The sequence below is a fragment of the Legionella taurinensis genome, assembly GCF_900452865.1.
GTDB classification, from domain to species: domain Bacteria; phylum Pseudomonadota; class Gammaproteobacteria; order Legionellales; family Legionellaceae; genus Legionella_C; species Legionella_C taurinensis.
Genome location: NZ_UGOZ01000001.1, coordinates 2,750,001 through 2,807,671, shown reverse-complemented (window position 1 = coordinate 2,807,671; position 57,671 = coordinate 2,750,001). Strand labels below are relative to the sequence as shown.

Here is a 57,671-nt window from a genome sequence, read left to right as displayed (position 1 = left end):
AAAATGTCATTGTCGCGCGAAGTGCCGGGTTTTTCCCTGCTGTCAGTGAATCCATTGTTAAACCCGCTGAGGTTGTCAAACCTCATTTTCAAGTATAAAAAAACGAGGCAGTTCTGAAAGGGAACTGCCTCGTCGATTATTATTTGGCGGAGAACTTGACTTTGAATTCCTCAGAAGGCAGCATTTCCTGGCTGATGCCGTCTGATAAGCCCTTACTGAAGTGAATAAAGGCGCCAGCCAGATTTTCAGCTTTGTGCGAGTCCTTGCTTGCCTTGAAAAAGGCAAACGCATTATGATTTTCCTGCGCTTGGCTGTAGGCATGTGATTGGAAGGGCGATAAGCCTTCTTTGTGGTTTTGTTTGACCTGATTTAACAAGGAATCTTTGGCTACAGGATGCAAAGGCGTTTCAACCATGTCATGGCCGTCATTGACGTCAGCAATGGATTGATGATGGTCTGGGCCAAATTGTTTCAATTGGTCATTTAATTCCTTGCGTTGCGGACAATGGTAACCTGGGTAATCGGCCCCGGTTTTATCCTTTATACTTCTCACTTCCATTGCTTGAGTAAAGTTGCTAAAGATGGCGTTACTAAAGTCTTTAAAGAAGCTTACTTTATCGTTTTTGCCGTTGTGTTTCATAGTACTACTCTCGTCATTTAAAAACAGTAAGTTCATGGTAAGGCTTGCCGTCTTAAGAGAATCTTAAGTGTGAAAGGATTAACACAAAATTTGCATATACTTTGCAAAAAGTTTATTTTTTATTCTTTTGAGGGTTGGATTACCACGGATGTCAGGGCGCTGCAGGCGATTCTGCCTGCAGCCGGAAGGGAAATCAGGCGTTGAATTGTAAGTTAACGGGCACTTCCTGTTTGGCGTCTGAAGGAAGCATTTTTTGTTTCAGAAGGCCCAGTTTTTGGAGTTTATAGGACTTTAACGTGCCTTCATGCTTCTCAATCTCCCCATCAATCTTCTCTAATCGTTTTTCATGGCCTTTTATCCACTCTGGTTGAGGGGAAGGTGTACATGCCTATCAGGAAATGATATGAGAAGCGGCACAACCTTCCCCGTTGAAGGCGAAGCGAAAGGGAGCGATCCTTATCATCAAATTTATTTCAAACGCCAAGAGAAGGATTGTGTTAAATTTGATGCTGAAGAACGGTATGGAGAAAAAAAGGGAAATTGCCAGGAATTGTTTGACGCGTTCAAGAAAAGCGTGAGTACTCAGCCTGATCCGTCGCGCCCGCCCAAAAATGTCATTGTCGCGCGAAGTGCCGGGTTTTTCCCTGCTGTCAGTGAATCCATTGTTAAACCCGCTGAGGTTGTCAAACCTCATTTTCAAGTATAAAAAAACGAGGCAGTTCTGAAAGGGAACTGCCTCGTCGATTATTATTTGGCGGAGAACTTGACTTTGAATTCCTCAGAAGGCAGCATTTCCTGGCTGATGCCGTCTGATAAGCCCTTACTGAAGTGAATAAAGGCGCCAGCCAGATTTTCAGCTTTGTGCGAGTCCTTGCTTGCCTTGAAAAAGGCAAACGCATTATGATTTTCCTGCGCTTGGCTGTAGGCATGTGATTGGAAGGGCGATAAGCCTTCTTTGTGGTTTTGTTTGACCTGATTTAACAAGGAATCTTTGGCTACAGGATGCAAAGGCGTTTCAACCATGTCATGGCCGTCATTGACGTCAGCAATGGATTGATGATGGTCTGGGCCAAATTGTTTCAATTGGTCATTTAATTCCTTGCGTTGCGGACAATGGTAACCTGGGTAATCGGCCCCGGTTTTATCCTTTATACTTCTCACTTCCATTGCTTGAGTAAAGTTGCTAAAGATGGCGTTACTAAAGTCTTTAAAGAAGCTTACTTTATCGTTTTTGCCGTTGTGTTTCATGGTACTACTCTCGTCATTTAAAAACAGTAAGTTCATGGTAAGGCTTGCCGTCTTAAGAGAATCTTAAGTGTGAAAGGATTAACACAAAATTTGCATATACTTTGCAAAAAGTTTATTTTTTATTCTTTTTGGAGGGTTTAATTGCTACGGATCTCAGCGTGCTGCAGGCGATTCTGCCTGCAGCTGGATGGAAAATCAGACGTTGAATTGCAAGTTTACGGGCACTTCCTGTTTGCCATCTGAAGGGGGCATTTTTTGTTTCAGAAGGCCCAGTTTTTGGAGTTTATAGGACTTTAACGTGCCTTCATGCTTCTCAATCTCCCCATCAATCTTCTCTAATCGTTTTTCATGGCCTTTGATATCCTCTCGCGTGGGGGGCAGTGCTTCCACCCTGGTTGAGGGAAGGTGCACACGTGCATCAGGAAATAACATGGGGAGCGGCATAACAACCAGGGGACCCTGAGGCCTTTCAACGGTTGCTACACGTTCACGATGCGCCCTTAATCCAATTAAGGCCTCTTTTTCTTCCTTTATTTGTTTTTTAATCTGGAGATAGGTTGAGTCGTCTTGTAATTGAGATTTAGCCTGATCCAACTGTCGCTCCTGCTGAATTTGTCGAACCTGTTCTTCAGACAGCGTTTCTTCCCAGGGGAAGGGCATGGGTTCGGGTTGAGGGTCGTCTGCCTCATCGGCTTTAAGGCAATAGGAAATGCCTTGAAACAGCGCAACACCCAGGGCAATGACAGCCAGGGGCAATACAATAGCGGCGGCAATGGCTGTGTAAATCGATGCAAAAAGAAACGGGAAGACCACAAGCGCAACCACAGTGAGTACCAGCCAGGCGCCGAGGGTGGTCATGGCGCGCGGGTGACGGCTGACAAACGAAGGCTGTTCAACCCGTGCATTCTGCATGTCTGCGAGTAAGGCATCATCCAGTAAGGTCGCGGCGCTGGCGTAGGAGGGGCCGCGTTTGACATCGCCGAGGATTCGTCCAAATTGCACTTTGCCATTGGTGCGGTTCGCGCGCTGTATTTCTTTCTGTACCTGCTGATGCAGGGCAGTATTGATGGCGCTGAGGCGTTGTTCCTCGTCTGCCTGAGGAGGAAAGGCCAGCAATTTTGCCGCGAGGATGGTGCGCTCTACACCGGCGTTGAATGCGCGGTTAAATGGCACGCCTGAGCCTGCATCGCCTAAGAGAATGACACGTTTATTGCCAGGTAATGGCTTGGCAAAGGTAGCGGTGCAATAGGTTGATAGTTCTACACCGGCAATGGTTTCGCTGTTTTCGACCAACTGGTCTTTAAGTGCTGCACGGCGAAGCGCTAACCAGGGGCGGATGCTGTTGGCCAACTGCGTCATGTTGCGGGTTTCTGGTTGCACCAAATCCTTAAGTGTTAATTTCTTTTTGGCATACACTTCCTGATAGGTGTCTTTGTCAACAAAAAAGAAAAGAGAGACGGGGGTTTTACCGTTTTTCTTACGTCCGATTTGTTCGGACACGAAATGCTCAGTCTGGCTTAGCGCAGGGGCATACGTGGTGAGTGGAATCGGTTTGGTTTTGCCGTGAACATGGTATTTCACTTCAACAATGTATTGCAGATTCTTATCAACGGATTTCTTGTCATCAAAGAATTTTTTTCTGACGGTGCTGTGCGCGCCATCCGCCCCGATTAAGGTGTGGGCGGAGGGAAACCGATCAAGGAGTGCCTGAGGATCGTCGATTTTTTCGTATTCAATGGAAATGCCCAAATCATCGGCTAACTGCTTGAGCTTGCTCTCGATAGTCGAGGTGGGCACCGGACCATGAAAATCCTTTAAAATAGCCTGCAGGCGTTTATCGGGGTGAGAGCCTTTAAATGCGTGGGGGTCGACTAACAGGGTATGATGGCGGGTGTATTCTTTATTGCGTTCAAAAATAACAACCTTCGCCTCAGGATTGTTTAATTTGGCTTCAATGGCGCTTAACAATCCAATGGGCCCGGCACCTATAACAAGAATATCAGGTTTCATGCGCATGCTCTTAATCAGTGAAGACGGCCTAGTATAGTCACCTGATTGTTGAAAAACAATACAGTCAGGGTGTTATAAACTCGCCATGTCAATCACAAAACGATAGCGCACATCGCTTTTAATCACCCGTTCATAAGCTTCATTCACCTGTTGAATTGAAATTCGCTCAATGTCGCAGACCAGGTTGTGTTGCCCGCAAAAATCGAGCATTTCCTGCGTTTCCTGAATGCCGCCGATGAGGGAGCCCGCGAGGCTTTTTCTGCCGCCGATGAGTGACAGGGCTTTAACCGGGATATCGTGCTCCGGAATGCCGACAATGACCATGGTGCCATCGCGTTTAAGCAGTTTCAGGTAATCGTTCCAGTTTATTTTGGCAGAGACAGTGTTGATCATGAGGTCAAAGGTACCCGCCAGTTGACTGAATGTTTTGGCATCCGCGGTTGCGTAAAAAGCATCGGCGCCTAAGCGTTTGGCATCGTTTGCCTTACTTAATGAGTGACTGAGGACACTGACCTCCGCACCCAGGGCATGAGCAATTTTAACCCCGATATGACCTAAACCGCCGAGACCAAGGATAGCGACTTTTTTGCCAGGCCCGGCTTTCCAATGTTTGAGCGGTGAGTAAAGGGTAATCCCGGCGCAAAGCAGCGGTGCTGCGGCATCGGGGGGGAGATTGTCCGGTATACGCAGCACATAATGCTCATCCACGACAATGCGTGAAGAATAACCGCCCTGAGTCAGGCGGCTGCCGTCGCGTTCCATGTTGTTGTAAGTGGTGGTCATGCCTTCACTGCAGAATTGCTCCAGTCCATCCTGGCAGTTGACGCACCGCCGGCAGGAATCGACAAAACACCCCACACCCACCCGATCGCCGACTTTAAATCGAGTGACTTTGGCACCGATTTGACTGACAACCCCGATGATTTCATGGCCAGGCACCATGGGAAAGAGGGCGCCGCCCCATTCTTCGCGAGCCTGGTGGATATCGGAATGGCAAATGCCGCAAAATTGAATATCAATCAGCACGTCCTCCTCACCCACCTCGCGTCGTTCAAATGCATACGGGGTGAGGGGGGCTTTGGCCGTCTGTGCGGCGTATCCTTTGACCGGAATCATGCTGATCTCCTTCAATGACATGAGCAATAAGAAACAAACAATCAGTCTAGCAAAAATTGACGGGATTGTCGCAGGCATTGGCCGATTGATCAGGGGACATCAATAAGGGTTGCCTAAGCATTTTGCAGGTGTTAAGCAAGGGAAAACTGCTCGCGCTGAGCATGGCTAAGAAGAAACCGGGGTACCCCAGGAGGTGTTGAATGAAGCCGCTTAGGGCGCCAAACACAATGTAACTCAATGCCATGATGGAGGTGCACAGCGTGTACATGGACATGGGATAAGGGCTTTGATTGGCGATGCGAAGGAGGTAAGTCATGTAAGCCCCATTCAGGAGCCCTGCGATGAGTTGCCCAAGCAGAACGAACCCCCAGAGCAAAGGATAGCCGTGAACCTGGGTCATTAAAAAGAAACATAAATGACCAGGAACCATGAGGAATGTTAATTTCTTAAGGCAGGACGCAGTCCCTAAGCGACCCGACAAATACCCGGCAAACGAAATGCCTGAAATCAGCGCCAGACTGCCAAAAACACCATAAAGCGCCCCAAATTGCGGCAACGACAGCCCCATGCCCTGAGGATCAACTAAATAAAGCGGCAGCATTTTTTGAATCTGGGCATCGGTCAGATTATAGATAAAAATAAAAAACAGCGGGCTATGCCACTTTTTCTGCAGGAACAATGCCTGGATGCCCAGGTAATTTTCCTGAGGCACTGGGGAGGGCTTGTGAGCATTGGGTATAAAGAGAGCATGAAACAGGACGAATACCACAAGAAGCAGGGTGAGCAAGCTGAAAAACAACGGCCAGACAGGGTAGGTGGTGCGAGAGGCCAGGAAAACAGCCAGAGTCAGTAACCCGCCTTTTACGGTCAGGCGGCCCAATTGGTAGAAGCCACTGCGCAGGCCGACATAACGCTTTTGCTCCCTCTCCGATAAATGTGACAGGTAAAGTCCGTCAGACAGAATGTCATTCATGGAGGAGAGCAGGGCAAGAACCAGGAATGCAGGAATGGACAGCGGCAGAAAAAAGGACGAATTGGTCGTCAGGGCAAGCAGAAAAACCACGCTCACCAGTCCACCCTGGATGATAAGCAGGCTGGTTTTTTTATTCGGCTGCTTTTCAAGGATGGGTGCGAATACGGGTTTGATGCACCAGGGCAGCATGAACAGGCTGGTTAGCAGGGTCGCGGTAGCATTCCCAAGTCCATAGTGCTGATAACACAGTGCGGCCATGGTTGCGACCACCATGTAGGGCAGGCTTTGAAAGAAATAAAGGCAGGCTATCCAGCCACAGTGCGTTAAGGATTGACGAGACACAAACGGCCTTGTGTTGACCAGGATGCGTCATATTGTACATTAATTGTTCATTTTGGGGCAATGCCTTTCGATCCTGAAAAACAAGCAATGAATTGGCAGGTGAGAGTCATACCCGCTACTATTGAAGAAAAGGATAAAATAAAACATGCCCATGCCGGTCATTAATGAAACATGGTTATGGTGTCTCTTTTTCCTCCTGGTCACGATCGTCTTAGGTATCGATCTGTGGCTGCTCAGGGGGCAGAAAAGTCATCGGGTTTCAACGCGCGAGGCATTGTCATGGACCGCCGTGTGGGTGAGTCTCGCTTTAAGTTTTAATCTTGTGCTTTGGGTTTACCTTTACCACACCTTCGGACCGGCCATTGCCTATGAAAAGTCGCTTGAATTTTTAGTCAGTTACCTGATTGAAAAATCACTGTCCGTGGATAATCTCTTTGTTTTTATTTTGATTTTTCAATATTTCTCCATTCCTGCCCATCATCAGAGACGACTTCTGCAGTATGGCGTCATCAGTGCCATTTTCATGCGTTTAATTATTATTTTGTTTGGTATCTGGCTTATCAACCGGTTTGACTGGATTTTTTATGTCTTTGGCGTGTTGCTGCTGATTTCTGCGTTACGTATTCTTTTTTTGGGAAATGAAGAAAAAAGCCTGGAAACCAATCTTTTAATTCGCTTGTTTTCAAAAATTTTTCGTCTGTCGCATGAGAAAATCGATGGCCGCTTTTTTATCCTGCACAATAACCAATGGTATGTGACGCCGATGTTTATCGCCTTGTTGTTTATTGAATTCAGCGACCTGATTTTTGCTATCGACAGTATCCCTGCGGTTTTTGCTATTACCCGTGACCCATTCATTGTGTTTACGTCCAACGTTTTTGCGATTTTGGGCTTAAGGACGTTGTATTTTCTCATCAGCAACATGAAAGAGCAGTTTGCCTATTTAAGTCATGGACTGGCTATCATTCTGATCTTTATCGGCATTAAAATGCTTATCCATGCTTACATAGAAATTCCAGTGTTGATGACACTGGGTTTCATTATTCTAGTGCTCGCTGCTGCCATTGCCTTAAGCTGGTTGCTGCGCAAACCCCATTGAAGGGCGTTTGAGTCATTTATTAACAAAATTCTCAGTTTAAAATCACAACCCCTGATATAATTAGCTATACCACGCGCTTTATTCTTAAAAACCGGGGTCGTTCTGACAACGAGGTCAAGCCTGGTGTTTCAGGGCAGGAGAAGAATAAAATGGCAATGAATCGCTATAAAAAATACCGCAAAGTTGCCGGAAAAATCGTCATTCTCGGATTTGGCAGCATCGGACAGGCCCTATTTCCGCTTCTAGCCCGGCATTTGGTTCTTCAACCCCAACAGGTACGGGTGGTTTCCAAATTAGCGGAGGAAGAAACGATTGCCCAGGAATTGGGAGTAAATTTTAGATTGCTTGAGGTCACACGCGAGAATTACAAGTCATTCTTTGACGAAGAGCTTTCATCTGGCGACTTTTTAATCAATCTGTCAACTGGAATTTCCAGTGCAGACTTGATTCGCTTGTGTCAGGCAAAAAAAGTACTCTACCTGGATGCCAGCACTGAACCCTGGGAAGGTTATTACACTGATGAATCCCTGTCCCCCTCCCAACGCACCAATTATGCCTTGCGCGAGGAAATGCTGGCGATGAAAGGAAAACGGGGGAGTACCGCGGTGATTACCCACGGGGCTAACCCGGGTCTCGTGTCTCATTTTGTCAAACAGGCTTTATGGAATATGGCCCGCGACAATGATTTGCCGCTACGCCCTCTTCAGACGGCGCAGGATTGGGCTCATCTGGCACACCAATTGACCATTAAAGCCATTCATATCGCGGAGCGGGACACGCAAATCACCTCAACGCCTAAAATGCCGGGTGAGTTTGTTAATACCTGGTCGGTGCCAGGTTTTATGGCAGAAGCCCGACAACCGGCGGAATTAAGTTGGGGAACGCATGAACGCCATTGGCCAAAAGACGCCCACCACTACGATTTCGGTTCGAATTGCTCCATTTATCTTGACAGGCCAGGGGCTACGACGCAGGTGCGTACCTGGACCCCGACACTGGGTCCGTTTCATGGCTTTTTAATTACCCATGCTGAATCAATTTCGATTGCTGACTATTTAAGCATTCGATGCAATGGCCATGTCATTTATCGTCCCACCGTCCATTATGCCTATTTCCCTTGTCCTGATGCGACCTTGTCACTGCATGAATACAATGGCATGGAGTGGCAGAATGGCATGAATCAGGAGGAGCATAACCGCTTGATTGTCGATGACATCATTGATGGCATGGATGAATTAGGCGTGCTGTTGATGGGAAATAAGAAAGGGGCTTACTGGTTTGGATCCCAATTGTCCATTCACGACGCCAGAAAGCAGGTGCCCTATAACAATGCGACCAGCCTGCAGGTGGCCGCCGGAGTACTCGCGGCTCTGCTTTGGGCCATGGAGTACCCGGAATGCGGCATTGTTGAGCCTGAAGATCTTGACTACCAATACATTCTAAAAATCGCTTTGCCTTATCTTGGCAACGTGTCTGGCTATTACACGAATTGGAATCCGCTGAAAGATCGCCAACAACTGTACAGCGAAAAAATCGATCGAAGCGATCCTTGGCAATTCTTAAATATTCGTGTCAACTAGGTGAATAAGCCTCAGGAATATCCAGCAATTTTTTTTGGTAAAAACGCTTCAATGTATTCCCTGTTTTCCCGTGTATTTATCCAGCCATCAATAATGATTTTTCGAATGAATGAGGACGATTTTCGACAATTTTTTAAATGATCATAGGCGGTATGTAACCGGGCTTCATGATCGGCAATAATTGAAAAAATCAGAGGGGCATCAAAAAGCGATGCAAAAATCACTTCGGAATGGATTAATAGCAGCGATAACTCCGCCGGTTCCATCCGTGGAAGATCTCTGGCCGTTAAAAACGCGGCAATTTCATCACGTAAGCCAAGGTGTTTAGCCCTCATGTCCGCTATCGATGAGCGCAGGGTGTCCGACTCAATGTGCCGCAGGGCGATAAACAGGACTTCAATAACCGTAACCTCCAGCGTATATAGTTCTGATAATTTAGAAAAATAGTCATCATTTAATATCATAAAACTCTCCATGTTTTATTGAATTAATGAAGTTTATTTTGGAAAATTATGATATTTTTTAATGGTAAAAATTTCAATTAATTTTAATTATTTTTTAAAATTATTTAAAGATTTTGCAATGCATTTTTCCGTCATTATCTATCCAGGCTCTTTTCATGATTTCAGTATTAAATGACACACTGACATTGCCTTGCGTGTTAACGGCAATCACCCCCATTTCCCTGCGGGATGCGGGGGGGCGTTTTTTTATAACCTGGTCGCAGGCCTCCTGCAGGGAATACCCCTGAAGTTCGATGAGCATGGCAATGGTATGAGCCGCTACGCCAGTAATCAGCGCTTCCCCTTCACCGGTGCCGGAGACGGCGCAATTGCGGTTGTCGGCATAACACCCTGCACCAATCACACAACTGTCGCCAATGCGTCCCGGCAGGCAATGACTGATGCCTCCGGTCGACGTGGCGGAAGCCAGATTGCCTTCATTGTCCAGGGCGACAGCGCCCACCGTGCCGCTACCGCTTTTTTTAAGGATGTCGTCAAACGTTTCCTGCTGATGCCGGGTTTGGTTTTGCTGGTATTGATAATCCGTCATGAAATAAGATTCAGGCAATAAGGGAAGATTGAAATACTTCGCCACTTCAAGGGCCCCATAGCCGGATAAAAAAACATGATGGGTTTTTTCCATGATTTTTCGCGCAAGACTGACGGGATTTTTAACTTCACGAATCATGGACACGGCGCCGGCTTTTAAGGTTTTGCCATCCATAATGGACGCATCCATTTCGATTTCTCCATGGCAATTCAGCGTGGACCCGCGCCCCGCATTAAAGTGAGGATCGTCTTCAAGCATGCAGACCGCTGCCTCGACGGCATCGAGCGCACTGCCGCCGTCTTTAAGAATCCGATGACCGGTGAGCAGCGCTTCCTGTAACCCTTTCGCGCATTTTTTTTCATTGGATATTAAAAAATCCGAGGCTTCCCCTGCACCACCGTGAACGGCAATCGCGATTTTATTCATGCTGAACCCCTTACGGTTAATCCTTTAACGTTGGATTGTAAAGTTTACGTGTTTTAATGGAAAACCGGCAATTTTTAACCAGTAAATGAACCTTGAGGTTTTCCACGTACACCGCATCGTCTTCCTTGACGGTACTGATATTGGTTTGGCGAATTGACTTGCCGTCAATGATAACAACCATGCCGGAGCCGCGGCATTCGGCTTCCGAACCATTTTTAATGATAAGCGCCGTGTCCTCACCTAATCCCACGCCTAATTGATCCGGATTGATGATGATGGCATGCGCTAAGCGGGCGAAGCGCCCACGTTTAATAAAATGGGTATCGATGATGCAGTTTTGTAGAAAGCCAAGGCCCGAAGAGGTTTTTAAATCACTCTCCATCAGTGCTTCTTCTTCACCGCCTTCGGTGATCATAATGGATGACATCACCATGGCTCCGGCACTGGTGCCCGCCACGATAAAGGTTTTATCCCCGACATAGCGCTCCCTGATTCGGTCAATCAGCGGCGTGCCGCCAAGAATGGTCGCCAGGCGGAATTGATCGCCGCCGGTGAAGAAAATACCGTCAGCCTGCTCGATGCGATCGAGGTAGATTTTTTCCCGGGCCTCCATTTTGTCTTCAATCTGAATGAAGCCTGAGTTTAAGTAGCCAAGGTCGCGAAACGCTTTTTCATAGCGTTGCCTGACTTCCTCCTGATACCGTGAACCCGAGGTAATGACCTCAATTTTTTTATTGCGGGACGCGTTGAACAACTCGCGTAAAATCTCATACCGCTGCAATTCGCCCTGATTCTTCTTGCTTGCGGAGGGAATCTTGTCTCCCATGTCTTCCGCGCCGCCGATGATGAGTAATTTTCCTTTGGCATACATGACCGCTCCTTAAGCCGAGGTATAATCTGCATTCCATTCCTTGTGAAGCGTCTTTAAGTGTGCCGTAGCCGCCAGGACATCCTCAGGAAAATAGACAATAAACGTTCCGGGTTTGGCCCTTGCCAAGGCATGGCTGAGCGCTTGCTTTTCATTGGGAATAACCTGGATGTCCCTAACCAGTTTGGACTCAGCCTCATCAATGCCCTGAACGATTAATTCGGTCAATTCTTCATTGCTTCGTCCACGCCCGTCGCTGTCGTGGCGAATGATGATTTCGTGATACATTTGCGCAGCACAAGACCCCACTTTTTTAATGTCGTCTGTACTCCTGTCGCCGGTGGCGGCGATGATGCCGATTTTTTTTGTGCATTTCAGCTGCTTTAAATACTTCTGCAATTCGATAAACGCCGCCTCATTATGGCAATAATCCAGCATGACCTTAAACTGGTTGAACGAATAGACATTCATTCGCCCCGGAATCATCTCGGGGGTGGGGTAAAAGGTGGTGAGCCAGGCGGCAATGTCCGTTTTTTTGAAATTCATGACCACAGCAGCCAGGGTGGCGGCTAATGCATTTTGTATCATGCAGGATGCCTTGCCGCCGTGGGTTATGGGAATGTCTTCCAGGCTTTGCAGAGTAATAATTTCATCCTGATCACGGATTATCAGCCTGCCTGAATCAATGTAGGCAGCGAGTCCTCCCGCCCGGCAATGCTCATCAATGCGTTGATTGTCCTTGTGCATACTGAACAGGGCAATCTGACAGGTGAGGGATTGTTTCATGGCGAATACCAACTCATCGTCGGCATTGAGCACCGCATACCCTGTCGGTGCTGTACTGCGGGCAACCACTTCCTTGACGCGGGCCATGTCGCTTAGGGTGTGGATGTCATTTTGTCCTAAATGATCAGAGGACACATTGGTAATGATACTGACCTGGCATTGATCAAATCCTAATCCGGCCCGTAAAATACCTCCCCGCGCGCATTCCAGTACAGCAAAATCAACCAGGGGATCGCGTAACACCAGATTGGCGCAAAAAGGGCCGCTGCAGTCGCCAAGGTAAAGGCTATTCTGATTAATGTAAACGGCATCGGTGGTGGTAAAACCGACCTGATGGCCTGCTTCGCGGGCAAAGTGAGCCATCAACCGGACGGTCGTAGTTTTTCCATTGGTTCCGGTTACGGCGACAAGGGGGATTCGCCCCGATTGATTATTGGGAAAGAGCATGTCCAGAATGGGCTTGGCCACGTCAATCGCCTGACCCTGGGTTGGGCGCAGGTGCATTCGTAACCCCGGGCTGGCATTCACTTCCAGTACTGCGCCCTGACCTTCAATCGGTAAACGGATATCCTGTGCCATGATGTCGATACCGCAGACATCGAGCTTCATCAGGCGTGCAATGCGTTCAGCCATAAAGGCATTCGCCGGGTGCACATCGGCTGTGACGTCGGTTGAAGTCCCTCCGGAGCTGATGTTAGCGGCATGTTTTAAACGTAAAACCGTACCCCTTGATAAAACACCGTCTAAATCCAGGTTCTTTTCTTTAAGAATGTCCATCGTCACGTCATCAATGGCGATGGCGGTTAAATAATTCTCATGGGATCGTCCCCGCTCTGGCTGTTGATTGATGGCATCAATGAGTTGCTGAATAGTTGATGTGCCGTCGCCGACAATGGCGGCCGGTGAGCGTTGAGCCACGGCGACCAGTTGATAATTGACTACCAGAAAGCGGTAATCATGACCGTCAATTAAATGTTCAACAATGACTTGGGAAGAAACCTGCTGCGCCAGATTCAACGCGGCGCGTGCCTTTTCCTTCGTTAAGATATGCGTGGTGGCGCCGCGGCCATGATTGCCGTTGAGCGGCTTAATGACACAGGGAAAGCCCACCTTTTTAAGCGCTGCATCCAGTTCAGACAAACCGCTAATGACCACGCCCTGCGGGACAGGAATAAGCTCGGCGGCCAGCATGTTTTTTGTGAGCTCTTTATCGCTGGCGTTATCAACGCCGATAGAACTGGTATCTGAGGTCATTGCAGCGCGGATCTGCTTTTGCTGCCTGCCATGACCCAACTGGATCAGTGATGCGGAATCAAGGCGGCGAAAAGGGATGTTACGCCTTTCGGCTTCAGTGAGGATGGCCTGAGTGCTGGGACCGAGGCTTTCTTCGTCCCTGATTGATCGCAGGCGGCGGATGTCCTCCGCCAGACGCAGGTATTTTTTCTGACAGGCAAGGGTTCTGACCAGTTCAACCGCACGATACGCCGCGTACACGCCGGCCTTTTCAAACACATAGGAAAACACCACATGATAAACACCAGGCTCGGCTGTCGAACGAGTACGGCCAAAACCGCATTCCATACCGGCTAACCATTGCAGTTCAAGTGCTACATGTTCAATAACATGCCCAAGCCAGGTGCCTTCATTGACGCGCTTTAAGAAGCCACCTTGATGATTCTCTGAGCAATAGTGTTCGTGTAAGGAGGGCAGCAATTCGCTTAAGTGTGCATAAAAACCCGGGAGGGTATTTGTGGGTAATCGCTCGTATTCATGCAGATGCAGTTTGATAACAATCAGTCTACAACGGGTATTTGACCAGTAATTAGGGCCACGCAAAACGTTGATACTTAAAATTTCCATCTCCAAATCCTCAAAAATACACTGCGGTTCTTTCAGAAATATATTTTTTTTAAGGCATCATGTTTCCAGGAAAAGTTGTCGGAAATGGGTTGAGCGTAAGAGAATTTGATTTAAAGAATTGACCAGCGATTGAGGTGTGCCGAAGTGAAGAATTTTCTTTGCCCACAACGGAATAATGTAATGGTCATCCCGAATCATCCTGTGATACACATCAAACAAAGGATTTTTTCCGCTGTTGTCACCCGGTTTTATTTCGCTGATCAAGTGGATTAATTGGCGGGTGTTTTTAATAAAAAAAGTATCGAGAAGTGCGTTGTTTTGAATGATTTTCTGTCGCAGCGATTTCACCTTGAAATCCTGATCATCCACTTCGGCAAACAGCAATGAGGGATCGTGCGAATGATACAGCAGCATGGCACCGTCAATTTGCCATTCCAGCAGGATTTGCCAATTAAAATCAACCTGGATATGCGTGTCGCAGTTGTGAATCAGTGAGGGCAATTGAAGGTCGAGGTAGGGCGCTGCCGTTAAAAGGGTTTCGCCCATTGTCCGGGTTTCTTCTTTCAGATTAACAATGGTACAAGGGTAAACTGAACTGTAATGAGCGCGTATGTCTTCGGCTAAAAGAGTAGAAAACTCATCTTCTTTTATGATGAAAATCAATTGATTGGCTAAATGCAGCGGCAGTGAATCCACCGCCTGCCTATACATGGGTTTATCGGCTACCATGATGAGGGGTTTTGGTCGCGTAAATCCTGAGTTTTTGAAACGTAATCCTGATCCAGCCATGGGGATAACGATATTCATGATTCATTCCTTTATCTTGGTCACACGTCTCGAAAACACAGTTTCTGGCGTGCATTCCTTATTAAATATAGGAGTATTTATGAATTAATAAATAGCGGTTTTAATGGAGGATATTAGGGTTTTCCATGGTTTAATTCGGTTGGCATGCAATGGAAAAAATCATAAAAGAGGCAAATGAATTATAAAGGATGTTCCTCTGTTTTCACCTTCACTGTGAGCGTGGATTGTGCCGCCATGAAGTTTAATTAAATTGTTGGCCAGGGCCAGTCCAAGACCAAACCCTTCCTTTTGTTTTATAAATCCCTGGTTGAAAAGCATAAAAATGCTGGATAAAAATTCAGCTTTTATGCCTTTGCCATTATCTGAAACAACAATTTCAGCGTAGCGTTGATTGGGTTGGACGTGCGATTGCAACTGGATTGTGATTTCTCCGCCTTCAGGGGTAAATTTAATGGCATTGGCAAGCAGGTTTGAAAAAACCTGCTTTATCCGTGTCGGATCACAGGAGGCAATCAGGGGCTTTGAACAGGACATGCGGATAGACACGGATTTTTTTTCCGCGGAAGCCCTCATGGAATCAACGGAAAGGTGAATGAGCTGATTCAGATCGGCCGGTTGCATGTCCATGGTAATCTTGCCGAGGATCGTTCCTGAAATGTCCATTAAATCATTAATAATGGTGTTTTGTGTCATGGCGCTGTCTTCAATGGCATTCAAACCAATGGCCAGTTTTTCTTTGGAGATGTGCTTGCTTTTCAATAACTGAGCCCAGGTTAAAATCGCCGTGAGCGGCGAACGCAGTTCATGGGAGAGTGTGGCTAAAAACAAATCTTTGGCGTGGCTGCTCTCTTCTGCCTTGATTTTTTGCGCCTGGAGTATTTCTTCATGTTGCCGATGCTGAATCAGATTGGCGGTTTCATGGGCCAGCAAATCCAAAATTTTAAGCACCTCACGATCAGGGTACCAGTGGCGTTTCCAATAAAGGGCAATGACTCCAAGCAGGCGGCCATAGGCGATGATCGGGATCGCCATCATGCTGCAAATCCCGTTTTTCTGGAGCAAAGCCATTGCGGAGCCATGGTAATTAAATGCAGGATCGTTTATCGAATCAACATGGATGGTTTTGGCTTCCATGACCGCCCTCCTGCAAGGGCTTTGTCCCTCATTGAGGAGCGGTAGGGATTGTCGCATTTCTTTATCAAAACCATGGCTTGAGACGGTATGAAGCGTATGGGAAAGCGGATCATAAAGCTGGATGTTGCCCTTGTCCGCCTGAGTGAATTTCACGAAGGCCCTGATTAAGGTTTGTAACAGGGAGGAAAGGGCATGGCGGTCACGCAGACGCAGGCATATTTTGTGCAGATACGTGAGGTAATCCTTGTCAGGCGATGGACTGGACGGTTGTTCATCGGCAGCAAACTGGCCTGGAGTTTGAGTAATTTTTTTTACCACATATTCATCCATTCAATATCCGGAAAAATTAGATAAAAACAGCCTTTTTTGCTTTTTTAAATTTAAATTTTAAGCACAGAATTTTATATTGTAATTTGGTGCCAGGCAATTATATTATTGATAATTAGTTGAATTAATGATTCATGATAACTAATTGGATTATTTCCCGCCATTGGCATTAGGATGATGAATGATGAATAGGAATGTTCTCCGTGTGTATTTGGTTGAAGATGATGCATCAATCAGCAGGGCGCTTGTCGCTTTGTTTGAATCAGTCAAAATTGAGGTGTGCAGTTTTTCTGATCCGGTTGCTTTTCTTGGGGAATTTGAAAAAGGCACTATCCAAAATGGCTGCATCCTTTTAGACATTCGCCTTCCCAACATGGCCGGCTTGGAACTGTATCAGAAAATGAAAAAGCACACGACGCTGCCTGTCATTTTTATCACAGCTCATGGCGACATTGAAATGGCAGTTAAAGCCATGAAACTTGGCGCATTCGATTTCATTTCCAAACCGTTTAATAATCAGATTCTTCTCCAGGCTGTGCAGCGATCATTTTCCTTAATCCCTTTAGCCAATATCATCAGTCAATTTAAAACCAACTTATTGACATTAACACCCAGAGAAAAAGAAGTGCTGGAATACATTGTTAAAGGTAAAATGAACAAAGAAATCAGTTATGCACTTGACATCGCCCTGTCAACCGTTGAAATTCACCGTTCCAACCTGATGAAAAAATTAAAAATGAAAAATCTCCCGGAATTAATTCATTATTACTTGATGGCCAGGGAAACGGCGGCCAATGAGGCTTTGCTTGAAAAAAAACCGGAGACGTATTAATACTGGCTTTTCACTTGCGCGAAGCTAAAATTGATTTAACCGCATGGATTTTTTCAAAGGCATAGGGCTTTATGAACCCAATCAAGGATGTCTTGGCCTATCTTAAAGCGCATAAGCTGGTTTTAACCACGGCCGAATCCTGTACGGCCGGAAGAATCATTCATCTGCTTTCGAAAATCTCAGGCAGCGGCACCTGCCTGGATGCGGGTTATGTGGTTTATTCTGAGGCCGCCAAGAAGCGGTTATTGGGCGTAAAGCAAAAAACCATTGATCGCTATGGCTTGACCAGCGAGGAAGTGGCGCACGAGATGGCATTGGGGGCGCTCAAGCAAAGCGCGGCAAACGTTGTTGTCGCCACCACGGGCGTGGCAGGACCTGGAACCATGGATGGCATCCGTCAGGGGACCATTTGTTTTGCCTGGGGGTTTATGGTGGATAAAACCCCGGTTATCTATTCACAAACCCGGCATTTTCCTGGAAATCGCAGCGGAGTGCAAACGCGGGGGGCAGAATATGCTCTGGTGCATATTCCCCCGTTTCATCAGCGCTGCCTTCAGGAACGCTCCTCCTGATGGGATTGCCGCTTGTGAAACAGTTTAAGCATTGCCTCGTTAAACTGCGGAATATCATCCGGCTTCCTACTGGTCAAAATAAGATCATCACACACCACGGCTTTATCCACCCAATGGGCGCCGGCATTGATTAAATCGGCTTTAATGGAGGGCCAGGACGTCACCTGATGGCCTTTTACCACATCCGCATCAATGAGTAACCAGGGCCCATGGCAAATGGCTGCGATGGGTTTATGCTGCCTGTGCATGTCACTGACAAGGGACACGGCTTCGGGAAACAGGCGCAGCCTGTCAGGATTGGCTACCCCGCCAGGCAGCAATAAGGCATCAAATTCGTCTGCCCTGGCTTCGTTCAAGGGGATATCGACAGTAAACCTATCCCCTTTTTCCAGGTGATTGAATCCTTGCAGGGCGTCCTTTTCAGGAGAGATCAAAAACGTTTCCGCACCGGCTTCTTCAAGGGCATGCCGTGGTTTAACCAGTTCCACTTGTTCAAACCCATTGGCCACCAGAATAGCGACTTTAAGACCATTGAGGTTTTCCATGTCTTTCTCCGTTTATCTCTGTGATTTAATTATAGACAATCGGTAAAATGTCTTATTAATTAATGCCTTGTGAAGACGGTGCCGGCTTGCTTTAACGGGCAGTCTACTAGGCAATGAACAGACCCCACGATAATTGATTAAAACTAGGTTTAGACGTTTAATAGTGCCTCTCAGGCAAAAAGAGGGGAGAGTCATGGCAAAACTGTATTTTTATTATTCGGCAATGAATGCCGGCAAGAGCACGGTGCTGCTCCAGTCAAGCCATAACTATCAGGAGAAAGGTATGCAGACCCTGCTGCTGATGCCAGCTCTTGATAATCGTTACCAATACGGGACAATCACCTCACGCATCGGCTTGTCCGAACCCGCCTATGCCTTTCATCCCCAAGACAACCTGTACACGCATGTTCTGAAAAGCCGGGCGGAAAAGCCCTATGCCTGTGTACTGATTGACGAGGCGCAGTTTTTAACGAGGGAACAGGTCTATCAACTGACGGAGATTACCGACCAACTGTCCATTCCAGTGCTGACCTACGGGTTACGTACGGATTTTCGCGGCGAACTGTTCACGGGCAGTCAATACCTGCTTGCCTGGGCGGATGAATTGATCGAAATTAAAACCATCTGTCACTGCGGCCGTAAAGCGACGATGAATCGACGAATCAATGCGGCCGGTGAAGTGATTGCTGAAGGCGAGCAATTGTTTATCGGCGGCAACGAAAGTTATGTTTCCACCTGTCGACGCCATTTTAAAAGCCGTCAAACGGCTTCTGAAACTCAACCCGTGCCATAAAATTGTTCAATAACGATACCTTTTCGCATTATTTTTTGATACAATAACGCGCAACTTTCGCGCGCCGTATTAAGGAGTAACATTGTCTGATTCAGCGACGGTGAATTCGGGGGTCGTTTTGCCTCGTGGTGGCCTGATGGCTTGGCTTGTATGCCTGTCAGCCGGTTTGTTTTTCTTTTATGAGTTTTTCCAGCTCAATATTTTTGATGTCATCAATCAGCCCCTGCGCGACGATTTTCATCTGGATGCGACGCAGCTTAGCTGGATGTCAAGTTCCTACCTCTGGGCCGATATTCTTTTTCTACTGCCTGCCGGAATCATTCTTGATCGTTATTCCATCCGTCGGGTTATTCTTTCCGCCATGTTTGTTTGTGTGATTGGTACGGTTGGCTTTGCCATGACCGATTCCTTTTTACTGGCGTCGTTTTTTCACTTTTTATCCGGCATTGGCAATGCGTTTTGTTTCCTGTCCTGTGTTGTTTTAGTTTCCCATTGGTTTCCACCGCGCCGTCAGGCGTTGGTTATCGGCAGCCTGGTAACCATGGCTTTTATTGGCGGCATGATGGCTCACACCCCCTTTGCCCACCTGAATGAAAGTTACGGCTGGCGCAATTCATTGCTTATCGACGGCGCGGCCGGCGCCTTGCTGCTGGTGTGGATTTACATCATTGTCAAAGACAGCCCCCATGCAACGCGGCTTGAGCGCAAAATCCAAACCCAGGCTGTGCTGCCCGGTTTTGTTAAGGCCCTGCGCAATCGCCAGAACTGGCTTTCCGGTTTATACACGTCCCTGCTCAATCTTCCCATCATGGTTCTCTGTGCCTTATGGGGCGCAAGCTACCTGCAGGTTGTCCATCGCCTGCCGGAGATGGCTGCCAGTAACGTGGTCAGTCTGATTTTCATTGGCAGCATTATCGGCTGCCCGTTGGTGGGCTGGTTGTCTGACAGCCAGGGCCGCCGTAAGCCCTTGATGATTTTGGGTGCCTTGGCGACGTTATTCACGGTTGTCCCCTTGTTCCTGGATGTGGCTCTTTCACAAACCCAGTTAAGCCTTCTCTTTTTTGCCCTGGGGTTGTTTACCAGCACCCAGGTCATTAGCTACCCTCTGATTGCGGAAAGCAATGATCCGGACAATACCGGCTCAGCAACGGGTGTGGCGTCTACTTTGATTATGGGTGGGGGCGGCGTCGGTCAGGTGTTGTTTGGCTGGCTGATGCAGCATCATGCCGGCACGGCGGCCCAACAGTATACCGTGGCTGATTTTCAATTCGCGATGTGGATGTTCCCGTTGACGGTGATCGCTGCGTTGATAGCGGTATTGTTAATCCGTGAAACTTACTGCAAACGTTAGGACAGAGGAGTTTTTTATGCAGATGGTCGGTGAGTATAGGGAAGAAACCAAAGCGTCACTTCGTATTTTACCCTGGGTGGTTTGTTTTAGCGCGTCGCTTTTTTTCTTTTATGAGTTCATTCAAGGCAATATGTTTGCATCCATTGCCGACAACATCATGCACGACTTTCAGATTCAGGCAGATAAAATGGCGTATCTGTCCAGTATCTATTACCTGTCCAATGTTCTTTTCCTCTTTGTCGCCGGTATGGTGCTTGACAAATACTCCAATAAAAAAACCATCCTGTTCGCCATGTTCCTGTGTGTCGTCAGCACGTTTATTCTGGCTCACGCGCAATCGTTTTATTTAGCCCTGCTGTGTCGGTTCATCACCGGCATTGGCAGTGCCTTCTGTTTCCTTGGACCTATCCGGATTGCCTCACGCTGGTTTCCCCCGCGCCGGATGGCGATGATTACCGGTGCGGTAGTAACCATGGCCATGACCGGCGGCATGCTGTCGCAATACCCGCTCACCAAACTGGTCGCACAGGTCGGCTGGCGTGACGCCTTAATTCAGGTTGGTTGGCTCGGCACCGCCATGCTCATCTTTATGTGTTTCGGTATTGTTGAGAAAAAACAGACGGTCACGGGCGACTCTAAGAAAATTGACGTCAAAACCATCATCCGCAAAGCTTATCTGAATTCCCAGAATCTGCGTGCCGCGCTGTATACCAGCCTCATGAACATGGCGATTGCTGTGTTTGGCGCCATGATGGGCTCCTTGTACCTCATGCAGCGTCTGGACATCAGTAAGGAAGAGGCCTCGCTGGTCAACACCATGCTGTTCCTTGGTGCTATTTTCGGCGGCCCTGTGATTGGCTGGATCTCTGATAAACTGGCGCTTCGTATCATGCCCATGAAAATCGGGGTCCTCGCGTCATTGGCCACGGTATTGGTTATTTTATTTGTTCCCGTGTCTTTGCCTGTCATGAAAGTGTTGTTTTTCCTCCTTGGCTTTTTTACGGCGGCACAAGTGATAAGTTATGCGCTGGTGGCAGAAAGCAGTTCGCCGCTGATGACGGCGACGGCCGTGAGCGTTATTTCCATCCTGACCCAGGGCGGTTACATTGTTTACCAAAATGTTTTCAGCCAACTGCTGATGCACCATGGCGAGATGCGGATGGTGCAGGGTGTGCCCGTTTATTCACTGGGCGATTATCAATACGCAGCCTTGATGTTGCCAGTCGGTTTAATTATTGCTTTACTGGCATTAACAGGTTTGCGTGAAACGCATGGTCGTCACATTGAGGGGTAAGCCGGATGCCGGGACGTGTATGTATACTTTTATTGGATTCCCTGGGGATTGGGGCAAGCCTGGATGCTCAACGCTACGGCGATGAGGGTGCCAATACCTTTGCTCACATCCACGAAGCCTGTGCAGAGGGCCAGGCTGACAAACCTGGCGTGCGTCAGGGCCCATTGACGCTTCCTAACCTGACCGCCGCTGGGCTTTACCATGCCGCTATGGCCAGTTCGGCTGCCAGCAGTTTTTCGCTGGAAGGTCTTGCCGATCCCATTGGCTATTACGGCTATGCCGTGGAGCAAAGCCTCGGTAAAGACACGCCAAGCGGGCATTGGGAATTGGCTGGCGTCCCGGTGACCTTCGAATGGGGGTATTTCCCGGATACGGTTCCCTGTTTTCCTGAAAAGCTGATTGCCGAGTTGGTTCGTGAAGCGAAACTGCCGGGCGTATTAGGACAAAAGCATGCCTCCGGTACTGTCATCATTGACGAACTGGGGGAAGAACACATTAAAACAGGCAAACCCATTGTTTACACGTCGGCAGACAGTGTCTTTCAGATTGCCGCACATGAAACGCATTTTGGTCTTGAACGCTTGTACGATCTCTGTGAAATTGCTCGCCGTCTGGTCGATGAGTATCAAATCGGACGGGTGATTGCCCGCCCCTTTATCGGGCAGCCTAATCATTTTTCGCGCACTGGCAATCGCCGTGATTATGCCACTTTACCGCCCGCGCCCACGTTGCTCGATGAGTTGAAAAAAAGAGGCCGGGAAGTCATTGCCATTGGCAAAACCGCCGATATCTTTGCCCATCAGGGCATGACCCACACCATCAAGGCCGATGGGAATATGGCGCTGTTTGATGCCACGCTCGACGCGATGAAATCCGCACCGGCAGGCAGTCTGGTGTTTACCAATTTTGTTGATTTCGATTCGTCCTATGGTCACCGCCGCGACACGGCGGGTTATGCGCATGCGCTGGAGCAATTTGATGCCAGGCTCCCCGAGCTGCAGGCCATACTAAATGACGACGATGTGATTGTCATTGCTGCGGATCATGGGTGTGACCCGACTTTCCCGGGTTCGGATCATACCCGGGAGCATATCCCCGTTCTCCTGTTTGGGCCTAAAACACCAAGCCGCTTTATCGGCCGGCGTGACAGTTTTGCGGATGTGGGCCAGAGTCTTGCCCGCTACCTTGACATAGAGCCCTTGTTTCACGGGGTTTCTTTTCTCTGATGGGCTATCCGGTTGCTTTCCTCGAGTTTTGCGCTACTGTGGAGCACAAGCCGACGTCGCTGCGTAAAAATGTCCTTTATATTTTATGGCGCAGCAACAAGCCGCTTAAGGCTTACGATATCGTCGAGCAATTGTTGCAGTTTAACGCCAATGCCAAGCCGCCGGCTGTTTACAGGGTGTTGGATTATTTTGTCGCCTTAGGTCTGGTCCACAAGATCGAATCCATTCAATCCTACTCCCTATGCCAGGAGCATGAAAAAAAACACCATTGTGAATTATTAATGGTATGTAACCAATGCCATACGGTCGCGGAAGTGTATGATGCGGATTTGCATGCCCTGATAAAACAGTTAGGTCTCAAACAGCAATTTGCCCTGCAGGAAGACAGTATTGAAATCAAGGGACTATGTGAACCCTGTCAGCAGCAACAGCGGACCCATCGTTTAAAAAAAGCATAAAAAAGTCAATAATGGCTATTGAATTTCTCACGTAATGCCCCCACATAAGCTGTTTCAGTGTGCATGAGGAATTATCTTGGAACAATACCGTGGAACAACCATCCTGTCAGTGAGGCGGGGAAACAAGGTCGTGATCGGCGGAGACGGACAGGTCACTATGGGCAACACCGTGATGAAAGGCAATGCCAAGAAGGTTCGACGTCTCTATAAAGACAAAGTCATTGCCGGTTTTGCCGGTGGTACCGCGGATGCGTTCACCCTGTTTGAACGATTTGAACGCAAACTGGAAATGCACCAGGGGCATCTGGTACGTGCGGCTGTCGAGTTGGCCAAAGATTGGCGTACCGATAAAATTCTGCGTCGTCTCGAAGCGCTGCTGGCGGTGGCTGATAGAAAGGCCTCCTTGATCATTACCGGTAACGGCGATGTCATTGAACCCGAAGGCGAAGGCGGCTTGATTGCCATTGGTTCCGGCGGCCCATTTGCCCAGTCTGCGGCCCGCGCTCTTTTGGAAAATACCAAATTGCCGGCGGTGGACATCGTCCGCAAAGCCCTGGCAATTGCCGGCGATATTTGTATCTACACCAACCATAATTTAACCATCGAAGAATTGGATAGCGACAGTGAATAATGCAATGATGACTCCTCGGGAGATTGTGCAAGAGTTGGATAAGCACATTATTGGGCAGGATCAGGCGAAACGGGCAGTTGCCATTGCGCTGCGTAATCGTTGGCGGCGTATGAAGATTGCCGACTCGGCCTTACGCAGTGAGATCATGCCGAAAAACATTTTAATGATTGGACCGACCGGGGTGGGTAAAACTGAAATTGCCCGCCGCCTGGCCAAACTGGCACAAGCGCCGTTCATCAAAGTGGAAGCCACCAAGTTTACTGAAGTGGGGTATGTTGGCCGCGATGTGGATTCCATCATCCGGGATTTGGCGGACATTGCCATTAAGCAGGAACGTGAACTGGCAATGAAAAAGGTGGAAAACCTGGCCGAGGAGGCTGCGGAGGATCGAGTACTCGATGCCTTGCTGCCGCCAGCGCGCGGGAGCCTGGTTCCCAGTGAGAAAGAAAGTTCGACCCGCCAGATATTCCGCAAGCAATTGCGCGAAGGGACGTTGAACGACAATGAAATTGAAATTGAAATCGCTGCTTCACCCGTCGGCGTGGAAATTATGGCCCCGCCTGGCATGGAAGAAATGACCAGTCAATTGCAGGCGATGTTCCAGCAGGTCGGCAGCGGCCGCACCAAAACACGTAAAATGACCATTGCCAAAGCGATGAAAATTATTCGTGAAGAAGAGGCCTCAAAACTCATCAATGAGGAAGACATCAAAACGCGGGCCATTGAAAAAGTGGAACAGCACGGGATTGTATTCATCGATGAGCTTGATAAAGTGGCCCGGCGGGCAGAGCACGGCGGTGGTGGGGATGTGTCTCGGGAAGGGGTGCAACGGGATTTGTTGCCCCTGGTGGAAGGCACGACGGTTTCGACCAAATACGGCATGATCAAGTCTGATCATATCCTGTTCATTGCCTCCGGTGCTTTCCATGTTGCCAAGCCGTCTGATTTAATTGCTGAATTGCAGGGCCGTTTACCGATTCGTGTGGAATTGGCTGCACTCAGTGTTGAGGATTTTGTCCGCATTCTGACAGAACCCAGTTGCTCATTAACGCAACAATACACGTCCCTGATGGAAACGGAAGGATTGACATTGACCTTTGATGCCTCGGGCATCAAGCGCATTGCCGAAGTGGCCTGGCAAGTGAATGAGCGCACCGAAAACATTGGGGCCCGTCGCCTTTACACCGTCATGGAGCGTTTGCTGGAAGTGGTTTCCTTCGAAGCCACCGACAAAGCCGGCGAATCCGTGCACGTGGATTTGGCCTATGTCAATGAACATCTTGGTAAATTGGTCGCTGATGACGATTTGACGCGTTATATTCTATAAAAACGCTTCCGCGTGAAGCGGAAGCGTGTCCCACTATAACTTACAGGTCGACGAAGGATCGCCTGAGTCGGCCATGTAATTCACGGTAAATGCTGCCGCTGTCAGCGCTGCAGCACCAAAGAATAAAAACGAACACTGCCTGTTTCGTTTCTGACGTTCCAACTGCTGTTTGCGTTCATTCTCCTCTCGGGCTTTTTCCCGGCTGCTCTGTTCAGTGATTTCCGTTCTCATGGTGTTGACCAGGCTGGGTACATCATCCACATCGAGCATGGGTTGGGCAGCAAGATTCTCCATGATTGCGAAAACCTCGCCGGCCTGGGCTTTAGTCTCGTCAATGAGGTCCTGGGAGGCGCCGGTGTCATTGGCAGAAAAATGCTCAATACAGGTTTGCAGCGGCAGGGTTATCTCCAGAGGAGAGTGGGACGGTTTGATAATCTGTTGATACACAAGAGAAAAGCTTAATCGACAAAAGAGCGACGCTTCGGAGGGGGCATTTTTTAACTGATAGTCAAAATCGACCAGCAGTTGCAAAATCTGCTCGATTACAGGGTAGGGGGCATCAATAGCCGCATACTCAATATGGAAATGGGGGTATTCATTATGCGCATTGAGACTGTGGCTAAAATGGGGATCATGCGCATGGATATTATCTTCACCAAACAGCGAATCATGGCCATCGAGCACCTCCGCGGGAGGCAAAACCTGAGCAAAGGAAAATGTGGGGCACTGACTGCCATCCGCGTGGCCACTGCATTTTAGCAATAGACTAATGAGCCCTTCCATAAAGTAGCTGTTGATGGACTGTTGTTTTTCGGTTTCACCGCGTTGATGAAAAAGTGTAAACGTCAGTGTGCGAGCATCGTAGACAAACTCCACTTTCCTTAAAAAGGAGCTTTCGCTGAAGTCAATGATGGCGCGTGTACCTGTGTGTTTATGGTAAATCGTGGTTAATTTCATGAAGGACCTCCCGGAAGTCATTAAATGGATCAATGCCTTGTGTAACGCAAGTTTACATTTGTGTTAAGAAAGAACATAATGGGGCAATTTATAGCGACTATGGTGCATTATGATTGCCATCATTGAATCTTTCAATGCCGGATTGTTAAATAAGAAACATTGGTTGTCCAATGTTATCGCAGGAATAATTGTCGGCGTGGTCGCCCTGCCTTTATCGATGGCGTTTGCCATTGCTTCCGGCACGAAGCCTGAGCAGGGTATCTACACGGCCATTGTTGCGGGTTTAATTGTTTCCCTTTTCGGCGGCAGTCGTCTGCAGATTGCCGGTCCAACCGGGGCGTTCATTGCCATCTTAGTAGGCATTACTGCCAAATACGGCATTGATGGCCTGCAAATTGCGACCATGATGGCGGGTTGCATGCTGTTACTCATGGGCCTTGGCCGTTTGGGGACAGTCATTAAATTCATTCCCGACCCGGTGATTGTCGGTTTTACTTCAGGAATTGCTGTGGTAATTTGGGTAGGGCAATGGAAAGACTTTTTTGGTTTACCGAGTGTAACCGGTTCCCATTTTCACGAAAAACTGTGGCATTTGCTGCAAGTCTTACCGCAAATGCACTGGGCTACCACGGGCCTTGCTGTTTTTGCCCTCGTACTGGTGATGTTCTCCTATCAATTGCCGGGTTTAAAGCGAGTTCCAGGGCCGTTGGTCGCGTTGCTGGCGATTACCCTGCTGCAGGCGATTTTTCATTTTAAAGGGGTAGCAACCATCGGCTCACAATTTGGTGGTATCCCACGAGGATTGCCCGCTTTTCATTGGCCTGAAATCAGTGTCGATCGGGTGTTGGAATTGATGGGTCCAGCCTTTGCCATTGCCATGCTCGGAGCCATCGAATCCCTGCTCTCCGCGGTGGTGGCCGATGGCATGGCTGGAACACGTCATGACTCCAATCAGGAGTTGGTTGGTCAGGGGTTGGCCAATATTGCAGCGCCCCTTTTCGGCGGATTTGCAGCAACTGGCGCAATTGCCCGCACAGCCACCAATATTCGTAACGGCGCCAATAGCCCTTTAGCCGGTATTATCCATGTCATTACCCTGGTGTTGGTCCTTATTTTCTTAGCACCGCTGGCTGTTCATATTCCCTTGGCCGTATTAGCGGCTATTTTATTCATGGTGGCCTGGAATATGAGCGAGGCCAGGCATTTTATAACCATTCTTCGTAAAGCGCCGCGTGCGGATGTGGTTATTCTGCTGGTTACTTTTTCTCTGACGGTGTTTGTCGATCTGGTTGTGGCGGTCAATATTGGTGTTATTCTGGCGGTCCTGCATTTTTTAAGGCGCATGGCAGCGAGCGTCGAAGTGGAGCAAATCCCGCATGAACAACTGCAGAATGACTGCGAGGAGAACGGCCTGGCTCATTTGCCTGATGACGTGCTGGTGTATGCGGTGGAAGGGCCATTCTTTTTTGCAGCGGTAGAAAATTTTCAATTGGCTCTGGCCAATACCCACACGGATCCCCGGGTTCTGATTATTCGATTGGGCTGGGTTCCTTTTGTTGACATCACCGCACTCAGGACGTTGGAGGAAGCGATCATCGAACTGCACCATCGCGGCGTGCGGGTTATTCTCGCCGGTGCCAATGCCCGGGTGTACAGTAAGTTGAAAAAGGCGGGCATTATTCAACGCCTTGGCGAGCAAAATAACATGGCCACCTACACCGAGGCATTGCACAGCGCGCGTTAATCACTCCTTAAGGCTAAAAAGCTGCTCAAGATTAAGCGATAAGCGGTTGCTGAGCGCGTCATTGGCTTGAATGAACACGGCCCGCCAGGATTTGGACAGGTTTTGCACATCCTCTGCGGCGGGTAGACGGTAGGGAATCAGTTGGGACAGCGCATACACCGACAGTTTGCTGATGTCCCTGCTGAGCATGAATTGATCATCGGCGGTGCAATGAATTAAATGGGCAGCCGTTAACCGTTCAATGATTTCATCAGCATCGACTGCATAGGGTTGTGCGCTGCTTTCAATCAGTTGTTGCAAGCATAGCCCCTGCCCCTGTTGTTGAGCCAGCCACAATTGCTTAAGCCACAGCAGGACATGAATAAAACCTTGTAGGGGTTCGCCGACCCGTCGGCGATACGTGACGGACAGCGCGTAACAGATCTCTGCCCCGAGCAGGGTAATGAACCACACCCAGTAAACCCAGATGAAAAAAATAGGCACGGTGGCAAAGGCGCCATAAAGCAGCTGGTAAGTATTGTATTGCGTCAGGTAATAGGCAAAGGCCAATTTGGCTGACTCAAAAAGAATGGTTGCCACGATACCGCCGATTAATCCGTGGCTTAATTTAACTGGATGATTAGGAACCACCACGTAAAGAAAGGTAAAGCCAATGAGCGACAACAGGTAGGGAGCTGAGTTAAGTAACAGGGAGGGGGCGGAATTATCACGGATAATCGGTACAGAGATAAGGTAGGAGCTTGCGGCAAGACTTAAGCCCAAAAAAATCGGGGCTAAGGATAAGATAGCCCAGTAAAGCAAAAAAGCGGTTGCTCCATGACGAGGGGTGGTGACATGCCAGATTTTATTCATGGCCCGTTCAATGGTGAACATGACCAATAATGCCGAGATGATCAGAAACACGATACCCCAGGTCGGTAAACGCGAAACCTGGGAAGTAAACAACTGCAGGTAATTTTGAATCATTTTACCGGTGGCTGGGACAAAATTCTGAAAAATAAAATCCTGCGTGGGTTGCACCAGACCCTGAAACACTGGAAAAGATGAAAAAATGGCCAGTCCCACGGTCATCAGCGGGACAACGGCCAGAAGACTGGTAAAGGCCAGCGCCGAGGCGCGGTAGGTGCAATCGTCATTAATAAAATTAATAATGACGAAGCGAGTGAAGGAAAGGAGTTGCCTGATTGTGTTTTTTAGCCAATCCATGTATGAACCATTCCTGGTATCAAGCCGGCTTCGCGTCCAACTCCCCAATGGCCACGTGTTTACGGGCAAGCGAGAAGGTCCAAGCCAGACCAACGAGGTAGATAACCCCTACTATCGCACAATACAGGCCAAAATGGCTATTGTTGTGTTTGGCATAAACCGCACTGGCTGCCTCCACGCCAATGGCTTGCTCACACATGCTCATCATGCTGATCACCGCATAGGCCGTGCCTTTACTGACCGGTGTGGAGAAGAGAATGAAGCGGCTGAGCGGCGCGCAGGCGACCCCAATACCGAATCCATACAGCGTTAATCCCGGCATCAGGTAGATGAAATGCGGGTTAATCATCATCGGCAGCAGCCAGGTCAGAAACATGCCGGCCACCGTAATGGCGGAGCCGCGTAGAATCATTTGCTTGACAGTGCGTTGTTTGGTCAGCTTGCGCAAATACCAGTTACCGAACAGACCGGCGGTGAAAATGGGCAACTGCCACAACGCATAATGAATGACGGTCAAATGCGCGTCAGTGACGATAATGATCGGTGAAATGGCAATCCAGGCAATGCAGGGGATGCCCAATAATCCGGAAGCAAAGGCTCCCATCATGAAGGTCGGGTTAGTCAGCAGCCTGCCATAATTTTTAAACACCACGGTGGGGGTGAACGGAATGCGGGGAATGATTTGCCCGTCGTTTTTCACTGCACCAATGGGTTCGGGCATAAATCGCCACATGCCCCAGAGTGAAATAAGAGCCAGCGCACCGATTAAAATGAAAATGGCCCGCCAACTGAAATAAAGAATAAACGTTGCACCTGCAAGAGGGCCTAGCAAGGGGGCTAACGAGGCGATATTGGTCAATACCGAGGTAATGCGGATAGCGTCCATTTCCGCAAAAATTTCCTGCAGGGTCGCGTAACCAATCACCGTGGTAAAGCAAAGCCCCAGGCCTTCAAAATAACGGGCCAACAAAAATTGTCCGATACTGCCGGAGTGGGCGATAAAAAAAGTAAACACGGTAAAAATCACCACGCCAATCAGCATCACTGAACGCCGCCCATAACTGTCGGAAATAGGCCCGAGGAACAGTTGCAGGCTGGCTCCGCCAAGAATATAAGCTGTCAGCGAGGTGGCAATGGCCGATTCCGGCGCATGAAACGAGGACACCACATGAATCATGCCGGGCATGATCATGTCGTTGGCGATGTAGGTTAAGAATTGGTAAAGGACCAGAAAGGCAGCAAACCAGAGTGCTTGCCTGCGGGTAATATTAATCAACGGTTTGGACATGATGCACCCAGTAGGGGTTAAAAATCGCAGGCCAGTTTACACAAAATGGGGGGGAAAAGCACGGCTCAATTCGATTTATAAGGGCATGGAAATCAAATTCATCGTAATTGTTCAAAAAAGATGCATTCTTGTGATATAATAGTCACCCTGCAACGAAGACTTGATAACCATGCTAGAAAAAATTTTCCCTTTGACCTCGTTGGATGAGCTTAAGAAACGGTACCAGCGCTTAAAAGCGGACACCTTCCTGATGCGTGCGGAGAAACTGGATTGCGTACAGGTGATTTTTGAAGACTTGCTCAACGCGGTACAAAAGCCGGACGGGCTATCCCAAAAACGGTTTGAAGCCATTCTCTATGTTAAGGCTCAGATTTATACGCTTTTAATCAGTGACAAGGTCCTAATTGATTCCCTGCTGGATAAGCTGGAACAGGCGTGTGCTGACAATTTTCATGCCTGCTCCTTAAGCACCGATCACCTCCTGGAAAAGAAATTATGCCCTGGGTATTATCAGACCAAACGCTTTCCCTATGCGCAGGGGACGCAGGAGCTGGAGGAGCACCTTTACTATCCCGTCATTTCACAGGAAATTTTAGACGTTGACTACCCGGAAACGATTTTAACCACTCCGTTGTTGGAGCAACTGCAAAAAAACCGCATTAATTTTCATTCCAGAGTGCCGGGCCGGAAGCGTTTTCTCGAAAGCGATGGCTGGTTACGCTTTTTTGGCATCGTGTCCGATGCGTTCTCAAGCGCCGTCTTGTCAAGAGGCCAGATTTTTATAGAGCCGCCGGAATTTCCGCATACGGTTAGCCGTCTGCACGGCCCCTTTGGTCATGCCCTGCAGGAATATTTAAATTCAAAATTGCTTGAGGGAGGCCATTTGGACATGCCCGACGAGGCGGGCGTGGGCAAAATCACCGCGCTTGACTTATTGAAAGCGGAGGCCTGGCCGCTTAAGGATGTAAAAAAAGGAGAATTTGCCACTTGTCTGTTTGACCTGATGCGTGAGCGCTTGCCCGAGAAGTTACGCCGGTTTCGTGTCGTTCCTAATCAGGCGTTTGCGTTTACCGCTTCTGAGTTTATCACCCAGTATCTCCTGTTGAGCCCGTACCGTTTCCCCTGCCTGTCAAGCATCATGTATTTCGTTTATGCAAAGGGTACAAAAACTTATTTTCAGAGTGTACCGGGTTTCTCGGATCTTAAGCCGGAAGAACAACTGCTGATTATGAATAATTATTGTGATAATGTCGCGCTGGATATGGACGTTGGTGTCTTTATTAAAAAAAATCCAGACTATTTTCGATGCAATAATGGCTCAAGCAAGGATCCTATCTTTTTTAAAGAGGCATCAAAACCGTTTATTTACTCGTCCATGGATGATGATGCCCGTACCATTCGCGCCCGGAAAACCGCGGCAAAGGCCTGCATTGAGCCAGAAAGAAAGCACAGTGCAAGAGCGTTGCATGATGACTCATTATTCTCAGGTTCCCCGCGGATTACAAAAAAGGACGACCGGGAGCAAATGTCACTGATGCCGTTATGATCGGTCTTGACCCTCACGTAACGTGATCCATTACAATGCGCCGTGAGGAGTCAAACATGCGGTATTATCAGATTAAAGAAATCAGCCGCCTCACCTCATTGTCAGTGCGTTCTTTGCAATACTACGATGAGAGGGGCTTGCTTAAGCCCAGCAAGCGTTCGGATGCTGGTTATCGTCTGTATTCGGATGCCGATTTACTGCGATTGCAGCAAATCGTCACACTGAAATACTTAGGCTTTTCTCTCAATGAGATTAAGAAAACGCTGAATGATCCGCAGTTTGATATTCAGAAATCCCTGGTCGTTCAGGCCAGGCTGCTTGCCGAAAAAGCACGGCAGCTGAAAGAGGCGTCGGCTTTGCTGACTTATATCGCAGCACAACGGGAAGCGAAGCAGGCTGTGAACTGGCGAAGTACGGCAGAAATCATTGCAATTCTGGAGTTAAGCAGTATGAACCCTGTGAAGGAACAATATAACCATGCGGCGGATGCGTCCGAGTTAGGCAGAAAATCAGACTACGACGCGTCGTATAATCCACTAAGGCTTTATCCAATCCCCCGTGCGGGCAAACGCCAGGAAATTGGAATTCATCCTGAGCAATTGCCGTTTTATGGTTTCGATTGCTGGAATCATTACGAGGTGTCCTGGTTGAACGAAAAGGGAAAACCCATTGTTGCTATGGCAGAAATCGATTATGATTGCCGCACGCCGATGTTGGTTGAATCCAAGTCACTGAAACTTTATTTTAATTCGTTCAACAATACCCGGTTTAAATCCCTCGCTGAGGTAGTCAACACCATCAAAAACGATCTTGAACAACGTGTTCAGGGGGAAGTGAGAGTCGCTGTGCATCCGCTGGGTTCCGGTATGACGCTACCCCTTTATGAGCATTTTAATGGTGAGTGCATTGATAATCTCGACGTGGAATGCTCAATCTACACGGTCGAACCTTCCTTTTTGACGGTGACAGGCGAATGGGTTGAAGAAACCCTTTATTCTGATTTGTTAAAGTCCAATTGCCTCGTCACTAACCAGCCTGATTGGGGGAGCGTGCAGATTAGCTACAAAGGGCAAAAAATAAACCGTGAAGGGCTGTTGCAATACCTGGTTTCTTTTCGCAACCACAATGAATTCCATGAGCAATGCATCGAACGGATTTTCATTGATATCATGCGGCAGTGTCAGCCTGAGGAGCTGACCGTGTATGGCCGTTACACACGGCGGGGTGGTTTGGACATTAATCCTTACCGCAGTACGAAGCAACCGGTCCGTCAGGGACTGAATTTCAGGCTTCCGCGCCAGTAGCGCTGGGTGGTGGTCTGTCTCAATAACGGAGTTCAGGCAGTAATGAATCAGGAAAAAACATTAATTTCCATGTTGCCCCTTTTTCTGGTGCTTTTTATTGATGGGATGGGGTTGGGATTATTATTTCCTATTCTTAATTCCATTTTGATTGATCCCACCGCTGGTTTTTTACCGTCAGGCACCAGCGAGGCCATGCGCGATTTCTATTATGGTTTAACCATCGGCATTTTCATGATCTGCTGGTTTTTTGGTGCGGCCATCCTGGGTGATTTATCAGACAGTGTCGGTCGTAAAAAATCGTTGATGATTTGCCTGATCGGGGCTTTTCTTGGCTATCTTATGTCAGCCATCGCGGTGGTCTTTCAAAATTACTGGGCCTTGTTGGCCGGGCGTATTATTGCTGGCTTCACGGCCGGCAGCCAGCCCATTGCCCAGGCGGCCATTGTCGATGTCAGTTCGGAGGAGCACAAGGCCCGCAACATTGGTTTGATTCTACTGTCGGTTTCCTTAGGCTTTGTTTTTGGCCCGGTGTTTGGCGGGATTCTATCCGACACACGGCTCGTCAGCTGGTTTAATTTCGCGACGCCCCTTTATTTCGCTTCGTTGATTTCACTGTTCAATGCGATTCTGCTGCAATTCAGCTTTAAAGAAACGTTTACCCGCGCACACGATAAAATCCATATCCGCTGGCATCACGCCATTCATATTTTTATCTCGGCGTTTAAACACCCTGCCATTAATCGTTACTCGCTGGTGTTGCTGGTGATGATTTTTGGCTGGAGTAATTATTTCTCCTTTATTCCACTTTACCTGCTGCAGACGTATCACTACAGTGCCATGCAAAATTCGTTTTTCCTGGCGGTCATGGGCTTAGGCTTCAGTATTGGCTGCGGCTACATCGTGGATTGGTGTACTCTGCGTTTTAATTACGATAAAACGGTGGTGGTTGGATTATTGCTGACGGCGGTGAGTGTGCTGTTTGTTCTGTTTAGTCAGCAGCAATGGGTGGCGTGGGCTGCGACCTTTTTTATCGGCATCAGTCTATCCGTCGCCTACTCGGTGTTATTGACCATTTTTTCTAACCAGGTCTCGGATAACGAACAGGGTTGGGTGATGGGGGTGACGGGGTCGATTATGGCCCTCTGCTTTGGTTTAACCTCGCTGTTCACCGGATTAATCGCGCAGGTAGGGGCGCAGTTACCCATGATGCTGGCGTTTGGTGGCTTGAGCGTCAGCGCCGTGATGCTGTGGTTTTTTAAACGGCCCCATCATGCCCTGGAAAAAACGGACAGACCCAATGTTCACCTGTAAGCCGATTTAAACGAGGAGTGGAGATGGCCAGACCTTATGTGTTAGTCCTTTATTATTCACGCAGCGGCGCGACGGCGCAACTGGCGCAATACATTGCCCGAGGGATTGAAAGTGTTGACGGCATGGAGGCCCGCATCCGCACGGTTCCTCCTGTATCCACCACCTGCGAGGCCGTGGATAGCCCTATACCGGATAAAGGCGCGCCGTATGCGACGCTTGATGATTTAAAAAATTGCAACGGGTTAGCCTTGGGCAGTCCGACACGCTTTGGCAACATGGCTGCGCCACTGAAATATTTTCTTGATCAGACAACTCCCTTGTGGCTGGCGGGCGATCTGGTGGATAAACCCGCCTGTGTGTTTTCCTCCTCCGCGTCCATGCATGGCGGTCAGGAAACAACCCTGACCAGCATGATGATTCCGCTACTGCATCAGGGGATGGTTATTCTGGGACTGCCGTATACTGAACCTCAATTGAACACCACCCAATCCGGAGGTACGCCGTACGGTGTGACGCATGTTTCCGGCGTGGCCAATGACAAGCCCCTCAGTGAGGATGAAATGGTGCTGGCAAAACGCTTAGGCAAACGGCTGGCAAGCCTTGCACTGAAAGTGAAGGGATAACTCCGTCCGGAGCCTGTGTTAAACTAAGAGTGAGTTGTTAATAAGACCAAGACGTCTTGCAATTCTCACCCAGTCTCAGTAAGGTCATTTTTTTAAGTAATTGGATATGCAGTGAAAGTTATCAGTTTTAATGCCAATGGTATTCGCGCCGCCGCCAGAAATGGTTTCTATGAGTGGCTGCTGACACAGGACGCGGATTTTGTCTGCCTCCAGGAAACCAAATCCCAGGTCTGTCAATTGCTGCCTGAGGAGCTGTACTTTCCCCGCGATTATTATTGTGATTTCTATGATGCTGAAAAAAAAGGCTACAGCGGCGTTGCCATTTTTTCCAAACACAGGCCAGAGCGCGTCATCAAAGGCCTGGGATTTGATTATTGCGACAAAGAAGGGCGTTACATTCAATTTGATTACCCCAAATTAAGTGTTGTTTCCCTGTACCTGCCCTCAGGAACCAGCGGCGATGGACGTCAGGAGGTAAAATACGATTTCCTCAAACGCTTTGCCGAGCACCTGCTTGCTCTTAAGGAAAAGGGTAAAGAATTGATTATTTGCGGCGATTACAACATTGCTCATAAAAAAATTGATTTGAAAAACTGGCGCAGCAACCAGAAAAATTCCGGGTTTTTGCCGGACGAGCGGGCATGGATGGACCAACTGTTCGGTGCGATGGGCTTTGTCGATGCGTTCCGTGTCCGTAATCAGGAAGAAGAACAGTACACCTGGTGGTCTTATCGCAGCCGTGCCTGGGAAAAGAATGTCGGGTGGAGAATCGATTACCAGGTCATTACCCCGGGTTTAACCGAGAGCGTGGATAGCGTGTACATCCATCGTGAAGGCCGTTGGTCGGATCATGCGCCGTTGATTATCGATTACAAGGGGGATTGGTGCTTAAGTTAGCGAGTTGGAATGTCAATTCCTTAAAAATTCGTCTGGATCAGGTATTAGCCTGGCTTGATGCCACGCAAACGGATGTTTTAGCCTTACAGGAAACCAAGCTCATTGATGAGCAATTTCCGGTCCAGTGTTTTACAGAGCGCGGCTTTGAGGTCGTGTATTCCGGCCAGAAAAGCTACAACGGCGTGGCCGTCATTAGTCGTCACCCCATGACTGAGGTTGCTCGCGATATCCCTGGACTGGATGATCCACAACGGCGTATTCTAGCGGTGACTGTCGCTGGTATACGCCTTATCAATCTTTACATTCCCAATGGTTCGATGGTGAATTCCGAAAAATACCATTATAAATTATCCTGGTTAACCCGGGTAAAGGGCTACATTGAAGAACAATTGGCCCTGCATCCTAAATTGGCGGTGGTGGGGGATTTTAATATCGCCCCAGAAGACAGGGATGTGCACGACCCGGCCGAATGGGTGGGTTCTGTACTGGTCAGTCCGCTGGAGCGGCAAGCCTTTTTTGACATGATTAACCTCGGTTTGACCGACAGCTTCCGTTTATTTGAGCAGGAAGAAAAACTATTCAGCTGGTGGGATTACCGCGCGGCAGGGTTTCGACGCAATCGCGGGTTGCGTATTGATCACTTACTTTTAAGCAGTGAATTGACCGCTTGCTGTCTTCGCTCTACCATTGACAAAGAGCCGCGTAAACATGAACGACCTTCTGATCATGCACCGGTGATGGTTGAACTTGACATCTGATTCAGATCCATAAGGAAAGAAAATGAGAATAATAAAAGGAATTAGTCTGGCCATGCTGCTTTCAACGTCTGCCTTCGCAGCCAATGAAACAGCCGCTCCTGTTGCTCCAGTGGATGATTCACTGCCCATTGCCAAGGTCACCACGGCATCCAAGCTGCTGCGCATTACCCCCCGGCAGGCCTTGTTGCGTTTGAAAGAGGGGAATCAGCGCTTTTTAAGCGGCAATCGGCAAAAGCGTGATTACCTGGCCCAGGCCAAGATGGCTTCTTACGGGCAATACCCTTGGGCTGTGGTGCTGAACTGCATGGATTCACGCAGTGTACCTGAATTGTTTTTTGATCAGGGGCTGGCTGATTTGTTTATTTTGCGTGTGGCCGGAAACGTGCTTAACGATGATATCTTAGGCAGCATGGAATTCGCCACCAAGGCCGTTGGCTCTCGTCTGATTGTTGTTCTGGGCCATACCTCCTGTGGCGCGGTAGTGGGTGCCTGCAAAGACGTTCATTTAGGTCATTTGGACAGCGTTTTGGATAAAATCAGTCCGCTGGTTGCCCCGACCAAGAAAGAAACCCAGTTGGATAGCTGTACGGATCCTGCCTTGATTAACGCCATTGCTAAAAACAATGCATTACGCGTTGTTCAACAAATAGTCCAGCGAAGTCCTATCATTAAAGAGTTAATCGATCAGGGACAAGTGGGTATTGTTGCCGGTATTCACGACATTAAAACCGGTCAGGTCACTTTCTTTGAAGAGGGACGATTATTGCCTGATCGAAAAAATTGATTTAAATCGCCATTTCTGGTAACCTTGCCCGTCATTTACAAACGAGTATGGTGCCCGGCAGGTGACCAGGTGGCGATATTCATTTTTCAAACAGTGAGAGTGGTATTATGCAAGCTTCAATACATCCAGAATACAAAACAATTAAAGTCAGCTGCAGTTGCGGACATACTTTTGAAACCGGTTCAACGTTAGCGCATGATCTGGCTATCGAGGTTTGTGCTGAATGCCATCCTTTTTATACTGGTAAGCAAAAGCTGGTTGATACGGGCGGACGTGTTCAGAAATTCCGTGATCGTTATAAAAAGAAAGATTAATTTTGCTGTTTAGCAACGCTATAATGGCATGATATTATTGATAAAAAATTCCAGGCGCAGTAATTATGCGCCTTTTTTTTGCTAAATGACTATTCATGTTAATTTTTTTTCTATATGATTTTTCGCTGGATTTTGTGAGAAGAGAGTGAGCACCTTGGATAAAGATGAGTTAAAGCAACGCGCCCTGCATTATCATGAGTTTCCCAAAGCAGGGAAACTCGCTGTCAATGTAACCAAGCCGACGAATTCCCAGGATGATTTATCCTTAGCTTATACTCCGGGTGTTGCTGAACCCGTGCTTGCCATTGCTGACAACCCCAACGATGTCTTTCGATACACTGGCAAAGGAAACCTGGTGGCTGTGATGACCAATGGAACGGCAGTTCTCGGACTTGGGAATGTCGGGCCCCTGGCCAGCAAGCCGGTCATGGAAGGAAAGGCCGTGCTTTTTAAACGGTTTGCTGACATCGATGTTTTTGACATTGAAATCGATGCCGATAACCCCCAGGCCTTTATATCAACGGCCAAACGCATTGCCCCAACCTTTGGTGGCATTAATCTGGAAGACATTAAAGCGCCGGAGTGCTTTGAGATAGAGCAGGCCCTGATTGAACAACTGGATATTCCTGTTTTCCATGACGATCAGCACGGTACAGCCATCGTGGTCGCCGCCGGTTTGCTTAACGCACTGGATTTGAAAAAGAAAAAACTGTCTGATGTCCGCATTGTCTGCATTGGCGCCGGCGCGGCCGGTATAGCCTCCATGCGTTTGTTGGTTGCCTTGGGTGCTGACAAGGAAAACATGCTGTTGCTGGACAGCAAGGGCGTCATTCACACCGGCCGGGAAGATCTCAATTCGTATAAATTTGCTTTCGCACGTAAAACCGATCGCCGCACCCTGGCGGATGCGCTTGTGGACGCGGACGTGTTTATCGGTGTGGCCAAACCAGACTTATTAAATGCGGATTTACTAAAATTAATGGCGCCTGATCCCGTCATTTTTGCCCTGTCTAATCCTGATCCGGAAATCAGACCGGAGATAGCTCACCGTTACCGGGATGATTTAATTATCGCCACAGGACGCAGTGACTACCCTAATCAGGTGAACAATGTCTTGTGCTTTCCATACATCTTCAGGGGGGCGCTGGATGTACGTGCCACGTGCATCAATCAGTCAATGCAGATTGCTGCTGTTGAAGCCATCCGTCAATTGGTTCTCGAACCAGTACCTCAAGTCGTTAAGGACAATTATCCCGGTGTGGAAAACTGGGATTTTGGACCTCACTACATCATTCCCAAGCCGATTGATCCCCGCTTGAAAGACAAAGTAGCCCAGGCAGTCGCCAAAGCTGCAATAGCAAGCGGTGTCAGTCGGATTGAGCGCGCACCGAATTAATGAAGCATTTATCCATTCTTGTGCTTAACCAGTGAGTAAGTTAAGGAGTCAGTTTTGCGTACTATGAATGAAAAAAAATACATGGTCATGGCCTGGTTAATTTGTGGTCTTGGTGCTCTGTATTACAGCTATGAGTATTTATTAAGAATATCCCCCAGTGTGATGGAGCCTGCATTAAGGGAACATTTTAATTTGTCTGCAACCGGTTTCGGGTTGTTATCCGCCTTTTATTATTACGCTTATGTTCCTTTGCAAATTCCCGTAGGTGTCCTGCTGGACCGCTACGGTCCCCGCCTGTTACTGACTCTGGCCTGCATGGTTTGTGTCATCGGTACCTTTATTTTCTGCGGTACGCAATTGTTCTGGGTAGCGGCAGTTGGCCGTTTTCTCGTGGGTTTTGGATCCGCATTCGCTTTTGTCGGCGTATTGAAACTGGCCACCATCTGGTTACCGGAAGACAAGCTGGCGATGGTGTCCGGTATGGCTTCCGCGCTGGGTACCATTGGTGCCATGCTTGGCGATAATTTATTGGGATACATGGTTATCAAACTGGGTTGGCGTGAAACAGTAAACTACACTGCCATTTTTGGCATTGGTTTAATTTTTGTCCTTTGGTACGGTATTCGCGACAGGCATCGCAACCAGCGTCAAAGCGGTACGGTGGAAAATTTCCGTCAAAGCATGACGGATTTAGGCATCATCGCCCGCAACAAACAAATCTGGATCAATGGCATGTATGGCTGCCTGGTTTACCTGCCGGCTACGGTGTTTGCTGAACTCTGGGGCATTCCCTATTTAAAAAATGCGCACGGTTTATCACTGGAAGCCGCTGATTTAGCCAATTCCTTGCTTTTCCTTGGTTTTACGATTGGCGCACCTTTATTCGGGTTGCTCTCGGATAAATTGAAACGGCGTAAATTGCCGATGGTCATCGGTGCGGTGGGAGCGGCCATTGTCATGATGATGGTTCTTTACATGCCGGGATTGACAGAGGTTGGCATTGACTCACTGATGTTTGTGTTAGGCCTGCTTTACAGCGCGCAATGCATCGTATTTGCCGTAGGCCGTGAGTTAAGCCCGAATGAAGCGGCGGGAACGGCCATTGCCATGACCAACATGATTGTCATGTTGGGCGCCATGTTCCTGCAACCCCTGGTTGGCCGCTTACTGGATTTCAGTTTGTCGGTCCATACGCACGCTGCCGGCTTGGATGCGCTCTCTACGGATAAACTGGCGCAACTGTATACGGCCAGCGATTATCAATTTGCCTTATCCATTATTCCTTTAGGGATTGTGTTGGCCGCCATATTAACTTTCTTTTTAGATGAGACTCATGCAGACGCTAACCATTAAGTCAATCAGTAAAAGACAGGCTATCCTGGGTAGCCTGATTTGTGCAGTAGGAGCCTTTTTCTACTGCTACGAATTCGTCTTACGCATTCTTCCGGGGGCCTTGCAGAGCGAACTGAGTGCTGCTTTTGGGCATATTTCAGCCACGACCTTTGGTGAATTATCCGCATTTTATTATTTTGCCTATTCACCCATGCAGTTGCCAGTAGGGATGTTGATGGATCGCTTCGGTCCGAGGCGTCTGCTGACTTTTGCCTGTTTGTGCTGTGCCCTGGGTTCCTGGATGTTTACCATCACGTCATCCATGCTCATTGCCGGCAGTGGCCGATTTTTAGTGGGCTTTGGTTCTTCCTTCGCGTTTGTCGGCGTTCTATCGCTGGCCCTGCAGTGGCTTCCCCGGCGTTATTTTTCTCTGGTTGCAGGATTAATCACCACACTGGGTATGCTGGGTTTAGTCTACGGTGAAGTAAAAATCACCGACATTGCCGAGACCATGGGCTGGTTGCATGTGTTGAACCTGATGGTCACCATTGGCGGCGTGCTGACGCTAATTATTTTCTTAATCGTCCGCGATGGCCCCGAAGGGAAGCCTGCCAGTCAGATTCCCATGCCTGAATTCTGGCAGAATGTCCGTTTTGTGCTGCTGTCGCCGCAAGTCTGGCTTGTTGGTTTTGTAGGGGCCTGCCTGTACACCTCCCTTTCAGTTTTTGGTGAATTATGGGGCAAAACGTATCTGGAACAGGCGCATCACTTGAGTAAGATTGAAGCGGCTCATTCGATTTCCGCCATGTTCCTTGGCTGGGCCGTCGGTGCGCCTTTGGCAGGCTATTTCTCCGACTTAACCGGCCGACGCGTGTTGTTCCTAGTGATCGGAGCGATTCTGGGATTGGGATGCATCAGTCTGGTGCTTTATTATCCGGGATTGTCCTATTTCTGGCTCAACGTGTTGTTGTTTTTTTACGGGGTGTTCAGCGCCACCGAAATTATCGTGTTTATCATGGGTAAAGAAAACAGCGGCGCCAAGTTATCAGGAACCGTTTTTGCCGCCGTGAACATGATTGTGACTTTAGGCGGTGTGATTTTCCAACCGTTGGTGGGTAAGTTGCTGGATACCTTTGGCGACAGCCATTTAGTCAACGGCGAACACGTCTACACGGTGGTGGATTATCAGGTTGCGCTCTCGGTGCTGCCCATTTCCTTACTGTTAGTGGCCATTTTTGCTTTTTTCATGAAAGACGCCACGTCCACTCACCACTAATCCTCATCGAAACACGGCGACAAGTTCTTGAACCGGTCGCCGTTGATGCGCTTTGCAACTGATCAGACGCTTGACCGGAAAGGAAATGATGTCGCTGTCCCGGTAATGGTAACGGGTAAACGCAGTATCATGATTAGAAATGACCACGGTGACGCCTTTGTTTGCTGAGGCTATGGCCAGTTCCGCCAATTCAATTTGATCACGCTCGCTGAATCGCTTGTCAATGTAGGACGAGAAACTGGCACTGGCTGACAGCGGAACATAGGGTGGGTCGCAATAGACGATGTCGCCTTTTCCTGCCATGGCAAAGGTCTCACGGAAATCCGCGTGAATAAACTGCACAGACTGGCTGCGTTGATGGAACAGCCTCATTTCCTGTCTGGGAAAATAAGGCCTGCGGTAACGGCCAAAAGGCACATTATAAAATCCTTTCAGATTAAACCGGCATAACCCGTTATACCCATGGCGATTTAAATAAAGGAACAAGGCCGCGCGTTCCCGCGACGGCGGGGTTTGATTGAATTGTTGCCGCAGGTGGTAATACTGTTGTGGCGAATTGTTGGGAGGAATAAAGTAGTGCTCGCAATAATCGATAAAGTCATTGCCTTCTTCACGCAGGTGATTGTAAAGCGTAATTAAGTCAAGATTGCGCTCGGCGAGGAGATAGGAAGCATAACTCGAATTGATAAAGACCGCTCCGGAACCCGCAAAAGGCTCTATCAGGCGTTGAGCGGGCGGGAGGGATTTCAAGATGAATTCCAGGCAGTGGAATTTGTTTCCTGCCCATTTTAAAAAGGGTTTGGTTTTGTTCATAACTGGGTAGACAGAGTGTAAACCGCTCCATTAAAACAGGGCCTGCAGCCCCCCGTGTGGCTAAACCGAATTGTGATCCTGTTTTCCTCTGAATGCAAATTTTCTTTTTCTTTAAAAAACTGCCCGGGCTTTAAGGTTGACGCTGTTAGTCGGCTGTGGGTATGATGCTTCTGCATCAATGAAAAGGGGTTTTAACAGTGAGTGAGCTTAATGAATTTCTCCGTACAGCCTGGGGTTCTGAGCAATGGATTCTGGAAGGCTGGAACAAAATCACGGAAGAGGAAAAAAATCTTATTCGCCAACGTATGGATGAACTGTTCAAAGACGGTCTACCTTTTGAATTGAAGAATCATAAACTATTGTATGTTTTTACGTTTTCCTTACTGGCTCAACTCGAAGTCCTTGCCATTCAGGTGCCTTTAAAATTTCAGGACAAAATGTCCTCTGAAGAACACCGGCAGCGTATGCGGGTACAATTCCTGGATGAAATTTTCCATGGCTTGGTGTTTACCAAAATTGTGTACATGCTTTCAGCCCCTCATGCAATGCCGCCAGCTTACAATGAACACATCGAAGTATTGTGTAATTTTATTCGTAACGAAGACTGCCCTAAAGTGGCGGTGATGCTGCTTAATCTTATTGGTGAAGGCTGGATTGAAGAAATTTTTTATAGTCTTAAAAAGCAAGGTGTCGCTCCGCGGGTGTTTGAGACCATCATTGACGATGAGCACCGCCATGTGTGTGAAGCCGATCTATACAAAGACATTGGTTTGCCTGATATGGACGAAGTCCGTGAAAAAATGGCCTTTCTTGAAGAGCAGTTGCTGACCAATATTTTTTTGCAATACAAATACATGTTTTCCGTCTGTTCGTTACTGGGTGTGGATGGCACCATTGATTTCCTGCAGTCGCTTAACCAGAAACACCTGCAGCAGCTTGAAAAAATTAATTTAAAGCCCAGCGACAACTGGCAATTTTTCATGAAAGTAGGCGAAGAGCTTTTTCCACGAATTCGTGAGATGTCAGAATTGCATTACGCGGTGGAGATGACCCCGATTCGAAAGGTCTTCATGACGCAATGGAGCGATCCCTCCGACCCCACCATGGTTGGTGAATTTAATCTCAACATCAGCTGCATCGATTTCTTTAATAAAAAATTCCCTCCTGAAACCGTTACTATTCTCATGCTACAGGCTGTCAGCCAGGGGTTAAGTGAAACGGATTCGTTCCGATCATTCTTAAATTACCGGCAATTGTTTCAAAGTAAAGAAGCCTACATGGGTTTAATTGTTAAATTGCCTGATTGCGGCGATCACATCGGCACCATCGTTTTTGAAAATTGCCATCGCATGGCCTTTCAGGAAATTGCCGTTCGTGTTCGCAATATCATGAAAATGATGGTTTATTGCTTTAAAAAGCGTGAGTACCTTGAAAAAACCTACCCTCATTTAAGTGTTAAGCTCGAAAAAATGCTCTATGAACTGGCAACCGATGGCTATGATTACCCCTTGCCAGGTAATGCAGTGGTGTCATTAAGTAATATTGGATTTTGCGGCTACGTGCGCACCAAATCGCCTCTGCGCTGCAATGAAGCCATGAAGTTTACGCTCCTGGAAGTTGATCGGAAGCCCGTGTGGAATAAAGAAACGCAGGCATTTGAGCCTCAGGATATTCTACCAGTATCGATCAGCGCTGATCATCGTATTTTTGATGGCAACATCCCGGTGCCAAAAATGGTGCAGGGTTATTTTAACCAGATGTTTGCCAAGTTCCTTGAGGATTTAGCCAACCCGCCAACGCTCATACCGGATACGCAGGAAGCGCAACTGTTTAAAGTGATGGAAGAATTAATTACGCGAAATGTGGAGCTGGCTTACAAAACACTGCTGGTTCTGCAAACCTACTGGGTTGACCCGTTACGGGTTGAAACCCTGCTCAGTGAAGAATTAAGACAGGAATTAGAAAGTAACCCGCCTGAAGGCTTTTATCAATAACAGACTTTGGGCTCTGAGGCTGTCCATTCGCATTGGACAGCCTCAAGCAGCTGTCTGTCTTATATCGCCAGAGTTAGAAGAAAAAGAGCGACCAGTACCACGCTGCCCAGTAACAGATTACCACCCGGGACCAGCACAATACCCCCATCGGGATTGACGCGGCGAGCCCGCCAGGTCATGACGGCAGGCATCAGCAGCAGCAGGATGATGCAACAAACCCCGGCGTAAGCCAGCGCATGCAGGTAGATTCCTGGATTAACCAGAACGACCATCAGGGGCGGCAGGAACGTCAGTACCAACGTCCACTTACCCTGCAAACCTGATTTCTTAAGGGACAAACCATCGGCTAGAAAGTCAAATAAACCAATGGATACGCCTAAAAAGGCAGTCACCATGCAAATGGAGGTGAAAAAGCCAAAAAAGCCGGTAATCCATTGACTGTGAACTGCATTGCTTAATGAGTCCGTCAGGCCGCTGGTGGTGTGTTCATTGCTCGCTAAGGCAATTAATCCATCTGCCCCATCACGTGCAATAACGCCCATAATGACCGCATCCCAGATGATATAACAGGTCAGAGGAATCAACGAGCCAAACAGAATCACTTTGCGCAAGGCAGCCACGTCGTCATTAAAATACTCGCGAAGACTGGGTACAATGGACGCGAAACCAAAGGAGGTGACCAGGATCATCAGGCTGCCGGTAATTGCCTTGATGGAGCCGCCGCTTAGAGTGCTGACGTTGACATGGGGACTGATAATCACAACCAGCAACAGGTAAATGCCGAGTTTACCGAACATTAAACCACGGTTGACATAATCGACGGCCCGAATTCCTGCATAAACCACGAGACTGAATAAGCTGGTAAATACCAAGGCCGTAATCCAGTTCGGCATCGTTAAATGAGCACGCCCTAAAATACCTCCAAGGACATCGCTCCCACCTGAAATATAAGCAGCTAAGAGGGTGTAAAGCAGGAAAAGGTAAGTAACCCAGGCGATAATCTGACCGGGTAAACCCAGGGTGGATTTCGCCATGGAAACCATGTTACTGCCCGCCGGTAAACGCAGATTCACTTCAAGGATCAACAACGCGCCGACGGTCATGATAAGCCAGCATAAAATCAGGAAAAAAATGGAATTGGTAAAACCAACTTCCGCAGTCGAAACGGGTAAGGCCAGCATTCCTCCACCAATGGAAGTACCCACAATAAGAAGAATGCCGCCGATGAATTTAGAATTTGCCAATTTAAAGTCCATTATGTATAAATTTAATACAATATATTAAAGAATATATTCCCCATAGTCAATAGACCGCGCAAGCGAAGCGGTCTATAGCACATGCAGCATTTGCAATACTGCATGAATTAATAATAAAAATGAACAAAAAATCACAAAAACAGGGGTCAACCTCCCGCCTGGGACCTGGTATTCACTTTTAAACTTTTTCCGCCCCAGCATGACCATCAATGCGGGTAAAAGCAACAATAAAATCACACAAAAAATACCGGCATAACTCAGTGCGGAAATGTAGGCTCCAGGATAATAAAGCACCAGAAGCAGGGGGGGGAGGAAGGTTAACAGAAACAAACCCAAGCCTTCCTTGCCCTTTTGTTCCACTTTAAGACCGTCAGCCAGAAAGCTAATCAAGCAGAGCGAAACACCCAGAAAAGCCGTGAGCATGCAAATGGAAGTGAAGAAATTAAACAAGGAGGTAATGAGGGTGCTGTGCACCGTTTTTGCGAGCATGGCCGCTAATTCGCTGTTGGTGCGATCACTGTGCATTAACGCGGCCAACCCGGAATCGCCGGTTGATGGCAGGGTGCCAATGATCACTGCATCCCACGCCAGGTAGCAAAGCAGGGGAATGAAGGAGCCAATTAAAATAACCCGCCTCAAAGTTTTGATGTCATCATTAAAGTATTCGCGAAGATTGGGAACGATGATGGCGAAACCAAAAGAAGTGATTAACAGCATGATGCTGCCGGCAATGTAGCGGTAATTGCCGCCATCGAGGTAATTTAATTGAATGTGGGGCGCGATCAGGACCACCAGAATCAAATACACCCCGAGTTTACCGAACATCAGCCCACGGTTGAGCAAATCGACGCTGCGGATCCCGGCATAAACCACCGCGCCGAAGGCTAAGGTAAACAATAAACTGGCCTGCCATTCATTGAGGTGCAGTCCTATACGGGAAAACAGGCTGGCAAAAATGTCCGCCCCGCCTGAGATGTAGGCGGATAAAAGGGTATACAGGAGAAAAAGGTAGCTCAGCCAGGCAGCCAATAACCCTGCCTTGCCTAACGTGGCTTCCGCCATGGAAACCATGTGTTTGCCGCGGGGCAAATAGAGATTGGCTTCAAGGATAAACAGAGCGCCCAAGGTCATGACCGCCCAACATAAAAAAAGAAAGAAGGTTGATTGCCAGAAACCAGTCGCGGCATTAGCGACCGGCAGCGCCAACATGCCACCGCCAATGGATGTGCCTACAACGAGAAGAATGCCGCCAATGAATCTGGATTTCATAATAACCTCCAATGAAGAATCCTGTCCTTAACACTTACAAGCTTCGCATCCATGAGGCTTTGGGTTTCGGGTGCTCCGGTAGGAGCACTATTTTGTCATGGCCACGGCCGGCATAGGCGCGGGGCGTGCAATGGGCGCATTAAACCATTGTATTTCCACACGGCGATTTTGAGCGCTGCCATGAATGATTTTATTGTCTGAAACGTCATGCTTGTCGCCATACCCTTCCGCCGTCAGGCGCTGGGCTTGAATGCCATTGGCCCATAAAAAAGTCAGCATGGCTTCGGCGCGGGCTTGCGACAGCTTTTGTTTATGCCGTCTTGAACCGATATTATCGGTAAACCCGGCAACATAGATAGTACTATTTGGATATAAACGAAGCAATCGCACAATATTGACCAGGGCCGGATAACAGATATCATTCAATTCTGGCGTATCAAAGACATAATAACGGTCGGTCGGCACAATTAACGTCATGGTATCGCCGTACTCAACAAATTGAATGTCCTGTCCGTTCAGATCGTTCACGATGGCTTGTTTGGTTTCCTTATAAAGGCTGGTGGCCGCTCCCGCAATGCCGCCGACCACAATGCCCCCTGGAATGGCTGCTGAACTGGCGGCACTGGCCACGGTACCGGCGATAAGACCGTAGGTTGCCCCCTTGGCCGTGTATTTGGGCATGGTGTTATAGGGTTTGAAGTTATTGTAGGGTGGTTTGTAGCAGCCGCTCAGAGACAAAGGCAGCAGCAGGCTTGATATAGCCAGGTATCGGGCGGCGTGTTTGGGTGACATTCCTACTCCTGTTACAGATCTATCCCTCATTATTAAGCATCCCTGCCTATTTCGCAATCAATGCCCTCATTTTCTGCTGACAGGGCCGGGTTGCCAAGGTTATGGATGAAATAATCCATTGTAAATTAAAGCATTAGATAAAAAAACCTGCTTAACAGACTACGAAAGGCCATCAGCATTGGGTATAGTGAAAGACCGTCTCAATGGATGTCTTACGCATGGCAGAGAAAAAATTTTCATTCAAATTATCCCTGGCTGCATTGGGGGTGGTATTTGGGGATATTGGAACCAGCCCTTTGTATGCCATTCGTGAAACCCTGTGGGGACTCCCCATCAATCAGCTGGACGTCATGGGGGTTTTATCCCTGGTGTTCTGGTCGCTGATTATTGTAATTTCCCTCAAATACCTGGCGGTGGTTCTGCGGGCCGACAACGATGGCGAGGGCGGTATTTTAGCCTTACTGGCCCTGTTGAAACGCAAACGTGCCCGTCACGAGCACCTGTTTTATCTTGTGGCTATTTTTGGGGCTGGATTATTAATCGGTGACGGGATGCTGACGCCGGCTATTTCAGTCACCAGTTCCATTGAAGGTTTAAAAACCGTGTCGCCGCAACTGGAAAAATGGGTGGTTCCTTTTTCCTGCGTCATTCTAATCGCTTTATTTTCCCTGCAATACAAAGGAACGGCCAAAATAGGTTTTGCCTTTGGACCCCTGTTGTTGATTTGGTTTGTGACCATCGCTATCCTGGGGATGAATAAAATTATTGATAATCCCGAGGTACTGAAAGCGGTTAACCCTTATTATGCGTTTGAGTTTTTTCGAGAAAACGGCATGAAAGGCTTTTTTTTGCTGGGGGGCGTTTTTCTGGTGGTGACCGGTGGGGAAGCCATGTATGCTGACATTGGCCATTTTGGTAAAAATCCTATCCGTGCCAGTTGGTTTATGATTGCCTTGCCCTGTCTGTTATTGAATTATTTTGGCCAATGCGCCAATCTCCTCGCCCACCCTGAAGACATTGACAACCCGTTTTACAATCTTGCGCCCGACGGCTTTTTTATCCCTCTGCTCATCATTTCAACCATTGCCACCATCATTGCTTCCCAGGCGTTGATTACCGCGACCTTTTCATTGACGCGGCAAGCGGTGTTGCTTGGGCTTTATCCTAAACTGCAGATCATTCAAACCTCCAAAGAGCACGCGGGGCAGATTTACATTCCTCAGGTTAATTTTTTCCTGATGATTGGCACCTTGTTGCTGATTATTATTTTCCAGAGTTCAGCCAATCTTGCTCATGCTTACGGCATTGCCGTTAACCTGACCATGCTGATGGTTACCCTGATGGTGGCCTATGCGTCCATCAAGGTCTGGCATTGGTCGCTTGTCAGGACACTTTTGGTGTTTTCGTTATTTGTGTCGGTTGATTTGCTGTTTCTGGCATCCAATTCGCACAAATTCATTACCGGCGGGTGGGTGCCGATTGGGTTTGCCTTGCTTGTCGCCACCGTCATGTTTACCTGGAATAACGGTCTGCAGTATTTAAAAAATAATTACTACATGGCAAAAGAAGACATCTCCAAAATAGTGAAGCAATTGCATTACAAAACCTTAAACAAGCTTCCCGGGCTAACGGCCATTTTTATTACCGATACCTACGATCGAAGCGGGGGTAGTTTCCTGCATTTCTTAAAACTGAGTCTTTCCGTTCCTCAAAACATTCTGATAGTCAATTACATCGTGCGTAATCGCCCGCACATTTACGTTAAACATCGTTTTGAAGTCAATAAACTCGATGAAACCATTTATGAATTAACCCTGAACTATGGCTTTATGGATAACATTTCCATTCCCGAGGCGCTGGAAATATTAAATGAGAAGGGAATTCTGCCGTTCAAACTGAATGTGGATAATGCCACTTACCTGGTGGAAATCCCCAACATCATGGCGTCGCGCGAGAAACGCTCCCTTAATTTTTATTGGCAGGAAAAATTATTTGCCTTCCTGATGCGTAATTATTCGGTGAACCTCAATATTGAATTTTACAAACTGCCCTACAACCGCACTATGGCCATCGGGACTTATTTCCAAATTTAATCAGTTCCTGACATGACAACCATTGGACAAGGGTTTTGACGGCAGGACGACCTGGATGTTAATGCCTTTTATTGTCGGGCTACTGCGCGCCTGTGAGAGGTATTCAATCAGCGGCACATCGACTACTTTGCCGTATTGTGACGAAGCCTGACGGAAAATGGGCTTGCCATTCTTCCAGAAAACAAAGCCCAGGTGCGATACATTGAGGTTGGTGCCAATTTGTTTGCGTAAATTCCAGTTGGGTCTGACGATTTCAACAATGGCGGCCTCAGGAATCTGCTTAAACAGGTATTGGTTAGCCCTGCCCTTGGCATCAAACAACGCTGTAAACGGCAGGTAGGGCAGAGTAGACACCGTTCGTGGCAACTTGCTTCCCAGGGTCTGTAACTCATGGAGCCGTTGCTTCCTCAGGTGCGGATCAGGATGAAGCAAACGGATATGGTCGTCGCCAAAATGCCCATACCAGGAGGGTTTATCAATAAACGCGGTCGCTGTTTTAAACACGGGATTTCTTTTTTCATCGACAAGGGTGGCTGTGATGTCTTTAACGTAACCCTGACGCTGATTATTATGGTTCCAGTCTAAACCGGTAAAATGATTGCGATGGATAAAACCCAATTGCCCCTGGTTGTAGCGAAGATTTCTCAGGCAGTGTTGAAAGGTCTGTGTATTATTGGCCAGCGCAATGGCCAATATGGTGGTGACATAGGTTTCGCAATCAAACGCATCCGTACGGTAACGCGGGTATTGATCAAAACGCGCACGGCTCCCTTCGCCCAGGGCGCCAAGCACATAGGGCTTCCCCAGGAAATAGCCGCTGACTTTATCAAGACGCTGTGCCATGTCAAAATTCGGTATGTGATTGATGCTGTGATATAGTCCCGTTAACGTCGCGACGGCCTGTTTTTCTTCAGTGACCGCCGCGTCAACAGAAACAGCGGAGAGGCCGAGCGTCAGTGTCATCATGGAGGATAAAAATGTCTGGCAGGTTTTTCTCATGGCCTTCTCGGCAAATTGGATGGTTGAATTTTAACCCTGATGCAACAGAGGTACAAGAATGCTGAATGCAATATGGTTGGGGATGATCGTTTTGTCCGTGGTCGTCGGGGCCATTGAAGGACGACTGGATAATGTCGTGCATGCCGTGACCGACTCGGCCAAACTTGGGTTTGAAATCGCACTGGGCTTAAGCGGCATCATGGCGTTGTGGTTGGGTATTATGGCCATTGCGTCGGAGTCAGGCCTGGTGAATCGCTTTGCGCGCTGGCTTAAGCCGGTTCTGCGGCCCTTGTTTCCTGATGTGCCAATGGATGATCCGGCCATGGGGGCCATGGTGATGAACATTGCCGCGAATATGCTGGGGTTGGCCAATGCAGCAACCCCATTTGGTCTTAAAGCCATGAACGAACTGCAACGTTTAAACGGCAAGGCGGAGCAGGCAAGCGATGCGATGTGCACTTTTTTGGCCATTAACACCTCAAGCGTGCAATTGATCCCGGCGACAGCCATTGCATTTCTTGCGGCAAATGGCGCTCACCAACCCAGCTCGGTGATTTTCACTTCTCTGATAGCCACCAGTGTCTCAACCCTGGTTGCCATTGTTGCTGTAAAACAATTAGCCAAATTACCGGCCTATCGTTTAAGAGAGGTTGAGATCAATGATTGAGATTGCCAATGCCATTTCCAATTGGATTCTGCTGCTTTTTGTAGTCGGTATTCCGCTTTACGGTACATTTAAAAAAATCAATGTGTTTGATGCCTTTGTCAGTGGTGCGAAGCAGGGGTTTGAAACCAGCATCAGCATTGTTCCCTACCTGATTGCCATGATGGTGGCGATTGGAATGCTCAGGGCCTCCGGTTTTTTTGAACTGTTAAATGCCATCCTGGCTCCTGTGCTGTCATGGTTTGGTATGCCGTCGGAGTTATTGCCCTTAGCCCTCATCAGGCCATTTTCGGGAAGTGCTGCCACAGGAGTCATGGCTGAATTGATTCATGAAAACGGAGGGGATTCGTTTATTTCAAAAACAGCCGCCACCATGATGGGCAGTACCGAAACGACGTTTTATGTCATCGCGGTTTATTTTGGCGCAGTCGGGATTAAACGCACCCGCCATGCCATCCCGGCAGGGCTTCTTGCGGATTTAGCCGGGATTGTGGCGAGTGTGGTTGTTTGCCGTTACCTCTTTTTGTAGCCGGAAATAGCGGGGCTAGGCGTTCGACTTTTCCGTTGCCGTCTTTAATCGGGACGGGGGTAAGACGGGCATGATCACAATGTCATGCAGGCGCCAGTTGTATTGTTCAAGCCTATGGCGCAACGCATTGAGTTTCACTAAAGAAACCTCGTCCGTCTTCGGTTCAATGAGGATATCGCCAAAAAAAACGTGGCCCTCATCACGAAAACGGGTCGTCACCGACTGAACCCAGTTTTCTTTTTTTATAAGGGCTTTTACCTCGGCAATCAAGGGATCTGTTTTTTCAAGGCCTATCATTTTGGGGATCTCGTCCAGCAAGTCGTAGACAGATTGTTTAAAATTCTGATAGCCGTCATGGATGATGCTGATTGAAATCAGGATTCCCACACTGGCATCCGCCCACCAATAACCCAATCCAATGCCCAGAATACCGACAATACTGGCAAAAGCGCTCATCCAGCTCGCTTTGTTCATTTTTGAATCGGTAAATAAAATCTTGTCATAGAGTTTTCGCGAGAGCGGGAGTTTGATGTGACCAAGAATGGTGGAGGGTATCCCGGACCATAACAGCGCGGGGATCATGATAAAGCCCAGCCACACCGAATGATCGAAAAAAAACACCGTGGGAATGGTTGGATGTTCCTGTTGCAGGAGAACAACAAAGCCATCAACGAAAAGATAAATGCCCAGGATGAGCAATGCCAGTGAACTGGTAAAAAAAGACATGGTGGTCACACGATGAAAACCATAGGGGAAATTACGATTGGCTTTCCATTTGACAAGACGGCTGGCTATCAAAAAAGACGCGGGTGGGATAATACCAAGCATGTCTTCAAGCCAGATTGTTTTCATGGTTTGCGAGTTGGACATAACTAAAAACGAAAAAAAGCTGGTGGAAATCATGTAAATAAAGGAAATCCATTCATAGCGGATGGCCTGGCTATAAAGGGGGCGCAATGTTTTCGGAAATTCCAGGGTTTTAGTGACGTGCAGCATGCTGAATTTCCTTTTGTTGGTGGATAAATTCATTCACCGCTTTAAGCCAGGCATTTTCGCCGGGCGGTACCGCCAACACATAGGCTGTGGATTCTTTCTTGTAATAAGGCACGGTAAAGGCAAGAAGTTTAGACCAGGGTGAATCCTGATGAATGGCGCAGGCGGCGACATCGAGTTTAAAGTGCTGCAACTGTCGATACAACGCTTCCTGATTGTCGGAATACCAGGTTATTTCAGCGTGTAAATCCCGAGCTAATTTTAGTAATAACTCGGTTTCTTCTGAGGGTGTCGCCTGATTTGAACATACACCCGCTTTTAAACGATGAGTCTCTTGAATGGTCTTTAACGTGCGATTGGGATCGTCGGGAAATTGACAACTCGAAAGCGCAATCACAAGGCAGGTTGTTTGTAGGCTGTTTACCCATTTTACCATGATGATTCCTTTCCTTGGCCGCTCCAGTTTGTCAGGCTAATTTAAAGCATGGATTTCTGTATTTGCCTGGATTTTCTGTGAATAAAAATTAAAACGCGTTAATTATCAGGTATTCATTTTATCCAAACCTATGGTAATGTTAAATGGAAATCGACCTTTCATGGTTGGTATTCATGCTGTAATCAAATCGTAATGAACAAAAATATAAGGAAATGTCATGAATTCAAAGCTTTTATTTTCTTTGGTTTGCAGCGCCGTGTTGTTCGCTTCCGGTTGCAATACCAACTCGGGTTATGAAACCACAGTTAATCAGCCTGTGACGCATGTTTCTGTTGCGCAAAAACAAACAGATGCCAAGATTTTGAGCAGCTTGATTGTGCTGAATAAAAACGAAATTGCTGCCGCCAATGCAGCGCAACAAAAATCAGCCAACCATGCGGTTAGAAATTATGCTGAAACCATGAATAAGGCTCACAGCAGAAACCTGCAGGAAGCCGAGCGTTTAAGCCAACAACTGGATGTTGCTCCCAAGCAAGGTCAAACAGCGGCGCAATTGCAACGCAAAGGCCGACAAGAACTGGCTAGCTTAAACCGTCTGCAAAATCATGCCTTTGATCGCGCTTACATCAATGCCATGGTTAAAGATCATGCAGCGGCGCTGCAATTACTGGATCAACGTTTGATTCCTCAGGCGACTAATCCACAATTACGTCAATACCTGGAAGCGACCCGTGCTCATGTGGCTCAGCATTTAAAACAGGCACAAGCTGTTCAAAGTCAATTGGCCAATTCGTAATAATAAAAAACCGGGCGAGCGTGCTGCGCATCCGGTTTTGATTTTCGATTCTGATTAATTAACCTTTTTTACCCTGCTTTCTTGCTCTACTGGCGAGATTGCCATCTTCATAAAGTTTCAATTGCGCAAGCAAGGTATTGGTGTTGGCTTTAAATGTGGCTAATTCGCGCCCTGAGATCGGCGCTCCTCGTGGCAGAGTCACCGTTGTCGGGTTTTTAGGCTGGCCGTTAATATGGAATTCATAATGGCAATGCGGACCCGAAGCCAGACCCGTCTGACCCACGTAACCAATGACCTGACCCCGACGTACGAAGTCACCGCGGGATAATCCTTTCTGGAATTTGAGCATGTGCCCGTAAATGGTGCTGTAAAGCTTGTTGTGGTTAATCTTAATCATGTTCCCATAACCGCTTTGACGGCCGATAATTTCAATGCGGCCATCGCCGGTGGCTTGAATGGGGGTGCCGATACGGGCAGCCAGATCCACACCTTTGTGGGCACGTCGATAATGAAGTATGGGATGGTAACGCGACAGGCTGAATGTCGAGCTGATATGACTGAAGCGGATAGGGTAGCGATTAAAGGCCTTTTTGAGGCTGGTACCCTGCGGCGTGTAATAGTCTGTACGGCCATCGCGGCTGGTGTGACGGATGGCCTGAAACGTGCGGCCGCCATTTTTGTACGAAACAGCCAGAATATCGCCGGTGCCGACCAGTTTATCTTCAATGTAATAAGCTTTGTATATAATGGTAAAGCGATCGCCGGCTCTCACATCGCGGGCAAAATCGATATCCCAGGTAAAAATATCGGTCATCTGCTGAATCAGCTTGTAGGGGATGTTGTTGCGTTTGGCGGTGCCGTACAGCGAGCCTTTCACCGTTGCCGTCAGGAAATGGCTATGGCTGTTCATCTTTCGTGAATTGATTTTGCTCTTGTAATGCGCTCCGTCACGGTAAACGACCATGTATTGGGTACTGGTAAAGGGCAGGATCATTTTTTCCAGCACCTGCTTGTTGACCAGAAATTGAATTTCTTCGTTCGGTTTAAGTTTCGACAGTGCTTTGGCATGAGGATTGTCTTTAATAATGATGCCTAAAGTTTTTGCACTTAACCCGACTCGATTAAAGACGCTGGCTAACGAATCACCCGGACGGGCCTTAATGATTTTCCATTCCTTGCCGTTGACGATTTTCTTTTTAGCGATAACCGGAGCGGCGGTTTTTACTGCCTGGGGTTGTTTTTGTTTTTTTGCGGCGGCGACGGCGACGGTGCCAACGGACGTGGGACCGGTCTTGGCTTTGACTGTCTGAGGCGGTGCCTCCTGCCCTGCATGGGGGAGCGCGACACTGCGGTTGGTAAACCGTGTCTTCTGTTTATGAGGGAATGACTTGACCAGAATAAAAGGCAAGGCAAAAGCGATTACCAAAGCAATCAGCGCCAGCAATTTAGATGGTTTTTCCGGACTATTTAATGAGACATTGGGTCTGTGATCCATGTTTCGCCTTTACTACTGTCATCCCAGGAGAATCTGTTAATTAAAATAAACGTGTTACAGTCTTCTTTGGCTCTGACCGCTTAAGTAATAAGGTATCCCAATCGTGTCCAGTGATTGACGAATCAGCCGTTACTAGTCATTACCATCCTAAAGCGTTCATGCTTTTTTGCTTATTCTTTGTACTGTCCTCTAGCGAGAACAGAATAACCGGGCTAAGATACTCGCTGCAAGAAGTTAGGTCAATCATTAAAAAAGGTTTTACACGCATGATAATCGCAGATTCCGCTTACAATGAGCTGAAAAGAGGGTGTGAGGAAATTCTCCCGGAACAGGAGCTTGAAAAGAAATTACTCAAAAATCGTCCTTTGCGTATTAAAGCGGGGTTTGATCCCACCGCACCCGATTTGCACCTCGGGCATACCGTCCTGCTAAACAAGTTGCGTCAATTTCAACACATGGGACATGATGTGATTTTTCTGATTGGGGATTTTACTGCCATGATTGGCGACCCCACCGGTAAGAATGTGACACGCATGCCGCTGACCCGCGAAGAAGTGCTGGTGAATGCCGAGACCTATCAGCATCAGGTTTTTAAAATCCTTGATCCGCAAAAAACCACGATTGCTTTCAATTCCCAGTGGCTTGGTCAATTGAATGCGGCGGATTTAATTCGTCTGGCAGCAACCCATACCGTGGCAAGAATGCTGGAACGTGATGATTTCAACAAGCGCTATACCTCAGGGCAGCCTATCGCGATTCATGAATTCCTATATCCTCTTATACAAGGGTATGACTCCGTGGAGTTAAAAGCGGATGTTGAGTTAGGCGGAACAGACCAGAAATTTAACTTATTAATGGGACGGGAGTTACAAAAGCATTACGGACATGAACCGCAGGTCATTATGATGCTGCCTCTGATTGAGGGATTGGATGGCGTTAAGAAGATGTCGAAGTCACTGAACAATTACATTGGTATTGCAGAAAGCGCAGACAGTATGTTTGGCAAAATCATGTCCATCAGTGATGAACTAATGTGGCGCTACCTTGATTTATTAAGTTTCAGACCCATCTCTGAAGTGGAGGGGCTGAAAAAATCAGTGGCGGAGGGCTACAACCCGCGCGATGTAAAAATTGAGCTGGCTAAAGAAATCATTGCCCGCTTTCATGATAAGGCCGCTGCCGAGAGAGCACATCAGGCATTCATCGAGCGATTTCAAAAAGGGGAAATACCGGAGGATCTGCTGGAGCAGGAGTTGACCATCAGTGAACCCATCAGCATTGCCCAACTGTTAAAACAACTTGATTTAACCAAAAGCACCTCGGAAGCCATGCGTATGGTGAGTCAGGGTGCCGTTAAAATTGACGGCGAAAAAGTCAGCGATTCGACGAAAACCATGGCAAAGGGCGAGGCTTGTATTATTCAGGTTGGAAAACGACGCATTGCTAAAGTGCGCCTGACTTGAATAAAAAATAATCATCCCCATATAGAATAAGAATAAAAATACAGG

53 protein-coding genes and 2 pseudogenes (1 of these 55 only partly in view) are annotated in these 57,671 nt (G+C 48.0%); 32 read left to right on the top strand and 23 right to left on the bottom strand.

The window, feature by feature from the left end:
- A protein-coding gene (locus DYE45_RS12870) for a hypothetical protein (protein WP_108294997.1) crosses the window boundary here: on the top strand, positions 1-98 show its end. 568 nt of this gene lie to the left of the window's left edge; only the last 98 of its 666 coding nucleotides appear in the window; the start codon falls outside the window, past its left edge; the stop codon is at positions 96-98.
- A gap of 41 nt (positions 99-139) precedes the next feature.
- Here the strand turns inward: DYE45_RS12870 and DYE45_RS12865 are convergent, their stop codons facing one another.
- Positions 140-676 (bottom strand): hypothetical protein, encoded by a 537-nt coding sequence (locus tag DYE45_RS12865; RefSeq protein WP_133138234.1) that lies wholly within the window; start codon positions 674-676, stop codon positions 140-142.
- Between the two features lie 367 nt (positions 677-1,043).
- Here DYE45_RS12865 and DYE45_RS12860 point away from each other — a divergent pair, with 367 nt between their 5' ends.
- Positions 1,044-1,346, top strand: coding sequence for a hypothetical protein (locus DYE45_RS12860; RefSeq protein ID WP_115300985.1), 303 nt, complete (start codon positions 1,044-1,046; stop codon positions 1,344-1,346).
- A gap of 41 nt (positions 1,347-1,387) precedes the next feature.
- Here DYE45_RS12860 and DYE45_RS12855 read toward each other — a convergent pair whose 3' ends face one another.
- From DYE45_RS12855 to DYE45_RS12840, 4 genes are all read right to left on the bottom strand, one after another.
- Complete coding sequence (locus DYE45_RS12855; RefSeq protein ID WP_133138234.1) at positions 1,388-1,924, bottom strand: hypothetical protein; 537 nt, start codon at positions 1,922-1,924, stop codon at positions 1,388-1,390.
- Between the two features lie 159 nt (positions 1,925-2,083).
- Complete coding sequence (locus DYE45_RS12850) at positions 2,084-3,898, bottom strand: FAD-dependent monooxygenase family protein (RefSeq protein ID WP_133138221.1); 1,815 nt, start codon at positions 3,896-3,898, stop codon at positions 2,084-2,086.
- A 72-nt stretch (positions 3,899-3,970) separates the two neighbouring features.
- Positions 3,971-5,014 carry an NAD(P)-dependent alcohol dehydrogenase gene (locus DYE45_RS12845; RefSeq protein ID WP_108294991.1) on the bottom strand — a complete coding sequence of 348 codons (1,044 nt, stop codon included), beginning with the start codon at positions 5,012-5,014 and terminating at the stop codon, positions 3,971-3,973.
- 46 nt (positions 5,015-5,060) lie between these two features.
- Positions 5,061-6,329 carry an MFS transporter gene (locus DYE45_RS12840; RefSeq protein ID WP_133138220.1) on the bottom strand — a complete coding sequence of 423 codons (1,269 nt, stop codon included), beginning with the start codon at positions 6,327-6,329 and terminating at the stop codon, positions 5,061-5,063.
- A gap of 151 nt (positions 6,330-6,480) precedes the next feature.
- Between DYE45_RS12840 and DYE45_RS12835 the strand changes: the two genes are divergently transcribed.
- Positions 6,481-7,428, top strand: coding sequence for a TerC/Alx family metal homeostasis membrane protein (locus tag DYE45_RS12835; protein ID WP_108295033.1), 948 nt, complete (start codon positions 6,481-6,483; stop codon positions 7,426-7,428).
- Between the two features lie 149 nt (positions 7,429-7,577).
- Positions 7,578-9,008, top strand: a complete 1,431-nt coding sequence (locus DYE45_RS12830; RefSeq protein WP_308810083.1) for a homospermidine synthase — start codon at positions 7,578-7,580, stop codon at positions 9,006-9,008.
- Positions 9,009-9,019: 11 nt separating this feature from the next.
- Here DYE45_RS12830 and DYE45_RS12825 read toward each other — a convergent pair whose 3' ends face one another.
- The 6 genes from DYE45_RS12825 to DYE45_RS12800 all read right to left on the bottom strand — a co-directional run bounded on the left by DYE45_RS12825 (position 9,020) and on the right by DYE45_RS12800 (position 16,272).
- Positions 9,020-9,472, bottom strand: a complete 453-nt coding sequence (locus DYE45_RS12825) for a hypothetical protein (protein ID WP_115300983.1) — start codon at positions 9,470-9,472, stop codon at positions 9,020-9,022.
- 100 nt (positions 9,473-9,572) lie between these two features.
- Positions 9,573-10,487 (bottom strand): isoaspartyl peptidase/L-asparaginase family protein, encoded by a 915-nt coding sequence (locus tag DYE45_RS12820; protein WP_115300982.1) that lies wholly within the window; start codon positions 10,485-10,487, stop codon positions 9,573-9,575.
- 16 nt (positions 10,488-10,503) lie between these two features.
- Positions 10,504-11,358, bottom strand: a complete 855-nt coding sequence (locus DYE45_RS12815) for a cyanophycinase (RefSeq protein ID WP_108294983.1) — start codon at positions 11,356-11,358, stop codon at positions 10,504-10,506.
- A 9-nt stretch (positions 11,359-11,367) separates the two neighbouring features.
- Positions 11,368-14,001 carry a cyanophycin synthetase gene (cphA, locus tag DYE45_RS12810; protein WP_115300981.1) on the bottom strand — a complete coding sequence of 878 codons (2,634 nt, stop codon included), beginning with the start codon at positions 13,999-14,001 and terminating at the stop codon, positions 11,368-11,370.
- 57 nt (positions 14,002-14,058) lie between these two features.
- Positions 14,059-14,808 carry a glycosyltransferase family protein gene (locus tag DYE45_RS12805; protein WP_115300980.1) on the bottom strand — a complete coding sequence of 250 codons (750 nt, stop codon included), beginning with the start codon at positions 14,806-14,808 and terminating at the stop codon, positions 14,059-14,061.
- 159 nt (positions 14,809-14,967) lie between these two features.
- Positions 14,968-16,272, bottom strand: a complete 1,305-nt coding sequence (locus DYE45_RS12800) for a GAF domain-containing sensor histidine kinase (RefSeq protein ID WP_108294977.1) — start codon at positions 16,270-16,272, stop codon at positions 14,968-14,970.
- A gap of 178 nt (positions 16,273-16,450) precedes the next feature.
- On the opposite strand from DYE45_RS12800, the gene DYE45_RS12795 reads away from it, so the two are divergent.
- Positions 16,451-17,101 carry a response regulator transcription factor gene (locus tag DYE45_RS12795; RefSeq protein WP_115300979.1) on the top strand — a complete coding sequence of 217 codons (651 nt, stop codon included), beginning with the start codon at positions 16,451-16,453 and terminating at the stop codon, positions 17,099-17,101.
- A 71-nt stretch (positions 17,102-17,172) separates the two neighbouring features.
- Positions 17,173-17,673, top strand: a complete 501-nt coding sequence (locus tag DYE45_RS12790) for a CinA family protein (RefSeq protein WP_108294973.1) — start codon at positions 17,173-17,175, stop codon at positions 17,671-17,673.
- Here DYE45_RS12790 and DYE45_RS12785 read toward each other — a convergent pair.
- Positions 17,655-18,218, bottom strand: a complete 564-nt coding sequence (locus tag DYE45_RS12785) for a type 1 glutamine amidotransferase domain-containing protein (RefSeq protein ID WP_115300978.1) — start codon at positions 18,216-18,218, stop codon at positions 17,655-17,657. The two genes, DYE45_RS12790 and DYE45_RS12785, sit on opposite strands and share 19 nt — an antisense overlap.
- A 193-nt stretch (positions 18,219-18,411) precedes the next feature.
- On the opposite strand from DYE45_RS12785, the pseudogene DYE45_RS12780 reads away from it, so the two are divergent.
- From DYE45_RS12780 to hslU, 7 genes and pseudogenes are all read left to right on the top strand, one after another.
- A pseudogene (locus DYE45_RS12780) lies at positions 18,412-19,058 on the top strand (thymidine kinase).
- Positions 19,059-19,093: 35 nt separating this feature from the next.
- Positions 19,094-20,362 carry an MFS transporter gene (locus DYE45_RS12775; protein WP_165481716.1) on the top strand — a complete coding sequence of 423 codons (1,269 nt, stop codon included), beginning with the start codon at positions 19,094-19,096 and terminating at the stop codon, positions 20,360-20,362.
- A gap of 16 nt (positions 20,363-20,378) precedes the next feature.
- Positions 20,379-21,656, top strand: coding sequence for an MFS transporter (locus DYE45_RS12770; RefSeq protein WP_108294967.1), 1,278 nt, complete (start codon positions 20,379-20,381; stop codon positions 21,654-21,656).
- A 5-nt stretch (positions 21,657-21,661) separates the two neighbouring features.
- On the top strand, positions 21,662-22,882 hold the full coding sequence (locus tag DYE45_RS12765) for a phosphopentomutase (RefSeq protein WP_108294965.1): 1,221 nt from the start codon (positions 21,662-21,664) through the stop codon (positions 22,880-22,882).
- Entirely contained in the window at positions 22,882-23,340 is a 459-nt protein-coding gene (locus DYE45_RS12760; RefSeq protein WP_108294963.1) for a Fur family transcriptional regulator, read from the top strand. Before DYE45_RS12765 ends, DYE45_RS12760 begins: the two co-directional genes overlap by 1 nt.
- A 76-nt stretch (positions 23,341-23,416) precedes the next feature.
- The gene (gene hslV / locus DYE45_RS12755; RefSeq protein WP_108294961.1) at positions 23,417-23,971 is read left to right on the top strand and encodes an ATP-dependent protease subunit HslV; all 555 of its coding nucleotides are present in this window, start codon (positions 23,417-23,419) and stop codon (positions 23,969-23,971) included.
- A 4-nt stretch (positions 23,972-23,975) separates the two neighbouring features.
- Positions 23,976-25,298 (top strand): ATP-dependent protease ATPase subunit HslU, encoded by a 1,323-nt coding sequence (gene hslU / locus DYE45_RS12750; RefSeq protein WP_242602733.1) that lies wholly within the window; start codon positions 23,976-23,978, stop codon positions 25,296-25,298.
- Positions 25,299-25,331: 33 nt separating this feature from the next.
- On the opposite strand, the gene DYE45_RS12745 is transcribed toward hslU, so the two are convergent.
- Positions 25,332-26,255 (bottom strand): hypothetical protein, encoded by a 924-nt coding sequence (locus DYE45_RS12745; protein WP_115300977.1) that lies wholly within the window; start codon positions 26,253-26,255, stop codon positions 25,332-25,334.
- A gap of 109 nt (positions 26,256-26,364) precedes the next feature.
- Here DYE45_RS12745 and DYE45_RS12740 point away from each other — a divergent pair, with 109 nt between their 5' ends.
- Positions 26,365-27,999, top strand: a complete 1,635-nt coding sequence (locus DYE45_RS12740; protein ID WP_108294955.1) for a SulP family inorganic anion transporter — start codon at positions 26,365-26,367, stop codon at positions 27,997-27,999.
- Here the strand turns inward: DYE45_RS12740 and DYE45_RS12735 are convergent, their stop codons facing one another.
- Both DYE45_RS12735 and DYE45_RS12730 read right to left on the bottom strand, forming a co-directional pair.
- Complete coding sequence (locus DYE45_RS12735; RefSeq protein ID WP_108294953.1) at positions 28,000-29,205, bottom strand: YihY family inner membrane protein; 1,206 nt, start codon at positions 29,203-29,205, stop codon at positions 28,000-28,002.
- Between the two features lie 19 nt (positions 29,206-29,224).
- On the bottom strand, positions 29,225-30,493 hold the full coding sequence (locus DYE45_RS12730; protein ID WP_108294951.1) for an MdfA family multidrug efflux MFS transporter: 1,269 nt from the start codon (positions 30,491-30,493) through the stop codon (positions 29,225-29,227).
- A 169-nt stretch (positions 30,494-30,662) separates the two neighbouring features.
- Here DYE45_RS12730 and DYE45_RS12725 point away from each other — a divergent pair, with 169 nt between their 5' ends.
- The 12 genes and pseudogenes from DYE45_RS12725 to DYE45_RS12675 all read left to right on the top strand — a co-directional run bounded on the left by DYE45_RS12725 (position 30,663) and on the right by DYE45_RS12675 (position 42,034).
- The gene (locus tag DYE45_RS12725; protein WP_108294949.1) at positions 30,663-32,039 is read left to right on the top strand and encodes a hypothetical protein; all 1,377 of its coding nucleotides are present in this window, start codon (positions 30,663-30,665) and stop codon (positions 32,037-32,039) included.
- Positions 32,040-32,074: 35 nt separating this feature from the next.
- Positions 32,075-32,248: pseudogene (locus DYE45_RS15020) on the top strand (MerR family transcriptional regulator); the annotation flags it as partial.
- Positions 32,249-32,488: 240 nt separating this feature from the next.
- On the top strand, positions 32,489-33,343 hold the full coding sequence (queF, locus tag DYE45_RS12720) for an NADPH-dependent 7-cyano-7-deazaguanine reductase QueF (RefSeq protein ID WP_308810084.1): 855 nt from the start codon (positions 32,489-32,491) through the stop codon (positions 33,341-33,343).
- Between the two features lie 42 nt (positions 33,344-33,385).
- Positions 33,386-34,654: an MFS transporter gene (locus DYE45_RS12715; protein WP_108294945.1), complete on the top strand. Its 1,269-nt coding sequence runs from the start codon at positions 33,386-33,388 to the stop codon at positions 34,652-34,654.
- Positions 34,655-34,677: 23 nt separating this feature from the next.
- On the top strand, positions 34,678-35,277 hold the full coding sequence (gene wrbA / locus DYE45_RS12710) for an NAD(P)H:quinone oxidoreductase (RefSeq protein WP_108294943.1): 600 nt from the start codon (positions 34,678-34,680) through the stop codon (positions 35,275-35,277).
- A gap of 111 nt (positions 35,278-35,388) precedes the next feature.
- The gene (locus DYE45_RS12705) at positions 35,389-36,174 is read left to right on the top strand and encodes an exodeoxyribonuclease III (RefSeq protein WP_108294941.1); all 786 of its coding nucleotides are present in this window, start codon (positions 35,389-35,391) and stop codon (positions 36,172-36,174) included.
- The gene (gene xth / locus DYE45_RS12700; protein ID WP_108294939.1) at positions 36,162-36,932 is read left to right on the top strand and encodes an exodeoxyribonuclease III; all 771 of its coding nucleotides are present in this window, start codon (positions 36,162-36,164) and stop codon (positions 36,930-36,932) included. The genes DYE45_RS12705 and xth overlap by 13 nt, the downstream gene beginning before the upstream one ends.
- Before the next feature lie 22 nt (positions 36,933-36,954).
- Positions 36,955-37,716, top strand: a complete 762-nt coding sequence (locus tag DYE45_RS12695; protein WP_242602732.1) for a carbonic anhydrase — start codon at positions 36,955-36,957, stop codon at positions 37,714-37,716.
- A 107-nt stretch (positions 37,717-37,823) separates the two neighbouring features.
- The gene (gene rpmE / locus DYE45_RS12690) at positions 37,824-38,030 is read left to right on the top strand and encodes a 50S ribosomal protein L31 (protein WP_108294937.1); all 207 of its coding nucleotides are present in this window, start codon (positions 37,824-37,826) and stop codon (positions 38,028-38,030) included.
- Between the two features lie 154 nt (positions 38,031-38,184).
- The gene (locus DYE45_RS12685; protein WP_108295025.1) at positions 38,185-39,426 is read left to right on the top strand and encodes a malic enzyme-like NAD(P)-binding protein; all 1,242 of its coding nucleotides are present in this window, start codon (positions 38,185-38,187) and stop codon (positions 39,424-39,426) included.
- 63 nt (positions 39,427-39,489) lie between these two features.
- Positions 39,490-40,779, top strand: coding sequence for an MFS transporter (locus DYE45_RS12680; RefSeq protein WP_108294935.1), 1,290 nt, complete (start codon positions 39,490-39,492; stop codon positions 40,777-40,779).
- On the top strand, positions 40,760-42,034 hold the full coding sequence (locus tag DYE45_RS12675; protein WP_108294933.1) for an MFS transporter: 1,275 nt from the start codon (positions 40,760-40,762) through the stop codon (positions 42,032-42,034). Before DYE45_RS12680 ends, DYE45_RS12675 begins: the two co-directional genes overlap by 20 nt.
- A gap of 3 nt (positions 42,035-42,037) precedes the next feature.
- Here the strand turns inward: DYE45_RS12675 and DYE45_RS12670 are convergent, their stop codons facing one another.
- Positions 42,038-42,847: a Dam family site-specific DNA-(adenine-N6)-methyltransferase gene (locus tag DYE45_RS12670; protein ID WP_108294931.1), complete on the bottom strand. Its 810-nt coding sequence runs from the start codon at positions 42,845-42,847 to the stop codon at positions 42,038-42,040.
- Positions 42,848-43,044: 197 nt separating this feature from the next.
- On the opposite strand from DYE45_RS12670, the gene DYE45_RS12665 reads away from it, so the two are divergent.
- Positions 43,045-44,841: a 2-oxo acid dehydrogenase subunit E2 gene (locus DYE45_RS12665; protein WP_108294929.1), complete on the top strand. Its 1,797-nt coding sequence runs from the start codon at positions 43,045-43,047 to the stop codon at positions 44,839-44,841.
- Between the two features lie 59 nt (positions 44,842-44,900).
- Here the strand turns inward: DYE45_RS12665 and DYE45_RS12660 are convergent, their stop codons facing one another.
- From DYE45_RS12660 to cmpA, 3 genes are all read right to left on the bottom strand, one after another.
- On the bottom strand, positions 44,901-46,085 hold the full coding sequence (locus DYE45_RS12660; protein WP_108295023.1) for an amino acid permease: 1,185 nt from the start codon (positions 46,083-46,085) through the stop codon (positions 44,901-44,903).
- Between the two features lie 84 nt (positions 46,086-46,169).
- Positions 46,170-47,366 carry an amino acid permease gene (locus DYE45_RS12655; protein ID WP_115300976.1) on the bottom strand — a complete coding sequence of 399 codons (1,197 nt, stop codon included), beginning with the start codon at positions 47,364-47,366 and terminating at the stop codon, positions 46,170-46,172.
- Between the two features lie 87 nt (positions 47,367-47,453).
- Entirely contained in the window at positions 47,454-48,158 is a 705-nt protein-coding gene (gene cmpA / locus DYE45_RS12650) for a C-OmpA-like family protein CmpA (protein WP_108294925.1), read from the bottom strand.
- A gap of 218 nt (positions 48,159-48,376) precedes the next feature.
- Between cmpA and DYE45_RS12645 the strand changes: the two genes are divergently transcribed.
- Complete coding sequence (locus DYE45_RS12645) at positions 48,377-50,251, top strand: potassium transporter Kup (protein WP_108294923.1); 1,875 nt, start codon at positions 48,377-48,379, stop codon at positions 50,249-50,251.
- On the opposite strand, the gene DYE45_RS12640 is transcribed toward DYE45_RS12645, so the two are convergent.
- Positions 50,252-51,250 (bottom strand): N-acetylmuramoyl-L-alanine amidase-like domain-containing protein, encoded by a 999-nt coding sequence (locus DYE45_RS12640; protein WP_108294921.1) that lies wholly within the window; start codon positions 51,248-51,250, stop codon positions 50,252-50,254.
- Between the two features lie 58 nt (positions 51,251-51,308).
- Here DYE45_RS12640 and DYE45_RS12635 point away from each other — a divergent pair, with 58 nt between their 5' ends.
- Complete coding sequence (locus DYE45_RS12635) at positions 51,309-51,917, top strand: nucleoside recognition domain-containing protein (protein WP_108294919.1); 609 nt, start codon at positions 51,309-51,311, stop codon at positions 51,915-51,917.
- Positions 51,910-52,443 (top strand): spore maturation protein, encoded by a 534-nt coding sequence (locus DYE45_RS12630; RefSeq protein WP_108294917.1) that lies wholly within the window; start codon positions 51,910-51,912, stop codon positions 52,441-52,443. Before DYE45_RS12635 ends, DYE45_RS12630 begins: the two co-directional genes overlap by 8 nt.
- Positions 52,444-52,458: 15 nt before the next feature.
- On the opposite strand, the gene DYE45_RS12625 is transcribed toward DYE45_RS12630, so the two are convergent.
- Together DYE45_RS12625 and DYE45_RS12620 are read right to left on the bottom strand one after the other, a co-directional pair.
- On the bottom strand, positions 52,459-53,439 hold the full coding sequence (locus DYE45_RS12625; RefSeq protein WP_160160735.1) for a cation efflux transmembrane domain-containing protein: 981 nt from the start codon (positions 53,437-53,439) through the stop codon (positions 52,459-52,461).
- Positions 53,423-53,872, bottom strand: a complete 450-nt coding sequence (locus DYE45_RS12620) for a type 2 periplasmic-binding domain-containing protein (protein ID WP_108294913.1) — start codon at positions 53,870-53,872, stop codon at positions 53,423-53,425. The genes DYE45_RS12625 and DYE45_RS12620 overlap by 17 nt, the downstream gene beginning before the upstream one ends.
- Positions 53,873-54,089: 217 nt before the next feature.
- Between DYE45_RS12620 and DYE45_RS12615 the strand changes: the two genes are divergently transcribed.
- Positions 54,090-54,668 carry a DUF4142 domain-containing protein gene (locus DYE45_RS12615; RefSeq protein WP_108294911.1) on the top strand — a complete coding sequence of 193 codons (579 nt, stop codon included), beginning with the start codon at positions 54,090-54,092 and terminating at the stop codon, positions 54,666-54,668.
- Positions 54,669-54,726: 58 nt separating this feature from the next.
- On the opposite strand, the gene DYE45_RS12610 is transcribed toward DYE45_RS12615, so the two are convergent.
- Complete coding sequence (locus DYE45_RS12610) at positions 54,727-56,163, bottom strand: peptidoglycan DD-metalloendopeptidase family protein (RefSeq protein ID WP_108294909.1); 1,437 nt, start codon at positions 56,161-56,163, stop codon at positions 54,727-54,729.
- Positions 56,164-56,429: 266 nt separating this feature from the next.
- Here DYE45_RS12610 and tyrS point away from each other — a divergent pair, with 266 nt between their 5' ends.
- On the top strand, positions 56,430-57,626 hold the full coding sequence (gene tyrS / locus DYE45_RS12605) for a tyrosine--tRNA ligase (protein ID WP_108294907.1): 1,197 nt from the start codon (positions 56,430-56,432) through the stop codon (positions 57,624-57,626).
- Positions 57,627-57,671 lie beyond the last annotated feature (45 nt).

Bases quoted from the DNA above. Each gene is read 5' to 3' on its own strand.
- DYE45_RS12865 (WP_133138234.1), bottom strand. From the start codon at position 676: ATGAACTTACTGTTTTTAAATGACGAGAGTAGTACTATGAAACACAAC.
- DYE45_RS12860 (WP_115300985.1), top strand. From the start codon at position 1,044: ATGAGAAGCGGCACAACCTTCCCCGTTGAAGGCGAAGCGAAAGGGAGC.
- DYE45_RS12855 (WP_133138234.1), bottom strand. From the start codon at position 1,924: ATGAACTTACTGTTTTTAAATGACGAGAGTAGTACCATGAAACACAAC.
- DYE45_RS12850 (WP_133138221.1), bottom strand. From the start codon at position 3,898: ATGAAACCTGATATTCTTGTTATAGGTGCCGGGCCCATTGGATTGTTA.
- DYE45_RS12845 (WP_108294991.1), bottom strand. From the start codon at position 5,014: ATGATTCCGGTCAAAGGATACGCCGCACAGACGGCCAAAGCCCCCCTC.
- DYE45_RS12835 (WP_108295033.1), top strand. From the start codon at position 6,481: ATGCCGGTCATTAATGAAACATGGTTATGGTGTCTCTTTTTCCTCCTG.
- DYE45_RS12830 (WP_308810083.1), top strand. From the start codon at position 7,578: ATGGCAATGAATCGCTATAAAAAATACCGCAAAGTTGCCGGAAAAATC.
- DYE45_RS12825 (WP_115300983.1), bottom strand. From the start codon at position 9,472: ATGATATTAAATGATGACTATTTTTCTAAATTATCAGAACTATATACG.
- DYE45_RS12820 (WP_115300982.1), bottom strand. From the start codon at position 10,487: ATGAATAAAATCGCGATTGCCGTTCACGGTGGTGCAGGGGAAGCCTCG.
- DYE45_RS12815 (WP_108294983.1), bottom strand. From the start codon at position 11,358: ATGTATGCCAAAGGAAAATTACTCATCATCGGCGGCGCGGAAGACATG.
- cphA (WP_115300981.1), bottom strand. From the start codon at position 14,001: ATGGAAATTTTAAGTATCAACGTTTTGCGTGGCCCTAATTACTGGTCA.
- DYE45_RS12805 (WP_115300980.1), bottom strand. From the start codon at position 14,808: ATGAATATCGTTATCCCCATGGCTGGATCAGGATTACGTTTCAAAAAC.
- DYE45_RS12800 (WP_108294977.1), bottom strand. From the start codon at position 16,272: ATGGATGAATATGTGGTAAAAAAAATTACTCAAACTCCAGGCCAGTTT.
- DYE45_RS12795 (WP_115300979.1), top strand. From the start codon at position 16,451: ATGATGAATAGGAATGTTCTCCGTGTGTATTTGGTTGAAGATGATGCA.
- DYE45_RS12790 (WP_108294973.1), top strand. From the start codon at position 17,173: ATGAACCCAATCAAGGATGTCTTGGCCTATCTTAAAGCGCATAAGCTG.
- DYE45_RS12785 (WP_115300978.1), bottom strand. From the start codon at position 18,218: ATGGAAAACCTCAATGGTCTTAAAGTCGCTATTCTGGTGGCCAATGGG.
- DYE45_RS12770 (WP_108294967.1), top strand. From the start codon at position 20,379: ATGCAGATGGTCGGTGAGTATAGGGAAGAAACCAAAGCGTCACTTCGT.
- DYE45_RS12765 (WP_108294965.1), top strand. From the start codon at position 21,662: ATGCCGGGACGTGTATGTATACTTTTATTGGATTCCCTGGGGATTGGG.
- DYE45_RS12760 (WP_108294963.1), top strand. From the start codon at position 22,882: ATGGGCTATCCGGTTGCTTTCCTCGAGTTTTGCGCTACTGTGGAGCAC.
- hslU (WP_242602733.1), top strand. From the start codon at position 23,976: ATGATGACTCCTCGGGAGATTGTGCAAGAGTTGGATAAGCACATTATT.
- DYE45_RS12745 (WP_115300977.1), bottom strand. From the start codon at position 26,255: ATGAAATTAACCACGATTTACCATAAACACACAGGTACACGCGCCATC.
- DYE45_RS12740 (WP_108294955.1), top strand. From the start codon at position 26,365: ATGATTGCCATCATTGAATCTTTCAATGCCGGATTGTTAAATAAGAAA.
- DYE45_RS12735 (WP_108294953.1), bottom strand. From the start codon at position 29,205: ATGGATTGGCTAAAAAACACAATCAGGCAACTCCTTTCCTTCACTCGC.
- DYE45_RS12730 (WP_108294951.1), bottom strand. From the start codon at position 30,493: ATGTCCAAACCGTTGATTAATATTACCCGCAGGCAAGCACTCTGGTTT.
- DYE45_RS12725 (WP_108294949.1), top strand. From the start codon at position 30,663: ATGCTAGAAAAAATTTTCCCTTTGACCTCGTTGGATGAGCTTAAGAAA.
- queF (WP_308810084.1), top strand. From the start codon at position 32,489: ATGAACCCTGTGAAGGAACAATATAACCATGCGGCGGATGCGTCCGAG.
- DYE45_RS12715 (WP_108294945.1), top strand. From the start codon at position 33,386: ATGAATCAGGAAAAAACATTAATTTCCATGTTGCCCCTTTTTCTGGTG.
- wrbA (WP_108294943.1), top strand. From the start codon at position 34,678: ATGGCCAGACCTTATGTGTTAGTCCTTTATTATTCACGCAGCGGCGCG.
- DYE45_RS12695 (WP_242602732.1), top strand. From the start codon at position 36,955: ATGAGAATAATAAAAGGAATTAGTCTGGCCATGCTGCTTTCAACGTCT.
- rpmE (WP_108294937.1), top strand. From the start codon at position 37,824: ATGCAAGCTTCAATACATCCAGAATACAAAACAATTAAAGTCAGCTGC.
- DYE45_RS12680 (WP_108294935.1), top strand. From the start codon at position 39,490: ATGAATGAAAAAAAATACATGGTCATGGCCTGGTTAATTTGTGGTCTT.
- DYE45_RS12675 (WP_108294933.1), top strand. From the start codon at position 40,760: ATGCAGACGCTAACCATTAAGTCAATCAGTAAAAGACAGGCTATCCTG.
- DYE45_RS12670 (WP_108294931.1), bottom strand. From the start codon at position 42,847: ATGAACAAAACCAAACCCTTTTTAAAATGGGCAGGAAACAAATTCCAC.
- DYE45_RS12655 (WP_115300976.1), bottom strand. From the start codon at position 47,366: ATGAAATCCAGATTCATTGGCGGCATTCTTCTCGTTGTAGGCACATCC.
- cmpA (WP_108294925.1), bottom strand. From the start codon at position 48,158: ATGTCACCCAAACACGCCGCCCGATACCTGGCTATATCAAGCCTGCTG.
- DYE45_RS12645 (WP_108294923.1), top strand. From the start codon at position 48,377: ATGGCAGAGAAAAAATTTTCATTCAAATTATCCCTGGCTGCATTGGGG.
- DYE45_RS12640 (WP_108294921.1), bottom strand. From the start codon at position 51,250: ATGAGAAAAACCTGCCAGACATTTTTATCCTCCATGATGACACTGACG.
- DYE45_RS12635 (WP_108294919.1), top strand. From the start codon at position 51,309: ATGCTGAATGCAATATGGTTGGGGATGATCGTTTTGTCCGTGGTCGTC.
- DYE45_RS12630 (WP_108294917.1), top strand. From the start codon at position 51,910: ATGATTGAGATTGCCAATGCCATTTCCAATTGGATTCTGCTGCTTTTT.
- DYE45_RS12625 (WP_160160735.1), bottom strand. From the start codon at position 53,439: ATGCTGCACGTCACTAAAACCCTGGAATTTCCGAAAACATTGCGCCCC.
- DYE45_RS12620 (WP_108294913.1), bottom strand. From the start codon at position 53,872: ATGGTAAAATGGGTAAACAGCCTACAAACAACCTGCCTTGTGATTGCG.
- DYE45_RS12615 (WP_108294911.1), top strand. From the start codon at position 54,090: ATGAATTCAAAGCTTTTATTTTCTTTGGTTTGCAGCGCCGTGTTGTTC.
- DYE45_RS12610 (WP_108294909.1), bottom strand. From the start codon at position 56,163: ATGGATCACAGACCCAATGTCTCATTAAATAGTCCGGAAAAACCATCT.
- tyrS (WP_108294907.1), top strand. From the start codon at position 56,430: ATGATAATCGCAGATTCCGCTTACAATGAGCTGAAAAGAGGGTGTGAG.